Consider the following 57,671-nt stretch of genomic DNA (forward strand, 5'->3'; position numbering starts at 1 on the left):
AACGACCGGGGCCCCCGACCCATGCCCACCGACCCGGTGACCCGCCCCACCCCAAACCCCCGCAGACCGGACGAGCGCGCCTGGACGCGCCACCCGCGAACCGGAGAGAACGGACGCCATCCCCGAACCGGACAGCGCGCCCGAACCGCACGCCATGCCCAGACCGGTACAGCACCCCCGAACGGCACATCCACCTATGCCGGCCTGTCCGCCGCCCGCCGCCGGGCCGCAGCCTCGCGAGCGCGCGATGGCCGCATCGTGATCAGGACCCCGTGGACCCTGAAGCAGCCGGATAACGCCCATGGGGTCCTGATCACCGTGGCTGAGTGCCGTGGACGGCAGCGGAGCGGGTGGAGGCTCGCGGGAACAGCGGGGAAGGGGCACCGGGTGCCCGGCCCGGCGTGCACGCCGAGGCCGGCAGACCCCTGATGAGCGCTGAGAGCGTGAGCTGGTGCCGATCATGCGCTCCCACAGCAGCACTGTCAGGAGGGTGGGGGGAGGCGGCGTTCGATGGTGACGGTGGTGCCCTCGGCGGTCGACATCAGCCGCACGTCGCCGTACGCGTTCATCAGCGTGGCGCCCCGTCCCCGGTCCATGGCGGGGCGGCGGTCGCGCCACGTGCCGAAGTCGCGCACCGTGATCCGTACGGTGCCGTCGGCCACCCGTAGCCGTACCCGCACCTCGGGGCGGGTCGGGCGTTGGGCGTGCTCGACGGCGTTGTTGACCGCCTCGGAGGCGGCCAGCAGCAAGTCGGCCACGGTGTCCGGATCGACGTCCAGCCCCTCCAGCGAGGCGCGTACGTCCCGCCGCATCGCGGCTGCCGACGTGGGCTGCGACGGATACGTCCAGCCCTCGTCCACCGCGGCCGGTTGCTCGGGAGCCTGGCGCCGGGCCCCGTTGTGCGCGTACCCGACGTTTCCGCCGTCGGGCGCGGAGGGCGGGACCTCCGTCGCAACGGCGTCCCCGGTCGGCGAGCCGGCGGGGACGTCCTGCCGTCCCGGGGCGCCGCCGTGCGCGTCCGTGGTGCCGCCGCGCGCGTCGGGGGTCGAGTCGTCGCGACGGTCTCCCCGGCTACGGGCGCCCTGCAGGGTGGCCCGGATCCGGGCGATCAGCTCGGCCGCGGCGAAGGGCTTGACGACGTAGTCGTCGGCGCCCAGGTCGAGCCCCTCCACGCTGGCGTCCCCGCCGGCGCGGGCGGAGAGCACCACCACCGGCAGGGTCCGGGTGTCGGCCTGCCGGCGCAGCCGGCGGACCAGTTCGAAGCCGTCGACCTCGGGCATCATCACGTCGGTGAGCACCAGGTCGGGCCGTTCCCGGCGGATCGCCTCCAGTGCCTGCCGCCCGTCGCCGACCGTCTGCACCCGCCAGCCCTGCTCGCCCAGCAACCGGGCCAGGTACGCGCGCATGTCGGCGTTGTCGTCGGCGACCAGGATCCGCGCGTGCCGCGACGCGTCCTCGTCACCGTACGCCGACACCGGTGGCCCGGCCGGCGCGGACGCCCCCGCCCGCGCCGGGTCGGCCAGCCAGCCGATCGCCTCCTGGGCGGCGGCCCGGGCCGCGCCCCCGACCCCGTCGACCTCGGCGACCGGCCCGGCGGTACGCCCCGCGGCGGACCAGGGCAGCGCCACGGTGAACGTCGTGCCCGTCCCGATGCGGCTCTCCACCCGCACGTCGCCGCCCTCCAGGCGGGCCAATTCCCGGACCAGGGCGAGTCCGATGCCGGTGCCCTCGTGGCTGCGCGACCGGGCGCCCTGCACGCGGTGGAAGCGTTCGAAGAGCCGGGGCAGGTCCTCCTCGGCGATGCCGATGCCCGTGTCGGCGACGGTCAGCCGGATCTCCTCGTCGTCGGCGGCGAGGGCGACCCGGATCCGGCCGACGAAGGTGTACTTCAGGGCGTTGGACAGCAGGTTGGTGACGATGCGTTCCCAGTTGACCGGGTCGACGCAGACCGGGCGCGGCAGCGGCGGACAGTCGACCTCCAGGCGCAGCCCGGCGCGTTCGACGGCCGCCCGGAAGACGCTCGACAGCTCGGCGGTCAGCCCGGCCAGGTCGACTTCGCGGGCCTGGCTGTGTGCCTGCCCGGCCTCCAGGCTGGAGAAGGTGAGCAGACTGTTGACCAGGGTGAGCAGCCGCGTGGCGTTGCGCCAGGCGGTGTCGACCCGCTCCCGCTGCGCCGTCGGCAGGGGGTGCTCGTTGTCGTTGAGGGCGTCGGCCAGCGGGCCGAGCATCAGCGTCAGCGGGGTGCGGAACTCGTGGCTGACGTTGGTGAAGAAGCTGGTCTTGACCCGGTCCAGCTCGGCGAGCGTCTCGGCCCGCTGGCGCTCCTCCTCGTACGCCTGGGAGTTGCGCACGGCGACGGCCACCTGCTGGGCGAGCAGCGCGTGGAACGACCGGTACGCCTCGTCCAGCCCCCGGCTGGGGCTGACCCCGACCAGCAGCACCCCGAGCGGCTGGCCCGCCTCGGCGGAGGGCAGCGGCAGGGCGAGGGCGGTACGGACCGGGTCGCCCCACGGCCCGGCGGGCAGGGTGAGCCACCGCTCGACGCCGGCCACCTCGGTCGTCGTGCCGCCGGCGGCGGCCGCCAGCCCCCACCCGTGCTCCTGACCCGTGGACAGCGTGGCGGGCAGGGCGGCGGCCACCGGCTCCCCGCCGACGCAGGCGGCGCGGCGCAGCAGCGCGCCGTCGCGCAGGTAGATCGCGGCGAACGGGACGTCCAGCGGGTGCCCGCCGATGGCCTCGGCGAGGCGGACGCAGGTGCTCTCGACGTCGACGGTACGCCCGTCGCCGCCGACGGACAGGTCGCGCAGCAGGCGCAGCCGGCGCTCGCCGACGACCTGCTCGGTGACCTCGCTGCACACGGTGAGCACCCCCACCGTGCGTCCCTCGTCGTCGCGGGCGGGGGCGTGCGAGACGCTGAAGTACGCCTCCTCGCGGTAGCCGGCCCGGTCGAGCAGCAGTTGCAGGGCCGGTACCCAGCTGGCGACCCCGGTCGCCATCGCCTCGTCGATCAAAGGGGCAAGCACGTCCCAGCCCTCGGCCAGGGTGACCCGGACGTCTCCGCCGAGCGCGTCGGGGTGCTTGTCGCCGATCAGCGCCGAGTACGCGTCGTTGTAGAGCTGGGTGAAGCGCTCGCCCCACAGCAGCAGCATCGGATAGCGGGAGGAGAGGACCATCCGGACCGCCGCGCGCAGGCTCTGCGGCCAGCCGTCGACCGGGCCGAGCGGAGTGCCCGCCCAGTCCAGGCGCGCCATCAGCCGCCCGGTCTCACCGCCGTCGGCGAACAGGTCCCCCGTGGGTCGCGTCACCCTCGGTCGCACCTCATCGCAGCCCTCACTTCCGGGCCCCGACGACCCTTGCTGGCGTTACCCGCACATCCTGGCACCCGGCCCGAGCTGCATGCCCGCCGGCACCCCAGCGCGTCTCTGTACCCGGGCGCCCGCGTTTCCACACCTGCCGGTAGCGGATTCGGCGAACCGTCGGAGCCGACGCCGGTCAGTCGCGATCGGCCGCCCGACGACGCAACAACTCGACCGCCTCGTCGACCCGGCCGCGTTCGGTGAGCAGCGTCAGCAGCAGCGGAAGGTGCCGCCACCCGCCGCCGTCGACAGCCTGCCGCAGCAGGGCGACCGCCTCCTCGTGCCGGCCCCCGGCGGCCAGGAGGGTCGCCAGTTCGTCGCGGGCGCGGGGATCACCCTGCTCGGCGGCGATCCGCCAGTACCGTTCCGCCTCGTCGGTGCGGCCCTGCTCGGCGCGCAGCGTGGCGAGCCGGGCGGCGGCGTGCCAGTCGCCGTGCTCGGCGCGTACGCGCAGCTCCTCCGTGCGTCCCCGGTCGGCCAGCAGGTCGACAAGGATGCTGCCCGCCCCGTCCGCGCCGGCCCGGTCGAGGTCGCGCAGGTAGCCGGTCGGGTCGGGCACCGCCACCAGGCCGGCGGACTCGGGGCCGAAGAAGCGGCTGCCGCCGAATTCGCGCCGGAGCTGGTCGTCGAGGTCGTCCGCGAGCGCGATCATGGCGCGCAGGGCCAGCAGCAGGTGGGTGGGCGCGAAGTCCTGCCCGAAGACGGGGATGGACGCCCAGACGGTGTCCCCGGTGCAGTACACCCGACCGATCACGAGCCCGTTGGTCAGGTCGGAGAGGCGTCGGTACAGCGACTCGGTCGGGTCCACCCCCGTGAGCAGCGGGGAGAACACGTCGACCAGTGGCGGGTCGTCCTGCGCCCGTACGAAGATCATGGCGGAGCCGGCGCGGATGCCGACGTCGCCGTCGGCGTCGACCCGCAACTGGTCGGTGGTGACGCCCAGGAGGCCGGCGAGCACCGCCCTGACCCGGTGGGTCAACTTCCCGTCGCCGTCGTCACCGGTCCCGGGGCCGGGGAGCGGGTCGACGGTGCGGGCGGCGGGGGTCACGGGACGCGCGGCCAGCGCGGCGGCGAGCCTCGTCCGGGCCGGTACGGGAACCGCCGTGACGGTGGTGGCCGGGCGGGCGGCCAGCGCGGAGACGAAACGGGCCAGCAGGCTCTCACGCGGCGTCATCGTGCTCGCCGCCCGTGTCGCCCGTGCCGCCTCGACCCGTGTCGGCCGGTCGGTCCGCCACCCGGACCTGGTCGAACATCTTGGCGATCACCAGCGGCGCCGCGACCCCGAAGGTGAAGCTGGCGAAGGCGGTGGTGGCCAGCCCACCCGCACCGGCCGCCGCGGCGAGGCCGGTGCCGGCCACGGTCCTGAGCAGCACCGCGAACACGACGATCGGGGCGTCCCGCCGGTCCCGCCACGGCCACTGCCACCGTCCTGCGGACTCGCTGGTCGGGCGCATCATTCCGGAGAGGTTCAGCGCCTCGGCCACCGCGCTGCCGACCAGTCCCCACATCGCGGCCACCCATAGAGACACATCCCTACCGTACTGACCGCCCACCGTGGCGGTCACACCAGCCCTCGGCTCGTCCCGGCGGCCCCGTCGACGCCGTCCCCGACGGTAGGACGCCGGGGCAACGCGCCGCCTGGCGCCGCGCGGTCCCGTCGTCCCGCCGTCGGCGACGGCTCGTATCCTTTCCGCGAACCTTCGGTGGGCTTTCGAGGATGAAAGGACACGGTGTGAGCAACCGGGCCGAGACGTTGGAGTTCCAGGCCGAGGCGCGTCAGCTGCTCCAGCTGATGGTCCACTCGATCTATTCGAACAAGGACGTCTTCCTGCGTGAACTGATCTCGAACGCCTCGGACGCGCTGGACAAGCTGCGCCTGGCGTCGATGGTCGACAAGGATCTGGAGGTCGACACCTCCGACCTGCACATCGAGATCGAGGTCGACAAGGCGGCGCGTACGCTGACCGTCCGGGACAACGGCATCGGCATGTCCCGCGACGAGGTCGTGCAGGTGATCGGCACGATCGCCAAGTCGGGTACGGCCGAGCTGCTGCGCAAGCTGCGCGAGTCCTCCGACGCCGGGGCGCGGCAGGAGCTGATCGGCCAGTTCGGCGTCGGCTTCTACGCGGCGTTCATGGTCGCCGACCGGGTGGAGCTGGTGACCCGCCGGGCGGGGGAGAGCGGCGGCACCCGCTGGGAGTCGGCCGGCGAGGGCACGTACTCCGTCGAGCCGGTCGAGCAGGCGCCGCAGGGCACCTCGGTGACCCTGCACCTCAAGCCGGCCGACGACGAGGACAACCTGCACGACTACACCGCCGAATGGACGATCCGCGAGATCGTCAAGCGCTACTCGGACTTCATCGCCTGGCCGATCCGGATGACCGTCGAGCGTCCCGGCGAGGGCGACGAGACCGGCACCGAGACCCAGACGCTCAACTCGATGAAGGCGCTCTGGGCCCGCTCCCGCGACGAGGTCGACGAGGCCGAGTACAAGGAGTTCTACAAGCACGTCAGCCACGACTGGGCGGACCCGCTGGACATCGTGCACATGAGGGGCGAGGGCACCTTCGAGTACGAGGCCCTGCTGTTCATCCCGTCGCACGCGCCGCTGGACCTGTTCGCCCCGCAGGGCCGCCGTGGCGTGCAGCTCTACGTCAAGCGCGTCTTCATCATGGACGACTGCGAAGCGCTCATGCCCAACTACCTGCGCTTCGTCAAGGGCGTCGTGGACGCGCACGACCTGTCGCTGAACATCTCCCGGGAGATCCTCCAGCAGGACCGGCAGATCCAGGTCGTCCGTCGCCGCCTGGTCAAGAAGATCCTGACCACGGTCAAGGACATGAAGGCCAACCACGCCGAGCGCTACCGCACCTTCTGGACCGAGTTCGGGGCCGCCGTCAAGGAGGGCCTGATCGACGACACGGAGAACCGGGACACCCTCCTGGAGATCCTCTCGGTCGCCTCCACCCACGACCCGGCCGAGCCCACCGACCTCGCCGGCTACGTCGGTCGGATGAAGGACGGGCAGAGCGACATCTACTACGCCACCGGCGACTCGCGCACGATGATCGAGAACTCGCCGCACATGGAGGCGTTCCGCGCCAAGGGCTACGAGGTGCTGCTGCTCACCGACCCCGTGGACGAGGTGTGGATCGAGCGCGTCGGCCAGTACGACGGCAGGACGCTGCGCTCCATCGCCAAGGGGCAGGTGGACCTCGACACCGAGGAGGAGAAGAAGGAGGCCGAGGCCGAGCGCGAGCAGCAGCGCAAGGACTTCGCCGACCTGCTCACCTGGATGGGCACGACCCTCGCCGACTCCGTCAAGGAGGTCCGCCTCTCCTCCCGGCTGACCACCTCGCCCGCCTGCGTCGTCGGCGACGCCCACGACATCACCCCGACGCTGGAGAAGATGTACCGGGCGATGGGGCACGAGGTGCCGGCCGTCAAGCGGATCCTGGAGCTCAACCCCGGGCACCCGCTGGTCACCGGCCTGCGCAAGGCGCACGAGCAGGGGGGCACCGACGAGTCGCTGAAGGAGACCGCCGAGCTGCTGTACGGTCTCGCGCTGCTCGCCGAGGGCGGGGAGCTGACCGACCCGTCCCGGTTCACCCGCATCCTCGCCGACCGTCTCGCCCGTACCCTCTAGGCGGATCTCCGGCGCCGGGTGCCGCGTGGCGGTGACCGCCGGACGCCGCGGTCTCCGGTGTCCGGGTCCTCCGACCAGGAAGGCCCCGGATGCCGGAGACCTCGCGGCCGACGAGGCGGCACCGCACCGACCGGCGGGCGGGCGGGCGTGGAAACCTCGCCGGCCGGGTACTCCCGGCGGTCATGAGCACGAGCAGCACGGCGGGCGACGGACCGGTGACCGCGGCCCCGGGGGGCACGGTCGCGGTCGTCGCCCACCGGAAGAAGACCCTGGGCGGCGGCCTCGACGAGCTGCGCGCGGAGCTGGCCGGCGCGGGGGTCGAGCACCTGATCTGGTACGAGGTGCCGAAGAGCCGCAAGGCGCCGAAGAAGGTCCGCAAGGCACTCAAGAAGGGTGCCGAGCTGGTCTTCGTGTGGGGCGGCGACGGCATGGTGCAGCGCTGCGCCGACGCCCTCGCCGGCTCCGGCGCAGCCATGGCCATCGTGCCCGCCGGCACCGCCAACCTCTTCGCCGCCAACCTGGGCGTCCCGGAGGACCTGCCCGAGGCCGTCCGCATCGGCCTGCACGGCCGCCGCCGCGCCCTCGACCTGGGCAGGATCAACGGCGAGCACTTCGCCGTGATGGCCGGCGCGGGCTTCGACGGCGACCTCATCCGGGAGGCCGACCGCAAGCTCAAGGGCCGGCTCGGTCGCCTCGCCTACATGTGGACGGGGCTGCGGCACGTCCGCGGTGAACTGGTGCGCACCCGGATCACGGTCGACGGCACCCGGTGGTTCGACGGCGACGCGAGCTGCGTGCTGTTCGGCAACGTCGGCACGATCACCGGCGGCATCCCGGCGTTCGACGACGCCCGCCCCGACGACGGCTGCCTGGAGATCGGCGTGTCCACCGCCGACGGCGCGGTGGACTGGGCGCGCACCCTGGGCCGGATGGCCGCCGGCCGCTCGGAGGAGTCGCCGTTCGTACGGATCACCCGGGGCCGCAGGATCAAGGTCCGGCTCGCCGCCCCGCGCACGTACGAGCTGGACGGCGGCGCGCGCGGGGAGACCACCAGGCTCAAGGTGCGGGTGGTGCCCGGGGCGCTGACCGTCTGCTGCCCCCCGACGCACTGACCGACCGCCCGTCGCGGGCGACACACGCCCTAAGCCTGGACGTTCCGCGTCAGGTGAGCCGGGCGCCGGCCGGAGTGGCGGGCACCAGGCGGCGGGTGATCCACAGCGGCGAGGTGACGGCGTTGCCCATCACCACCGCGTGGGCACCGGCTGCGAACGCCGCTCCGATCTGCTCGGCGCTGCGGTAGCGCCCCTCGGCGATCACCGGCACCGTCAGCACATTGGCGAGGCGGGCCAGCAGCGTCAGGTCCGGCCCGTCGGTCGGTGGGCTGGCCGGGGTGTAGCCGGCGAGGGTCGTCGCGACGGCGTCCGCGCCGGCCCGCACGGCGGCCACGCCCTCCTCGACGGTGGAGACGTCGGCGAGCACCAGCGCGTCGGTCCGTTCCCGCAGCGCCCGGACCGTGTCGGCGAAGGTGCGACCGTCCGGGCGGGGACGGTCGGTGGCGTCCACGGCGACGATGTGGGCGCCGGCCGCGGCGACGTCGAGCGCGTGCGCCGCCGTCGGGGTGATGAACACCCCGTCGACGCCCTGCTTGTGCAGCCCGATGACGGGCACGTCGACGGCGGCGCGGATCGCCCGGACGTCGGCGGTGCCGTTGGCCCGCACGGCCACCGCACCGCCGCGTACCACCGCCGCGGCCACCCGGGCCTGCACGTACGCGTCGCGCATCGGGTCGTCGGGGTCGTCGAGCAGCGGCTGGCAGGAGACCACGAGGCCGCCGGCCAGCTCGTCGAACACGTTCACGCTCTCGTCCTCTCATCGGTGGGCACGGCCGGGATGCCGTCCGCCTGCCCGTCGTGGCCGGGCTGGCCGGCCAGCCGGGCGGCGCCCACGACGACCGCGTCGGCGCCGAGCGCCGCGGGGAGCAGGGGCACGTCCGTCCAGGCCGTGGGCAGCTCGGCGGTGAAGGCGGCGCGGGCCGCGGGCAGCAGGGCGTCGGCCGCCCCGCCGGCGAGCACCACGGCCTGCGGGTCGAGCAGGGCGACCAGCCCCGCGAGCGCCCGGCCGAGCGCCGTCGCGGCGCGCTCCACCACCTCGCGGGCGACGGGCTCGCCGGCCGCCGCCCGCTCGGCCACGTCCCGTCCGCTGATCCGCACGCCGGTCTGAAGGGCGTACGCGGCGGCGAGTCCCGTGCCCGAGGCGATGCCCTCCAGGTGCCCGTACCGGCCGCAGCCGCAGCGCAGCCGCTCGGCGCCGGGAGCCGGCAGGTGCCCCACCTCGCCGGCGCCGCCCCGGGCGCCGGTGGAGATCCGACCGTCCCGCAGCAGCGCGCCGCCCAGGCCGGTACCGACCGCGACCAGCAGCAGCTCCCGCCGGCCCCGGGCGGCGCCCACCCAGCTCTCGCCGAGCCCGGCGGCGTTCACGTCGTTGGTGACCCGGACCGGTCGGGCCAGCCGCGCGGCCAGCTCGTCGGCGACCGGCGTACCGGACCACCCGGGCAGGCTGTCGGTGGCGTACCGGATGGTGCCGGTGCCCGGCTCGACCGTGCCGGCGGTGCCCACGCCGACCGGGCCGGCGTCGCCCGGATCGAGTAGTTCCCGGGCGAGCCGCGCGGCGGTGTCCAGCACGGCCGCCGGCCCCGACCCGGCCGGGGTGGGTGCCAGGCGACGCCCCAGCACCTCGCCGTCGGCACCGACCAGCGCCGCCGCCGTCTTGGTGCCGCCGATGTCGACGCCCACCCGGGCGGTCGGCACCGTCATCCCTTGAGCCCGGTGTGCGCCAGGCCCTCGACGAACTGCTTCTGCGCGATGACGAAGACCACCAGGACCGGCAGGGCGGTCATCGACGCCGCGGCGAGCTGGACGTTCCACATCGGGCCACCGTAGGCGTCGACGAACTGGGTGAGCGCCTGCGGCAGGGTGAACTTCTCCGGCGAGGAGAGGAACACGATCGGTTCCAGGTAGAGGTTCCAGCTGTGCAGGAAGGTGAAGATGGCGACCGCGCCCAGCGCGGGCCGCGACAGCGGCAGGGCGATCTTCCAGAAGGTGGCGAACCGGCCCAGCCCGTCCACCCGGGCCGCCTCCTCCAGCTCGCCGGGGAGGCTGATGAAGAACTGCCGCATGATGAAGGTCGCCAGCACGCTCGGCGCCCCGAGGATCGGCACCAGGATCAGCGGCCAGTGGGTGTCGACCAGGCCCAGCTTGAAGAACATCTGGAACAGCGGCACGATCGTCACCTCGCTCGGGATGAGCAGGCCGGCGAGGATCACCAGGAAGAGCACGTTCTGGCCGCGGAAGCGGATCCGCGCGAAGGCGTACCCGGCCAACGCCGCCACCGCCAGGGTACCGACGGTGACCACCAGCGCGATGTAGAGGCTGTTCAGGTACTGCTGGCCGAACGGCTGCAACTCGAACACCCGCCGGTACGCGTCCAGCTCCGCGTCGACCGGCAGCAGCTTCGGCGGGAAGGCGAAGATGTCCGACACCGGCTTCAGCGACGAGGTGACCATCCACCAGGTCGGGAAGACGAACGGGACCGCCAGGACCATCAACACCCCGTAGAGCAGCAGCTTGGTCCGGCGCGACAGCTCACGACTCATGGTGGACCCACCTCTTCCGCATCTGCCACTGGAGCACGGTGAGCGCGAGCACGATGACGAACAGGACGATCGACAGGGTGGCGCCGTAACCGAAGTGATGGAACTGGAACGCCTGCTGGTAGAGGTAGTAGACGAGCACCGTGGTCGAGGTGCCCGGGCCGCCCTGGGTGAGTACGGCGATCTGCGCGAAGACCTGCAACGAGCCGACCACCGTGATGATCGACGTGAGCAGGATCGTCGGGCTGATCATCGGTACGGTGATCCGCCAGAACTGGCGCAGCCGGCTCGCCCCGTCGACCTCGGCGGCCTCGTACAGCTCGGCCGGCACGCCCTGGAGCGCGGCCAGGAAGAGCACCATGTTGAGGCCGACGTTCTTGAACACCTGCACCACCACGACCGAGAACATGGCGGTGCCCTCACCACGCAGCCAGTTCGGCCCGTCCACGCCGATCGTGTCGAGCAGGCCGTTCACGCCGCCGTTGTCCTGCAACAGGAACCCCCACACGATGGTCCAGGCGACCAGCGAGACGACCACGGGGGAGAAGAACAGGGTGCGGAACAGGATCGTCCCGCGCAGCTTCTGGTTGAGCAGGACGGCCAGCAGCAGGGCCAGGCCGAGGTTGAACACCACGAGCCCGACCGAGAACAGGCCGGTGGCCCGCAGCACCGAGCCCAGGTTGGTGTCCTCGGCGAGGGCCGCGTAGTTCTCGGTGCCGACGAAGTCGAACGTGCCGGCCAGCACGTTCCACTCGTGCAGGCTGTACCAGACCACCAGGATCAGCGGCAGGATCACGAAGACGGCGCTGCCGAGCAGTTGGGGAGCGATGAACAGGTAACCGGTGAGCTGGTCGCGGCGGCGGCTGGTCCAGTACGGCCGCGACCGGTCCCGGGTGGGCGGGGCCTCGACCCCGCCCACCGTCGTGTCCGTCTGGGACATGGTCAGGTGCCCTACTTCGCCAGCAGCGGCTGGATCTTGGTGCAGACGCCGTCGAGGACGGCCTTGACGTCCGCGTCCGCCTTCCAGAGCGGGTCGAGCCCGGCGCGCACCTGCTGGCTCAGCTCGGCCTGCCCGGCGTGGCTGGGCTTGACCACGCCGTTGGTGATGCCGTCGATGACGACCTTCTGCAACTGCTCGGGCTTCAGCGTCGGGTTCGACTTGGCCAGCGTCTCCGCGGTGAGCTGCGACTGGCGCGGCGGCGGGAAGAACTGGGCCAGCTTGGCCGAGTTGGTGGGGTTCGTCAGGAAGGCGAGGAAGTCCGCCGCCGCATCGGCGTTCTTGCTCTTCTTCATCACGCCGACGCCGGCCTGGCCGACGACCGAGTAGCTGCCCTTCGGCCCGGCCGGCAGCGGCACCAGGTCCCAGCCGAAGCCGTCCGGCTTCAGCAGCGAGGCGCGGGAGATCTGGGTGACCGTCATGGCGGCGTCACCGGCGAAGAAGTCGGCGGTCGTACCCGGGCCGGGCAGCGCCTTGCCGGTGAAGATCGCCTTGTGCAGGGTGGTCATCGCCTCGACCATCTCCGGGGCGGCGAAGCCGCAGGACTTGCCGTCCTCGCTCCACGCCTGGGCGCCCCAACCCGTCCAGACGGTCGACAGGTTGTCCCAGCCCTTGTAGTCGAAGTCGCGGATCACCAGGCCGGCCTTGCCGGTCGCGCCCGCGGTGGCGCCGGCGACGGTCAGCGCCGTGTCCCAGTTCCACTGCCCGGCCGCGATCAGCTCGGCCGGGGTCTTCTGCCCGGCCTTCTTGAGCAGGTCGGTGTTGACGAAGACCCCGAACGGCGAGGTGGAGAACGGGTACGCGTACAGCTTGCCCCCGTTCTGCCAGAGCTTGAGCGTGGCGGGGGAGATGTCGTCGTACTGGTAGCCCTCGGTCTTCTTGAGCTTGTCGTCCAGCGGCAGCAGCGCGCCGGAGGCGACGAAGTCGGGCGCCGAGTTCTCGAAGACCCAGGCCAGGTCGGGCGCGTTGCCGCCGGCGATCTGGGTGGTCAGCGTCGTGGTGTAGTTCTCGAACGGCAGCGGGTCGAACGTGATCGCCGCGACGTCCGGGTGGCTCTTGCGGTACTCGTCGGCGATCTCGTTGAACAGCTTGAGGTGCGCCTCGTTGGCCGACCAGACGGTCATCCGCAGACTGGCCGGACCCTTGTCCCCGGCCTCGTCACCGCCGCCGCAGGCGGTCAGGGCGAGGACGCCGGCCAGTGTCGCCGCGACACCGCGCACAGCCTTTCCCAATCTCATGATCTTCTCCTCAACGGGGGTGTTCAGTAGCCCGCGACCTGGGGCCAGCGCAGTTCCACGCCGGCCGCCGTGAGGCGGTCCTGGAAGTCGGCCAGCAGGCGGGGGGTGCCGCGGACCGCGCGCGGGGACTCGCCCCGCGCCAGACAGAAGTCGGCGAGCAGGCCGGCGACCTCGCCGACGTTCCACTCGACCGGGTGCAGCCGGTAGCTGCCGTTGGTGATGTGGGTGGTGCCGATGTTCTTGCCGGCCGGGAGCAGGTTCTCGACCCGCTGCGGGATCAGCGCGCCCAGCGGGATCTCGAACGGGCACGACCCGACGTCGATGTAGTTGTCGCCGCCGGTGGAGGGGTGCAGGTCGATGCGGTACATCCCGACGCCGATCGCGTCCGGGTAGGCGACCGCGCCGTGCTCGCCGCGTACGGCCAGCGACAGGTCCTGCTCCACCACCGTGTACTCGGCGCGGATGCGGCGCGACTCCCGGATGTAGGGCGCCTGCGCCAGCCCGTCGCGGCTGCCGGTCACGTCGCCGCGCAGACGCAGGCCGGGGAAGCCGGTCCCGCCGTCCGGCCGGGGCGCCTCGGTCTGCATCCAGTAGAGCACCGAGTACGACAGCTCGCGGGCCTTGCTCAGGTGCCACGACGCGTTCGGCACGTCGATGACGGGGCCCTCGAAGTAGTCGATCATCGGCCAGTTCACCAGCGTGATGTCGCTGTCGTACGCGCCGTCGGTGAAGTTGCGCCGGGCGGCGATGCGCCGGAACGTCCAGAGGTTGCCGTCGCCGGGGTTGAGCCGCTGGTCGGCGTTGACGGCCAGCGGGTCGTCGTCCGGGTTGGGGGTGAAGCTGCGCTCGACGATCTCCAGGGTGCGCGGGTGCGGCGAGCGCCAGGACAGCAGCCGGTCGCCCCAGAAGTCGGGCTTGTAGTCGCGCCAGAAGTCGTAGTTCGCCGGCCGCTCGATGGTGTGGTCGCCGTCGACGTGGTCGAGGGCGAAGCAGACGGAGACGGCCTGCATGTTCATCGGCTGCGCCTCGGCCGGGGCGCTGGGCTCGCCGGTGTCGGCCTGCGACTCGAAGCCGGTGACGTACTCGGTGCCGGTCAGCGGCAGCAGCTCGCCGGTCTCCGTCGCGTCCAGCACGTACGGGGCGACGAGGTCGATCCGCTCGTCCCGGTCGCGGTGCGCCACGGTCACCCCGACCACCCGGTCCCCGTCGGTCTGCGCGGCCACCGGCCGGTACGGCTGGAGCACCCTCAGCCGCCCGGAGCCGAGGAACGGCGCCAGCATCTGCTCGATGACGGCGACGGCCACCCGGGGCTCGTGGCAGACCCGGCTCACCCAGCCGGCTCCCGGGTTCAGGTCGCTCCAGGCCCGGGACCGTTCGGTGAGCGGGTAGTGCCGGCGGTAGTAGTCGCGGATCCCGGTGCGCAGGGCCCGGTAGCTCGCGGTGGCGCCGAACTGTTCGATCCAGGAGTGCTCGTCCGGCGGGACGGCCTGGCTGGTGAGCTGCCCGCCGAGCCAGTCGAACTCCTCGGTCAGGATGACCGACCGGCCGGCCCGGGCCGCGGCGAGCGCCGCCGCCACCCCGCCCAGCCCGCCCCCGACGACGAGGACGTCCGCACGCATCTGTACCACTTGCTTCCTTCCGGTTGCACGGTCACCGCCGAGCTGCGGTGGACCGCCGATCAGGGGGTGCCGAGGGTGTCGCCCTCGACGAGTTCGCAGGGCAGGAGCCGCTGCTGGACGCCGACGGCGCTGCCGTCGATGACGCCGGCCAGCACCTCGACGGACTGCCGGCCCATCTCCTCGCGGGGGATGCGGAACCCGGTGAAGGCCAGGTCGGTGGGAACCGGGACCGTCGGGTCGCCGAGGGTCAGGATCGACAGGTCGGCCGGGACGCTCAGGCCCCGCCGCCGGGCGGCCTGCTCCAGCGCCACCGCGGTGGCGAAGTCCTCGATGAACGCGACGGTGGTCCGGTCGGCCAGCAGGTCGTCGAGGATCGCCTCCGCGTCGCCGGCGACGGCCGTCAGGTGGCGGGCGCTCTCGGCGGCCGTCGCGGCCGCGACGAACCCGCGCCGCCGGTCCGCCGAGGACTCCGCGGTCAGGTCCGTGTTCAGGTAGGCCAGGCGCCGGTGGCCGCGGGCGAGGGCCAGGGCGACCAGCTCGCCCACCGCCGTGGCGTAGTCGGCGCCGACGTACGGCACCGGTCCGCCGGCGTCGTCGCGGCGCCCGACGGCGACGTACGGGAAGCCGTCGCGGTTGAGCCGGTGCAGCTCGGCGGCGTCGATCTCCCGGCCGAGCAGGATGCACCCGTCGGCCAGGCGGAGCCGGTTGTCCTGGTGGAAGATGCGTCGCCGGCCGTCGACCACCGGGGCGCTGGTGAACAGCAGCAGGTCGCAGCCGGCCCGTTCCGCGTACTCCTCGATGCCCAGCAGGAAGGGGTGGAAGAAGTCACGGCTGCCGCTGGGGAAGGCGGGCTCGTAGGTGAACACGCCGATGATCCGGTTGAACCGGGCGGCGAGCCGGCGGGCCACGGGGTCGGCGGCGTAGCCGGTCTCGGCGATGGTCCGCAGCACGCGGTCGCGGGTCTCGGGCGCGATGCGCACGTCGGCGTCGGCCCGGTTGTTGAGCACCAGCGACACGGTCGCCTGACTGACGCCGGCCAATCGCGCGATGTCACGCTGTGTGACGCGTCGGGGGGTAGAGGGCACGACTGGTCCTTCCGGTGCGGCTAATGCGTATTAGCGCTCGGCGTTGGGGAGGAGCCTGGCGGGCCGACCCCGCTTGTGTCAAGGGGTGGGCGAAGAGATTTCGTGGAGATGAAGTCGCAGGAGTAATGCGGATTAGCTCCGGGCCGGCCACCCGGTGGCCCGGCGGCGGCCGAGCCTCCAGCGGGGCGGTGGGGGCATCGCGCCGGGCGGCGGCCGAGCTCTTGACAAGACCCTTTCGGGTCGAGCAACATGCGAGATGTATAGATGGTAATACGTATTAGCAATCGACCGGGTGGCCCACTTCGCCGCTGCGGTCAGCTTGTTGTCTCACCCAGCGTGACATCGTGCCGCCCTGCGGCCTGTCGCGCGACGTCCACAGTCGTCACCGGTGCGGGAAACCGTCCGCACCCCTGACCCGTCCGTCGACGGCCCCGCGCGCCGGCAGTTCGCCAGGGCGGCCGGGGCAGCCCCCACCTTCCCCCGACAGAGCAGGAACAGCGATGACGAAAGCACCCGTCCGAGTGCCCGCTCGCGCCGCCGTGGCGGCAGCCAGCGCGGGCATGCTGGTCGCCACCGTGGCCGGTGTCGCTCCGGCCGCCGCCGACCCGGCCCTGGACTTCCCGCGCTTCACCTACGCGGGCACCGCGTTCGACAAGAGCGACCTGACCTACAACCCGACCAACGAGTTCATCTTCCCGAGCGTCATCCGGGCCGCCGACTACTTCCCCAACCCGCTGGGCACCTACTACCTGTACTACGCCCCCCACGAGCGGCCCGGCGGGATCGCCCTGGCGTACGCGGACTCGATCGACGGCCCGTGGACCGAGTACCGGGCCAACCCGCTGATCGCCAACACCTGGCTGCCGCACTACTCGACGGTCAGCCACGTCTCCTCCCCGCACGCGATCTGGGTCGAGGGGGAGCGCAAGCTGTTCCTCTACTTCCACGGCGAGAACTCGATCACCCGGTACGCCACCTCCGAGGACGGCATCCACTTCAGCTACGGCGGGACGGCGATCAGCCGCGACGACAGCACCGGCGGGGAGACCTCCTACGCCCGGGTGTTCGAGCACGCCGTGCCGCGCCTGGGCAGCCGGTACCTGATGCTCTTCATGGACAACCCGACCGCCGCGCCGCCCGGGCCGACGGGGCCGGTGTCCCGGCGGATCCGCTGGGCGGTCTCCCCGGACGCGCGGACCTGGGCGATCCAGCCCGACCCGATCGTGACCCCGCGCGGCATCCAGGGCCCGAACGCCTCCGGCCCGTTCTTCCTGCGCTGGAACGGCCGCAACCTGGTGATCTTCCACGCGGCCGACGGCAACATGCACGCCGTGGACGTCGGCGACGACTTCGACCGGGAGGTCCACCTCGGCGTCGTGCACGACTCGATGGTCGCCGCGCCCGACCTGGGGCGCTCGGCCGCGCCGACGTTCTACTTCGACGGCCGCACCGTGCACATGTACTACGAGGCCGGCGGGCGACTCACCGCGACGATCGGCCACGCCGTCGCCACCCTGGACCAACCGGTGCCCACCCGCGAGGTGGACTGCGTGGTGGACCGGCCGGTGCTGTGGCCGCCGAACCACCAGATGGTCGACGTGACCGTGACGGCGGACCTGCGTGACGGGGTCCTCGGCCCGCACGCGCTCAACCTGACGGCGGTGACCGGCGGCGACGCCGCGGACGTCGGCGACTTCACCGTCGGCACGCCCGACACCAGCGGGCGGCTACGGGCGGAACGCGACGGCGCCGGGGGGGGACAGGGTCTACACCCTGACGTACGCGGGCCACGACGAGATCGGCCGCCCCATCGGCTGCACCGTGACCGTCACCGTGCCGCACGACCAGGGCCGTGCCTGACCGCGCCGTGAAGGGCGCCCGGCCGTACCGCACGGTGCGGCCGGCCGCCCGTGCGTGGACCCGCCCGGCGCGGCCGGATACCGTACCCGCGGCGCGGATCACCCCGCGTCCCGGCCGTCGAGCGGTGGGAGGCATCCGATGCGCCTGCACGTGGGGTGCGCCATGTGGACGCACAAGTCCTGGCAGGGGCGCTTCCTGGCGCACCCGCTGCCGGCGAACGAGCGGCTGCGCGCGTACGCCGGCTGGTGCACCGCCGTCGAGGGCAACACCACCTTCTACGCGACCCCCACCCGCGAGACGGTCGCCTCCTGGGCGCAGCAGACCGGCCCCGACTTCCGCTTCGTGCCCAAGCTGCCGAAGATCGTCACGCACGAGCGCCGGCTCACCGGCGCCGACGAGGAACTCCGGGCCTTCCTCGACGCCGTCGAACCCCTCGGCCCACGGGCCCACGCCCTCTGGATCCAGCTGCCGGGCTCGTTCGGGCCCGGCGACGTACCCGCGCTGGCCCGTTTCCTGCGCGGGCTGCCCGCCACCCACCGGTACGCCGTGGAGGTCCGCCACCCCGCGTTCTTCGACGATCCCCGGGCGGCGCGGACGCTGGAGGAGGCGCTCGCCGCGGCCGGCGCGGAGTGGGTGCCCTTCGACACGACCGCGTTCTTCCGCACCCCGCCGACCAGCGACGCGGAACGGGAGGCGTGGACCAGGAAGCCGCGCACCCCGCTGCGCACCCGCGCGCTGACCGACCGGCCGATCGTGCGCTACCTCGGCCGCGACGACCCCGCACGCACCGTCGAGGGCTGGCAGCCGTGGCTCGACGTGGTGACCGGCTGGCTGCGCGAGGGACGCTCGCCGACGATGTTCGTGCACACCCCGGACAACGCCGACGCGCCCGGGCTGGCCCGCCGGTTCCACGACGAGGTCCGGGCGCGCCTGCCCGGGATCGAGCCACTGCCGGAACCGGAGCCGGCCGGACCGTCGACGCTGTTCTGACCGGACCGACGTACGCCGATCCCACCGGACGGCTACCCGGAGAATCAGGCGGGGGAGGTGCCGCCGTGCTCATCGGCCCCTGGCCCTCGACAGCCCGGCGGCGGCTTCGACGGGTGCCGCCCGCCGGCGGACCCGGGCCGTCGGCGCGGGCAGGGCCCGCCGGTCGACCTTGCCGTTCGCGGTCGCGGGCAGCTCCGGCAGGGCCACGTACCGCAGGGGCACCATGTGGTCGGGCAGTTGCCGCGCCAGGAACGCGCGCAGCGCGGGCTCGGCCACGGCGTCCGGGTCGGCGTCGCGCTCGGCCACCACGTACGCCACCAGCGTCGCGGCGGCGCCCAGGTCGTCGCGCAGCAGCACGACGCTGTTGGCGACGAGGGGGTGCCGGTTGAGCACCGACTCGATCTCGCCGAGTTCCACCCGCTGCCCGCGGATCTTCACCTGGGTGTCGATGCGCCCGCCGTAGTGCAGGTGCCCGTCCGGCGACCACCAGGCCAGGTCGCCGGTGCGGTACACCCGCTGCGGCCACCCGGCGACCGCCACCTCGACGAACCGCTCGGCGGTCAGGTCCGGTCGCCCGGCGTACCCCCTGGCCAGGCAGTCCCCGCCCAGGACCAGTTCCCCGGGCATGCCCAGCGGGGCCAGCTCGCCGCGCTCGTCGAGGACGTACGCGGCGACGTTCGCGATCGGCCGGCCGATGGGGACGGTGTCCTCGGGCTCGGGGCGGCGGCACGGCCAGGCGGTCACGTCGATGGCGGCCTCGGTGGGCCCGTACAGGTTGTGCACCTCGACCTGCGGCAGCGCCGCGGTGAGCTTGTTGACCAGCTTCGGCGGCAGCGCCTCCCCGCTGCAGATCACCCGGCGCAGACCGGCGCAGCGGGCCAGGCCGGCCTCCTCGACGAAGAGGGCGAGCATGGACGGCACGAAGTGCACGGTGGTCACCGACTCGCGGGCGACGACGTCGACCATCTCCTGCGGGTCGCGGTGGGCCTGTGCCTCGGCGGTGACCAGCGTCGCGCCGGTCATGAACGCCCACAGCAGCTCCCACACCGACACGTCGAAGGTGTACGGGGTCTTCTGCAGCACCACGTCGCCGGGGCCGATGCGGTACGCGTCCCGCATCCACACCAGCCGGTTGGCCAGCGACAGGTGCGTCATCTGCACCCCCTTGGGCGCCCCGGTCGAGCCGGAGGTGAAGATGACGTACGACAGCCCCTCGACGACCTCCTCCGGCGCCCGGTAGCCACGCCAGTCGACGGGCGCGGCGGGCAGGTCGCCGCCGGTCAGCGGTCGTACGGGCACGGACGGCTCGCCGCCGGAGCCCAGCGCGGCCCGCCCCGCGTCGTCGGCGAGCACCAGCGCGGCGTCGGCCGCGCGGAGCATGAGGTCCAGCCGCGGGCGCGGGTGGGACGGGTCCAGCGGCAGGTACGCGCCGCCGGCCAGCAGGACACCGAGCACCGCGACCACCATCTCGGGGCTGCGCTCGGTGCACAGCCCGACCACCGACCCGGTTCCCACGCCCTCGGCGCGTAGCCGCCCGGCCAGCGCCGCCGCCTCGTCCAGCAACTCGCGGTAGCTGCGCTCGCGTCCGTCCCCGCGCAGCGCGGCTGCCTCCGGGGTGCGCTCCGCCTGGCGGCAGATCGTCTCGTGCACGGGCGTGCGCGGCGCGGGGGTGGGCGCCGGGTTGAATCCGAGCAGCGTGCCGCGCTCCACCGGGCCGACCAGCGCGGCCTCCCGCACCGGCCGGTCCGGATGGGCGGTGAGCCAGGCGCGCAGGGTGTCCAGGCGCTCCCGCAGGTACGCCGGCTCCCCTTGCTCGCGGGCGAACCGGACCGGCACCCCGCCGAGGACCGCCGACGCCCCGGCGACATCCGTCCCGGGCGTGGCCAGCAGGACTTCCACGGCACCGCCCGGCGGGGGCGGGTCCGCCGCGCCGGCCGCGACGACGGCATCCGGTCGCAGGCGGCGCGCCTGCTCGCGTACCCCCGTCAGGGTGCTGTCGGGGGACACCCGCACCAGGACGTCGCCGCGCGGGCCGCGCACCGCGACCGAGGTCGCGCCCGACAGGCGGTGGCAGAGCACGGCCGCCACCGCCGCGACCAGATCCAGCTCGTCGCGGCCGGTCACGCCGTCACCAGCCCGGCCAGCGCGCGCGGCGTCGGATCCGCCGACAGCGCGTCGGCGGGGATGCGTACCCCGAACCTGCGCTGCACCTGGCTGATCATGCGGATGAACAGCAGCGACTCGCCGCCGAGGGTGAAGAAGTTCGCGTCCGGCCCGATGTCGGCGCAGCCGAGCATCCTGCCCCACAGCTCCATGATCTCCTTCACCACCTCGTCCTCGCCGGTGGCGGCGGGCTGCGGCGCCGGTTCGGCGACGGCCGCGCCCGGTGGTGGCGGCGCGGCGTCGAGCCAGTGCCGGGTGCGGGCGAACGGGTACGTGGGCAGCGGGACCCGCCGTGCGTCGCTGTCGCCGCGCACCGCGGCCCAGTCGACGGACGCCCCGGCGGTCCACAGCCCGCCGAGCCCGGCGAGTACGTCGCCGGCGTCGGCCCGCTCCGTCGGCCGGGGTTGCAGGGCGAATCCGGGCGTCCGCGACCCGCCCTGCCGGGCCATGCCGGTCAGCGCGGTGCCCGGCCCGACCTCGACCAGGACCGGGTCGGGCAGGCCCAGACCGGTCAGCAGCGCGTCGTGGTAGCGCACCGGGCTGCGCAGCTGCGCGCCCCAGTAGCCCTCGGTGCGCGGCAGCCCCTTGCCCAGCAGCATGCCGTCGACCGTGCTGATCACCGGGACGGTCCGGGGCCGCCGGGCGACGCCGTCGGCCTCGGCGCCGAGCAGCCGCGCCGCGTCGGCCATCATCCGCGAGTGGAAGGCGCGCTGCGCGGGCAGTGCCCGGCAGTGCACCCCCGCCGCGTCGAGGCGTTCCCGCAACGCGGCGAGTGGCGCCACCGGCCCGGCCACCACCGTGAACTCGGGGGCGTTGCGGGCGGCGACGTCGAGGTCGTCCAGCCCCGCGAGGTGCTCCTGGAGGGCCGACGGTGGCGCGAGCACGGCCAGCATGGCGCCCTCGGGCGCGTCCTGCATGAGCCTGCCGCGGGTCGCGACCAGGCGCAGCATGTCGTCGGCGGCCAGCTCGCCGGCCAGCGCCGCGGCCGCGAACTCGCCGACGGAGTGACCGATCAGTGCCGCCGGGCGTACGCCCCACGACACCAGCAGCCGGCCGAGCGCGAGCTCGTGCAGCGCCAGCGCGGGCTGGGTGACGTCGGTGCGGTGCACGAGCCCGTGCGGGTCGTCGTCGACCAGCACGTCGCGCAGGTCCAGCCCCAGGAGCGGGGCCAGCAGCGCGGCGCCGCGGTCGAGCTCCGCCCGGAAGGACGGGAAGCGGTCGTAGAGGCCCCGCGACATGGCGGGGAACTCGGCCCCCTGGCCCGGGAACAGGAACAGCACGCTGGGCCGGCGCGCGGCCTCGCGTACGGGCGCCCTGCGCAGCCGGGTCAGCGCCGCCGGGACGTCGCGCGCGGCGACCGCGAGGCGGTGCGTGAAGTGCCTGCGGTACGTCTGCGACGTCAGCGCGACGTCGGCGACGGCCAGGTCGGGGCGCTGACGCAGGTGCTCGCTCCACTGCTCGGCGGCCGCGTGGACCGCCTCCGGGTCGCGCCCGGACAGCACGATCAGCTCGGTGCGACCGTCGGCCGCCCCGGGACCGGACCCGGCCGGGCCGTCGGCCTCCTCCAGCACCACGTGGGCGTTGGTGCCGCCCAGACCGAAGGAGCTGACCGCCGCCCGGCGCGGCCCGTCGGCGTCCCACGGGCGGGCCACGGTGTCCACCGTGAACGGGGTCGACCCGTCGAGCAGCTCGGGGCGGGCCTGCTTGAGGCCGGCCAGCGGCGGGATCTGCCGGAAGTGCAGGGCCAGCGCGGCCTTGATGAGCCCGGAGACGCCGGCGGCCGCGTCGAGGTGGCCGACGTTGGCCTTGACCGAGCCGATGGAGCACGCCCGCGCGCCCCGGCGGAACACCTCGCCCAGCGCCGCCAGCTCGATCGCGTCGCCCACCTCCGTGGCGGTGCCGTGCGCCTCCAGGTAGCCGACGGTGGCGGGATCGACGCCGGCGGCGGCGTACGCGCGGGTCAGCACGTCGATCTGTCCGGCGACGCCGGGCGCGGTGTAGCCGACCTTCATGCCGCCGTCGTTGTTCACGGCCGACCCCTTGATCAGCGCGTAGACGGTGTCCCCGTCGCGGCGGGCGTCCTCGGCCCGTTTGAGCGCCACCATGGCGACGCCGTTGCCGGGGACGGTCCCGGCGGCCGAGGCGTCGAAGGGTCGGCAGGCGCCGTCCGGCGACATGATGCCCTTCGTCTCGTAGAGGTAGCCGGCCTGTTGCGGCACCGCCACGCAGGCCCCGCCGGCGAGCGCGACGTCCGAGTCGCCCGTACGCAGGCTCTGGCAGGCCAGGTGCACCGCCACCAGCGACGTCGAGCAGGCGGTCTGCACGGTCACGGCGGGACCGCCCAGGTCCAGCCGGTACGCGACCTTCGCGGCGAGGTGGTCCTTCTCGTTGCCCAGCACCACCGAGAGCAGTCCCTGGGTGTCGACGAGGCCGGGGTGCGGGTACACGTGGTGCAGCGCGTAGTAGTTGAACCCGGCCCCGGCGAACACGCCGACCCGGCCGAAGGGTCGCCCGGTGGCCGAGCCGGCGGACTCCAGGGCGGCCCACGCCGTCTGCATCAGCAGCCGGTGCTGCGGGTCCATGGTCTCGGCCTCGCGCGGCGTGATGCCGAAGAAGGCGGCGTCGAACAGGTCCGGGTCGGCCAGCACGCCGCGCGCCGGCACGTACGCCGGGTCGTCGAGCCGCTGCGCGGGCACGCCCGCCGCCAGCAGCTCCCCGCGCGTCAGCTCACTGATCGTGATCTTCCCGGCGACCACGTTGGACCAGTACTCCCAGACGTCGGCGGCACCGGGGAACCGGCCCGCCAGGCCTACGATCGCGATGTCGCCGTTCATGAGGATGCGCCTGCTCCTTCGGTCTGTGCGTGCAGATGCCGGGCCAGCGTCTGAACGGTGGGGAAGCGGTAGAGGTCGGTCAGCGGGATGACCCGGCCGGCCAGCCGCTGCTGGAGCAGCCGGCGCACGATCGCCAGCCGCAGCGACTCGCCGCCGACGTCGAAGAACGCCTCGTCGACGTCGAAGTCGTCGGTGCCCAGCGCCTCCACCCAGGCGCCCGTCACCAGCTCCTCGAACTCGGCCAGCGACGCCGAGCGCGCGGCGGGCGCCGGTTGCGCCGCCGCGCCGGTGCCCGTCGCGGCGTCGGGCGGCGGCGCCCCGGCCAGCGCGGCCAGGGCCCGCAGGTCGACCTTGCCGTTGCGGTCGAGCGGGAACTCGGCCACGGTCACCCACTGCTGCGGCCGGGCGTAGGGGGCCAGCTCGGCCTCCACGGCGCGGCGCACGGCGTCGGCGTCCAGGCCGTCGGGCGCGGGCTTGAGGGCGGCGCAGAGGCGTACGCCCGTGACCGGGTCGCCGGTGGTGAACACCACCGCGTCGCGCACCCCGGGTCGCGCCCGCAGCCTGCGCTCGACGTCGACCAGCTCGACCCGGTGCCCGGCGATCTTCACCTGGCGGTCGTTGCGGCCCAGGAAGCGCAGCTGCCCGTCCGCGCCCCAGCGCACCAGGTCCCCGGTGCGGTACAGGCGCACCGGCGGATCCCCGTGCCGCACGAACGACGCGTCGGTGCGGGCGGAATCGTCGAGGTAGCCGTCGGCGAGGCCGGTGCCCGCCGTGCGCAGCTCGCCGATCGCGCCCGGCGGGACGGGGCGCCCCGCCGGGTCGACCACGTGCAGGTCGGTGCCGCGAACCGGCGCGCCGATCGGCAGCGGGTCGGGCGTCGCGTCGGCGTGCTCGACGGACCAGGTCGTGGTGAACGTGGTGTTCTCGGTGGGGCCGTAGCCGTTGGTGACGCGTAGCCCCGGGCAGGCCCGCAGCACCCGGCGTACGTGCGCCGGGGAGACCACGCCGCCGCCGGTGAACACCTGCCGCAGCCCGGCGAACGCGTCCGGACGGTGGTCGGCGACCAGGTGGAACACGCCGGAGGTCAGCCAGGCGTGCGTGACGTCGGTGGTGTGCAGGAACTCGGCCAGGCCGCTGGGCGTCGGCTCCCCGGGCGGGAACACCACCACCGTGTCGCCGTTGGCCAGCGACACCAGCAGCTCCAGTGTGGACGCGTCGAACGCCAATGGCGACAGTCGCAGCATCCGCATGCCCGCCCGGTCGGCGAACAGCCCCGGGTCGTCGGCCAGCCGCAGCACCGCCCGGTGCGGGACGACCACGCCCTTGGGCACCCCGGTCGAGCCCGAGGTGAAGGAGACGTACGAGGTGCGCGCCGGGTCGGTCGGGGCCGCGCCGAGCGGGTCGTCGTCGCCTTCCGCGCCCCCGGGCCGCGCCACGCGGTCCGCGCCGGCCGGGGCGCCCGGGCGGTCCAGGTCGGCCAGGGCGCAGTCGGGGACGGTCGCGTACTCCGGGCCGGCCGGGGCCGCGCCGAGGCGGGCGCGCGGCGCGACGGTCGCGGCCAGGTGCGCCCGCCACTCGCCGGTGGCGTGCTGGTCGACCGCGACGTAGTGCGCGCCCAGCCGCAGCACGCCCAGCACCGCCACGGCCTCGGCGGCCGAGCGCGGCAACTCCAGGAGCACCGCGTCGCCGGCCCGTACCCCGCTGGAGTGCAGCAGCCGCGCCTGCGCGACGGCGCCGTCGTGCAGTTCGCGGTAGGTCAACGTGCGCCCGGCGTGCGCGTCGACCAGCGCGATCCGTTCGCCCGCGGATCGCGCGTGCGCCGCGAAGCGGCTCCACACGTCGTCGGCCGTGTCGTGCGACCCGCCCGTGCCCAGCGCCCGCAGCCGCGCGCGCTGCCCCGCCGACAGGGTGGTGACGTCGCGCAGGGCGGCGCCCGGCCCGGCGGCCAGCTCCCGCAGCGCCGCCTGGAACGACTCGGCCAGCTCGCCGGCGTCGGCGGCGGTGAGCGCCGACGTCGCGTACTCCAGGGCGAACCGGGGACGGTCCGACCACGACTGGAGGTAGAGCAGCGCGTCGAACACCGCGCCGTGGCAGTGGCCCTCGTGCACCCGCCAGGCGCGGCCCCCCGCGACCAGCTCGTCGGGCACCAGCTCGTGGTGGGCGGCGAAGCCGAGCTGCGCCAGCGGGTTGCGGCCCGGGTCGGTGGCGACGTCGAGCCCGGAGACGACCCGCTCGAACGGCACGTCGGCGTCGGCCGCCGCCTCGGCCAGCGACGCGGCCACGGCGCGTACGTAGTCCTGCGCGTCGACGTCGTCGCCCGCCGCGCAGCGCACCGGGACGACGCGGGTGCACAGGCCTACGATGCCGGCCATGCCCGCCTCGAACCGGCCCGCCGCCGGCACCCCGAGCACCAGGTCGGTCAGGCCCGCGTGGCGGGACGCGGCCAGCGCCCACGCCGCCATGGCCACCGACGTCACGGTCACCCGACAGTGCCGGGCCAGCGCGGTCGCGGCCCGCGTCGTCGCCGCGTCGAGGTGGAAGCGCAGGCGCGCGCCGTGGCCGTCGGCCTCGACGACCGGGGGCAGGTCCGTGGGGAGCGTGACCGTCCACGGCGCGCCGTCCAGCCGGGCCGCGACCCGCGCCAGCGCGCCGTCCAGCGCCCCGGACGCCTCCTGCGCGGCCAGCCGCGAGCAGACCCAGTCCGGCGACGGCGTGGGGCCGGTCGGGCCGGCGGCGGCGTAGAACTCGGCGAACTCGCGCCAGAGCACCCCGATGCTCCAGCCGTCGGCGACCGTGTGGTGCACCAGCAGGGTGAGCAGGTCGCGCCGCCCGGCGCGGGTCAGCACGAAGACGACCGGCGGCTGTGCGAAGGGGCGCAGCAGCCGCGCGGCCGAGCGGCCGTACAGGTCGTGCACGGCGCGTACCGGGTCGTCGTCGGGCAGCGTCTGGTGCAGCAGCCGCGGCTCGTACGGCGCGGGCAGCACGATCCGCGCCTGACGCGGGTCGCGCACGAAGAGCGTACGCAGCGCCTCGTGGCGGGTCGTCAGCTCCCGCAGCGCCGTCCGGGTGCGGGCTTCGTCGAGCGGCCCGTCCGCCTCCAGCGTGAACATCAGGTGGTACGGCGCGTCGCGCTCGAGCAGGTGCGCGGCGAGCATGGCGCGCTGGCCGGGCAGCAGTTCCAGCTCGGCCGGCCGGCGCGCGGCCACCGGCGGGGCGGTGTCCACGTGCGCCACCGCGCCGGCCAGCGCCCGCGCCAGCGGCAGCACCGACAGCAACCGGGCGCTGTCCACGTGCGCCCCCAGCTCGCGCTGGCCGAGCGAGACCAGCGCGATGGCCTGGAGCGAGGTGCCGCCCAGCCCGACGAACGATTCGGTGGCCGCCGCGTCGCGCAGCCGCTCGGGCGCGAGACCGAGCACCCGCGCGGCGAGCGGCGTCCAGGCGGAGAGATCCGGGGCGGCCATCACACGGTCTCCGCCACCGGCTTGTCCAGCGGCACCTGGCCCGCGACGTCCCGCAGGTCGGCGAAGCGGGGGTTCTCCAGCACGTGGCCGAACATCACCGCGAGGTTGAGTTCCTGGCGGATCAGGGTGCTCAGCCGCAGCGCGCTGAGCGAGTGGCCGCCGAGGTCGAAGAAGTCGTCGTCGTCGTCGACCGTGTCGACGCCGAGCACCTCCATCCAGAGCTGCTCGAACTCGCCCACCCAGGTCCGGTCGTGTACGTCGCGCATCAGTGCTGCCTCTCTGAGTCCAGTCGGGTCGCGGGGGCGTCCAGGTAGTGCCGGGTGGCCGCGAAGGGGTAGGTGGGGGCAGGCAGCCGGCGGCGGCCCGCGTCGTGCACGGGGTCCCAGGCGCCGGCGAGGCCCCGCTGCCACAGCGCGCCGACGATCGCCAGCAGCCGGGCGTGCCGGTCGGTGGGCAGCGCGGGCGCGTCCGGGTCCAGGTGCGCGGTGACGCTCGTACCGACCTCGATCCAGAGCGCCCCGTCGAGCTGCGGCGGCGCCGTCGGCGCGAGCGGCTCGGCCGCCCGCGCCCGCCAGTACGCGAGCGCGTCCGGCCCGTTCGGTGGCTGCCCGCCCGGCACGTGCACGGGCAGGTCGGCCGGGCCGAGCCGGAGGCCGTCGACGTCCGCGCCGCACACCAGCGCCAGCGCGTCCGCGACGGACATGACCCCGGCCACGACCGCGCACGCCACGGCGCCGAGGCCGGCGCCGGCCAGGGCACGTGGGGCCACGCCCCGGCTGCGCAGCGACCGCGCCAGGCCGACGCAGGCCAGCAGCCGGGTGCACCGCTGTCGTACGGCCTCGTCGAGGTCCCGGTCGCGCAGCAGCGCCACGCCCTCGTCGACGACCCGGCGGTACACCGGGTCGGCGTCGTAGTTGGGCCGGTTCCCGGTCAGCTCGCCGGCGCCGGTGAGGTGCAGCGCCACCCCGCGCGCCCGCGCCCTCGCGTCGACCTGCCGGGGCACGGCCGGCGCGCCGTACGACCCGGTCAGGAACGCGGCCCGCCACGGCAGCTGTGCCCGGCCGGTGCGCAGCGTGTACGCCAAATCGGCCAGCTCGCCGGGCGCGCTCTCCGCCACGCAGGCGACGGTGCGGTCCAGGCTGTCCTGCGCCACGGCGGCGGTCTTGGCGGAGACCAGGACCAGCTCGGTGACGTGGCGGCGCGACCGGGGCCGGGCGGGCGGGGCCTCCTCCAGCACGACGTGGGCGTTGGTGCCGCCGATGCCGAAGGCGCTCACCCCGGCCCGGCGTACGCCGTCGATCGGCGCCCAGGGCCGGGCCGTCGCCGGCAGCTCGAACACGGAGCCGTCCAGCCGAACCGCGGGGTTGGGCGTGGCGAGGTGGGCGATCGGCGGGACCACGCGGTGCTTCAGCGCCAGCACCGTCTTGATCAGGCCGATCACTCCGGCGGCGGTGTCCAGGTGCCCGACGACCGACTTGGCCGCGCCGAGCGCGCAGGGCGCCCGGTCGGGCCGGTCGCTGTCGAAGACCTGCCGCAGCGCCGCCACCTCGATCGGGTCGCCGAGCGCGGTGCCGGTGCCGTGGGTCTCGACCAGGCCGACGCTGTCCGGGTCGACGCCCGCGACGCCGATCGCCGCGGAGATCACGTCGGCCTGGCCGGTGGGGCCGGGCGCGGTGAAGCCCGCCTTGCGGGCACCGTCGTTGTTGACCGCCGAGCCGCGGATCACGGCGTACACGGTGTCGCCGTCGCGCAGCGCGTCGTCGAGCCGCTTGAGCACCACCACGCCCGCGCCGTCGCCGGGCACGGTGCCGTCGGCCGCCGCGTCGAACGTCCGGCACCGGCCGTCGGCGGAGAAGATCCCGCCGGGCTCGTGCAGGTGCCCGCGCCGCGTCGGCGGGGCCACCGTGGCGCCCCCGGCCAGCGCCATGTCGGCGTCGTACGTCAGCAGCGCCTGCACGGCCTGGTGCACGGCGACCAGCGACGTCGAGCAGGCGGTCTGCACCGTCAGCGCCGGGCCCTGCAGGTTCAGCTTGTACGCGATGCGGGTGCCCGCGAAGTCCTTGTCGCTGCCGATGATCAGCCCCAGGCCGCCGGCCGCCTCGACCGCGCGCTCGTCGGGCCACACGTTGTCGAGCAGGTAGACGTTCAGGCCGGTGCCGACGTACACCCCGATCCGGTTGCCGTCGGTGGCGACCGGCGGGTGCCCGGCGTGCTCCAACGCGGCCCAGGCGCACTCCAGCAGGATCCGCTGCTGCGGGTCCATCAGCGCGGCGTCCGACGGCGAGTAGCTGAACAGCCGGTGGTCGAAGCGGTCCGCGTCGTGCAGTACCGCCCGGGCGGGCACGAAGTCGGGCCGCTCCACCATGTCCTTGGGCACGCCCCAGCCGAGGAGCTGCTCGGGGGTGAAGAAGGTGACCGCGTCGATGCCGTTCACCACGTGGTGCCAGAAGAGGTCCAGGTCGCGTCCGGCGCCGGGGACCCGCACGGCCATGCCGACCACGGCCACCGCGCCGTCGTGCGGCTCAGCCACGGCGACCTCCCGTGGTCCGGCGCCGCTCCGCCAGCAGGGCCCGTCCCCGGTGACGCTGCGCCACCCGCGCGTCGGCGACCACCGGTGCCGCCCGTTGCAGGTGGGCGGCGCAGCCGGCGACGGTGCCGGCGCGGAACAGGTCCGTCACGGATACCTCCAGTCCCTCGTCGGAGAGCCGTTGCTGGAGTGCGATCAGCGCGAAGCTGTGCCCGCCCAGGTCGAAGAAGTTGTCGTGCAGCCCGACGTCGGCCCGGTCGAGCACCTCGCTCCAGCAGGCCCGGATGCGCTCCTCCAACCCGGTGCCGGCGGTGTGCCCGCGCGGTGCGGCGGGCACGGTGGTGCTGCGGGCGGCCCGGCTGTCGGCCAGCAGGCGGGCGGTGTCCACCTTGCCGTGCGCGGTGAGCGGGACCGCCGCGACCGACAGGATGCGCGACGGCACCATGTACGCCGGCAGCGTCGCCCGGACGTGGGCGCGCAGCTCGCGTTCGGCGTCGGGGCCGAGGTCGCCGACGACGAAGGCGGCCAGCTCGTCGTTCTCCGCCGCGACGGCGCACGAGCGCACCGCCGGGTGGGTCAGGAACGCGCTCTCGACCTCGGCCAGCTCGACACGGTAGCCGCGCAGCTGCACCTGGGTGTCGTTGCGGCCGAGGTACACCAGGTTCCCGTCGAGGCCCCACCTGACGACGTCGCCGGTCCGGTACATCACGCCCCCGCCGTACGGGTCGGGCAGGAAGCGCGCCTCGGTCAGCTCCGGGTTGCCCACGTAGCCGTGCGCCACGAGCACACCGCCGCAGTACAGCTCGCCGGGCACGTTGCGGCCGGTCGGCCGCAGGTCGTCGTCGAGGACGTAGCAGCGCCCCGACGGCAGCGGCACACCGATGGTGCCCTCCCTGACCCGGGCCAGCTCCGCGGTGGGCGCCTCGAAGATCGTGACGTGGATGGTGCCCTCGGTGATGCCGTACATGTTGACGAAGACCGCGCGCAGCCCCGTCGCGCCGGCGACCAGCGACGCGACCCGCGACCAGCTCAGCGCCTCGCCGCCGAGGACGACGTAGCGGATGGGGGAGACCTCGTCGGCGTCCAGCAGCCGCAGGTACGGCGGCAACAGCCGGTAGAGCGCGCCGGGGGTCTGGAACAGCACGGTGACGCCCTCGCGGCGCACCAGCGCGGCCAGCCGCTCGCGGTCCACCAGGTCGGCCTGGTCGGCGACGACCAGTCGCCCGCCGGTGCTCAACGCGCCCCACATCTCCCACACCGAGGCGTCGAACGAGAACGAGCTGGCGGCCAGCCACACGTCGTCGGCGGTGACATCGAGGCCGGCGGGGGTCGGGTCGTTCAGCGCGTCCAGGCCGCCGTGCCCGACCATGACGCCCTTGGGCACCCCGGTGGAGCCGGAGGTGTAGATGACGTACGCCTGTTCGCCGGGCCCGGGGAGCGTCGGCGCGACCACGGACACCCCGTCGAGGGTGTGCGCGTCGGCCAGCCGGATGGCGCGGCCCCGTGCCAGCGCCCCGGCGGTGTCGGCGGTGGCGGCCTCCACCAGCATGACCGGCAGGTCGGCGTTGGCCGTGATCAGTTCGAGGCGCTGTCGCGGGTACTCGGGATCCAGCGGAACGTAGACGCCGCCGAGCTTCCACACGCCCAGGATCGCCGCGACGATCGCGGGGGAGCGGCGCAGCAGCAGCCCGACGTGGTCGCCGCGGCCCACCCCCCGGTCGGCCAGCCCGGCCGCGATCCGCCCGGCCCACCGGTCCAGCTCGGCGTAGGTGACCTCCACGTCCCGATGGCGTACGGCCACCGCGTCGGGGGTGCGCGCCACGTGCTCGGCGAAGCGGCGCAGCACCGACGGGTGCTCGGCCGGCCGCCGCGTGACCGGCGGGTTCATCCCCTCGGTCAGCAGCAGCCGCTCCGCCTCGTCCACCATGCTCGGCTCGGCGTCCGGCCCGTCGACGACCGACCGCAGGAAGGTCAGGTAGTGCGCGAGCAGCGTCGCGACGGTCTCCGGGGTGAACAGCTCGGTGCTGTACTCGGCCCGCAGGAACGGCGTGGCGGTGGAGACGTCGAGGGTCAGGCCCAGGTCGAACTTGGTCACGTCGACCTCGACGTCGACCTCGGTGAGCGTCACCCCGTCGAACTCGGGGAACGCGAAGGGGAAGTTCTGCACCGTCAGGGAGGTCTGGAACAGGGGCGCGTGGCTGAGCTGTCGTTCGCCGACGGTGGCCGCCACGATCTGCTCGAACGGCACGTCCTGGTTGGCGAACGCGGCCATGCTGGCCCGGCGGGCCCGCTCGACCAGCTCGGCGAAGCCGGGCCGGCCGGACAGGTCGAGCCGGATCGGCAGCGTGTTGACGAGGCAGCCGACGACGCGCTCCTCGGCCTCGTCCATCCGGTTGGCCACCGGCACCCCGATGACCACCTCGTCCTGGCGGGCGTAGCGCGACAGCACCGAGGCGTACGCGGCGAGCGTCACCGTGAACAGCGTCGTGCCCCGCGAGCGGGCCCACGCGGTCAGGCGCTCGACCAGCCGTGGCTCGACGGGGCGGCGCAGCACCGCGCCGTCGGCGCGGAGCACGCTCGGCCGGGGAAAGTCGGTGGGCAGCGCGAGCTGCGGGACGTCGCCAAGCTCGGCGCGCCAGAAGTCCAGCCCGGAGCTGTCACGCTCGAAGCAGTCGCGTTGGCGCTGCGCGTACGCCAGGTACGACTGCGCCGGTTCGGCGTACGCGGCGGGCGTCCCCGACAGCGCCGCGTGGTACTCGGCCGCGAGGTCGCGCAGCAGCAGCCCCACCGACCAGCCGTCGCAGGCGATGTGGTGCACCAGCACCGCGAGGGTGTGCTCGTGCGGGCCCCAGGAACGCAGGAAGGCGCGCAGCACCGGGCCGTCGCCGAGGTCGAACGGGCGTCGGGCCTGCTCGGCCACCAGGGTGTGCAGGAAGGCCTCCTGGATCTCCCGGTCGGCCCACGCGCCCGTCTGCACCTCGACGTGCGCGTGCGGGGTGGGCGACACCCGCTGGGTGAGTACGCCGTCGACCAGCGCGAATGTGGTGCGCAGCGCGTCGTGCCGGGCGACCACGCGGGTCAGCGCCGCGCGCAGCGCCTCGGGCCGCAACGCCCCGTGCAGGTGGACGGCGAACGCCACCACGTACGCCGGGTTGCCGGGCTGGAGCTGGTTGAGGAAATAGAGGCGTTCCTGAGCGAAGGAAGCACGACCGGTACGAACCATGGCTCGATGGTGGTCTGTGCGACGTCCCGCCCGGCAGAGCGAGCTTCCCCGCCTGAGCAGGGAAAACCTCCCGGTCGGGTGCCGGACACCCCACCCCCACCCCGGGACGCGGCGCGGCCCCCGGTCCGACGGGGTCAGCCGTCGGACCGGGGGCCGGTCGGGGTGTGTCGGGGCGGCCGCGCGGGACCACCCGGTCGGGGAGTGCCTAGTACTCGCCGCGCCCGAAGGCGGCCAGCTCCGCGGAGTGTCCCGGGTTGCTGACGTACGTCGCGCCGATCGGGGCGGTGACCCGGCACCACGCGTCGAGCCGTGCCACGTCGATGCCGGCCGCCGCGGCCAGCTCGTCGCGCCGGCGCAGCATCTCCGCGCGGTCCAGGCCCTCCAGCACGTAGTCGACCGCGTCGAAGCACGGGTCGCCGGCGCAGGCCATCGGGTCGATGGCGACCAGGCCCTTCGCGCCGCCGGCGAGCACGTTGCCCAGGTGCAGGTCGCCGTGCAGCAGCACGGTGGCGGTGGGTGCGGCGAAGAGGTCGTCGCGCAGCCGCTTCGACCCGGCGAGGTCGGCGCCCCGCCGCGTCGCCGAGTTGAACAGCACGTCGATCCAGTCCTCCAGCCGGCGCGGGGCGGCGGCCGGGTCACCCGCGCCGTGCAGGTCGTTGAGGAACGCGGCGTACTCCTGCGGCGACGGCGGTCGCGGCATCTTCTCCACCAGCGTGCCCGGGTGGATCGACTCGAGCAGCACCGCGCCCTTCTCCGCCGCCAGCACCGCCGGCACCCGCCCGCTGGGCGCGAACTGGCGCAGCATGTCGACCTCCTCGCGTACGGCGTAGCTGTCGGGCGACAGCTTCAGCACCGCCTCGCCCCGCGGGTGCCGGCACCGGAACACCACCGAGGAGTTGCCGGACTTGACCGGCTCGCCGAGGTCGAGCTCCCATCGCGCGACGAGCTCGTCGAGGCGTCGGGTCAGCGTGCCGACCCAGCGGTGCGCCGCCCTGCCGAACCGCGGCTCCAGCCGCTTCGCGACGGCTTCCAGATCCAGGGTCATCCCGCTCACCTCTCCGTCGATCTCGCGCCGGCGTACGCGGCGGAGCCGCCCGCCGCCGGCAGGGGGGTGCCGCCGTGCGCCCGGACCGACGGGGCGCCGCCGCCGGGCATCGGGTGGGAGCCCGGCCCGTACGACCCGACGCGCTCCAGCCTGGCCTTGCGGGCGACCTCGATCGCCTCGTGCCGGTCCGACACGTTGAGCTTGCTGAAGATCGTCGAGATGTGGTTGCTGACCGTCTTCGGAGACAGGTTCAGCCGGGTGGCGATCGCCCCGTTACGCATGCCGGACGCGATCAGCTCCAGCACCTGCCGCTCGCGCGTGGTCAGCTCCGGGAAGAGCTGCTGGTTGCGTGGCTCCCGCCCGAGCTGCCTGACGAGCTGGTCGGCCACGCGGGGGCCGAGGATCACCTCGCCCGTCGCCAGGCCCCGGACCGTGCGGACGATCCCGTCGCCCGGGCAGCTCTTGAGCACGTAACCGCGGGCGCCTGCCCGCATGGCCGCGAAGACCGACGCCTCGTCCTCGACGGCGGTGAAGACCAGCACCGCGGTCGACGGTGACATCCTGGCGATCTCCTGCAACGTCACCCCCACCTGGAAGCCCGGCAGTTCGACGTCGAGCACGAGCACGTCGGGGCGCAACGACGCCACCGACCGCATCGCATCCCGCGTGGTGCCCGCCTCGGCCACCACGGTCACCTCAGCCGAGGGCGACAGCAGGGCGTGCAGGCCTCTGCGTACCACCGGCTGGGCGTCGGCCAGCACAACTGTCACGGCGCGACGTTTTGCGCCGTCCGCGACGTCTCCCGGTTCCCGACTCATCGTATGAGCCGGTTCCGGGGTCGAGCCAACGCTGACCATTGCCACACCCCACCCGTCCTAACTGGTTCCGCGACGCCTCCCGGTCCGGAAGGCGTCGCGGAAGCGCCGACCATGATCGGCGTGAACATTCTGACGGGCAATAGAACAACACATGAACTCGGTGCGACGACAGCCATGTCAATCATCTGACGCATTTCCCGCGACCAATTAAATGAAAAGCGTCGAAGGCGATTCTCGGTCTGAATGAGGCAGGCCGCGACAGAACGGGAATGCCGGGACGAGGCGCCCGAAGGCCTGCTCCCGCAGCCACGGAGGGCCGACCCGGCCGCCCCGGCTAGCGCATCGCCCGCCGGGCGTCCACGGGAGACCTTCCCTGGTCAGCCGGGAAGTCGTCCCGTGCGCTGTCCGCCGTACGCCCTGTCCCGCCCGGCGTCTTCGCCCGGAGGATTGACGCGACCGATCCATCACACCAGGATGTGCAAATATGCCGTTGTCTCGACTGCTCGATTATTCGTCGCGTCTGGTGCCGGCCGATCCGCTGCGCAGGAAATTGATCGCGATCCGGCTGGCCGAATCGATCGGCAAGGGAGTCTTCCTCAGCGGCAGCGTCGTCTACTTCACGCTTCGCGTCGGGCTCGACGCCCGACAGGTCGGTCTGGGCCTGTCGGCGGCGGGGCTGTCCGCCTTCATCTCGTCGGTCCTGTTCGGCGTCGTCGCCGACCGGGTGGGCGCGCGCCGGCTGCTCGTCATCCTCTTCGCCGCGCTGGCGGTGGGCTTCGGGCTCTACACCCTCGTGGACGGCGCGACCCACTTCTTCGTCCTGGTGGTCGCCGTCGGCTTCCTCGAGTACGGCACCGGCCCGACCAACGGCGCCCTCGTCGGCAACCTCGTGCCCGCCGAGGAGCGGGTCAAGCTCAAGGCGATGATGCGGTCGGTGTTCAACATCGGGTTCAGCATCGGCATCGGCGTGGCGGCCGTCGCCGCGCTCGACCAGCGGCTGCTCGTGCTGATCCCGCTCAGCACCGCCGCGCTGATGGCCGGCGCCGCGCTGCTGGTCACCCGCCTGCCCGACGTGCCGCCGCGTCCCGTGCCGGTGGGCTTCAAGCGCTTCGCCGCCGTACGCGACCCGCGCTTCCTCGCCGTCATCGGCGTCTCGACGGTGCTCGCCTCGCACGTCACCGTCATCCTGGTCACGATGCCGCTGTGGGCGCTCAACCGCACCTCGCTGCCGCACTTCCTGGTCCCGCTGCTGCTCATCTTCAACACGGTGTTCGTGATCCTGTTCCAGGTGCGGGCCAGCCGTGGCGCGGACACCGTCGAGGGCGCCGGCCGGCTCGCGCGGCGCTCCGGCTACTGGCTGGCGGGCGGCTGCGCCGTCATCGCGGTGAGCGCCCTCGGCGACAACGTCGTACTGGTCTGCGTCGCGATCGTCGCCGCGGTGCTGATCCTGTCGGTGGCCGAGGTCATGCAGGCGGCCTCGGGGTGGGGCCTCGCGTTCGGCCTCGCACCCGAGCACGCGCAGGGCGAGTACCTGGGCGCGTTCGACCTGCACGTGATCACGCAGAACATCGTCGGCCCGGCCGCGCTGTCCGGCCTCGTCATCGCCTTCGGCTTCTGGGGCTGGCTCGGCATCGCACTCGCCGCGCTGGCGGCGTCGGCGCTGATCATCCCGGTCGCGCACCGCAGCCGGGCCACCCTCGTCCCCGAGGCGGCCACCGCGACCGGCTCGTAGCCGCCGCCACGGGCAGGGCGTGCCGCCGCCGGCCGGGTCGTCGGCCGGCGGCGGCACGGGCGGGCGAAACATACTTTCATTGCCGGCAGGTCAACATGTAGACAATCTTCTACGTTCTGTCTATCGTCAGCACCACTTAGCGATGTCCTTCGATTTGAAAGAGGTCGTCAATGGTGCACATGAGACGATGGGCCGGCATCGCCACCGCCCTGCTGGCGACGGAGCTCCTGGTCGCGGGCACCGCCGCGCACGCCGCCCGGCCCACCCCGGATCCGGTCCGCGTGAGCGTCGAGGACGCCGTGGCCGCCAAGCTGCGCGCACAGGTCGACGCCACGGCGGCGGAGCACGCGGACAGCCCCGCGGCGGAGGACGCCGAGAGCTCCGAGACCCGCGTGACCGTCACCCGCAGGAACGGCCAGTGGGCCTTCGGTACCGCCGTCGCCGTCACCACCCACGAGAAGGACGTTCACCCGACCGGCGCGATCTTCATCGCCCGCGCCGAGGCCGGAACGTGGCGGGTGAACTTCGACGGTGAGGCCGGCTTCAGCGAGCTGGCCGCCGAGTCGCCCCTGGTGAACAAGCAGGAGAAGGCGACCTTCACGCGTACGCCGGGCACCATGTACGCGGGCGGCGACTACCGGACCGGGATGGCCCTGCCCTTCGCGGTCGGCCAGACGTGGACGCTGACCAGCGGCCCGCACGGCTGGGGCGGCTACGAGGCGCCGTACAGCTCGATCGACCTGGCCGGCGGCGACCAGGTGGTCCGCGCGGCGCGGGCCGGCACGGCGTACACGATGTGCACGGGCTGGATCCGGGTCATCCACGACCGGGGCTACTCGACCGACTACTACCACCTGTGGAGCAGCATCTCGGTCAACGGCGCCGCCGTCGGCCAGGGCGCCTACCTGGGCTACACCGGCACCGACGTCACCTGTGGTGGCGCGGCGTCCGGCCGGCACGTCCACTTCGGGCTGCGGCAGAACAGCGCGTACGTGCCCATCGCCGGCCACGGCATCGGCAAGTGGGAGTTCGCCAACGGCGCCTCCGCCTACCAGGGTGGCGCGCGGCACGGCTCGACCTGGCGGGGTGCCGGCGGCGCGCTCTACAACTACGGGGCGCTGGGCTTCAACCAGGCGGTGGTCGACGCCAACGGCGGGGGCGCGGTGAACAAGCGGGGTGGTCCCGGCACCGGCTACGCCCTGCAGGGGTCGGTGGGCGACGGCGCGACCGTCACCGTCTCCTGCTCCGCCAACGGCACCACCCACACCGGGCGGTACGGCAGCACCGCGCTGTGGAACCGGCTGAGCGACGGCACCTGGGTGTCCGACGCCTACCTGTGGACCGGGGTGAACGGCCCAATCAACGGCTGGTGCTGACCGCACCCGACCGAAGCCTCCGAACGCAGGGCCCCCGCCACCTCGGCGGGGGCCCTGCACGCATCCGGGGGCCAACCAGCCGCGACCGTCTCGGACGGGGCGCCGGCCGGGTGGATCCGCGCGCGTGAGGGACTGGCGCCAATAGGTTTGTTATGGAAACCTATTGGCATGACTTCAGATGTGGTTCCTGCCGGCGGCGATCCCCGCCGGCTCCTGGCCGACGTACGCGGCCTCTCCCGCCGGGCACGCCTGGCCCGGCGGGTGACGTGGCTGCCGCTGCTGGTGCTGGCCGTGGTGACCTTCGGCGCGATTCCCGCCTCCGGCGGGGGACCCACGATCGTGAGCGACTGCCGGGCGGCCGACGGCGGTGAGGTGTGCAAGGTCTGGGAGCCGGTCGCACAGCTCTACTGGCTGGTCGCGCTGCTGGTGGCGTACGCGGTGATCGCGGGCGGGTATCTGCGGGTCGCCCGGGCCCGGGGAGTCGACGCCCGGGTGCGGCCGTACGTGCTCACGGGTGTCGCGCTCACGGTCGTGCTGTTCGCCGCCGTCGCGGTCGGCGCCGGCGGGTGGATGGTCCCGGACCCGCAGCTTCTCGACCCGCCCACCTTCGTGCAGGTGCTGTTCCGGCTGCTCACCCCGATCGGCGGGATCGGGCTGGCCCTGCTGGTGCTGGCCTGGCTGGAGCGGCATCGCGCCCTGCTGGCGTTCGCCCTCGCGTACCTGGCAGTGGTGCTGGTGCCGATCGACTTCGGGTGGGGAGCCCACTGGGGCGGCCGGTGGCAGTCCGCGCCCATGCTGGTCATCACGGGCGGCCTGCTGCTGTTGGGCAGCGCCGGCTTCGCGCTCGCCCAGCGGCTGCGGCGGCCCCGATGAGCGACCCGGCCGACACCCCGGCGCCGGACGGGTCCGCGCCCGCGCATCCGGTCACCGACCTCGACGACGTGGTGCACCAGCGGGTCCGCCTCGGCATCCTCACCATCGCGCACGAGGCCCGCCGGGTCGAGTTCGGGTTCCTGCGTACCCAGCTCGAGTTGACCGCCGGCAACCTCTCCAAGCACCTGAGCGTGCTGGAGGCGGCCGGCCTGATCGGGGTGGAGAAGGGCTACCAGGGTCGACGCGGCCGCACCTGGATCACCCTCACCCCCGCCGGCCACACCGCCCTGGCCGAGGAGATCGCACGGCTGAAGGCCCTCATCGCACGGGTCGAGAACACCGGCACCCCGCAGGACCGATGACCACCCGACACGGCCCCCGGCCGATCAGGGCAGGATCTGGACGTACCCGTCGGTGGCGTGCAGGCGGATCCGCTGCCCGTCCCGGATCAGCCTGGTCGCGTTCTCCACCCCGACGAGGGCGGGCAGGCCGTACTCGCGGGCGACCACCGCCCCGTGGGTCATGAGGCCGCCCACCTCGGTCACCAGTCCCTCGATCGCGACGAACAGGGGCGACCAGCTCGGGTCGGTGTAGGCGGTGACCAGGATGTCGCCCGGTTCGAGATCGGCCTCGGCCAGGTCCAGGACGACGCGCGCGCGCCCCTCGACGATCCCGCCGGAGACCGGGAGGCCGACCAGCGCGCCGGTCGGCACGTCGTCGCGCCGGTACGCCCCGGTGATGCCCTCACCCTCCGAGGTGAGCACCCGGGGCGGGGTGAGCGTCCGGTACGACCTGAACGCCTCCTTGCGCCGGTGGATGAGCTGGTCGTCCACCACGTTCGTGCGTACGACGTCGTGCAGTTCCTGGAACGTGAGGTAGAAGATGTCCTCCTTCTCCCGGAGCACGTCGGCCCGTACGAGGCGCTCGGCCTCCGCCAGCAGGGCCTGCTTGTAGACGAGGTAACGGCTGACGATGGCGTACTTCGGGTACTCCCGGTAGCCGATGAAGGTGCGGACCCGGTCGATCATCCGCTTGGTCTCTGCCGCCTTCCGCTCCCCGTCCGGCAGGGCGCGCAAGCGCTCCAGGACCTCCCGTTGCTTCTGCTGCGCCCGCCGGCGTCCCTGCTCGAAGCGCCGCTTGCCGGCACCCGGCTCGAGGTTTCTGATGTTGTCGAGGATGACGGGCACGAGCGTGCCGGGGCGCTCGCTCCAGCGTGGCCTCGTGATGTCGATCTCGCCGACGCCGCGCATGCCGTACCTGTCGAGATATGCCTGGATGGCGTCGCGCGCCTCCCGGCCGCCCGGGAGCTCGACCAGCCCATCCAGGAAGTTGTCGTCCCCGGCCTCCCGCAGGAAGGCCACGACCTGCGGATGCGGGCGGATGACGTCGGCGACGTCCAGGAGCGCCAGCCCCATCTCCGACGTGACGTTGTGGGGCGCGGACAAGGTGAGCGTGTCGGCCGCGTTCCGCTCGCCCAGCCACGCCTGCAACCGCTCGTTGAGCCACCAGGTGGCATCCATCCCCGCCATGATCGCCTGCATGCTCAACGGATCACCTAGGGCGCGCCTGTGCTCCTCGAAGGCCGCCAGGAGGAAGTCGAACAGCGCCGGCCCGGACACCGCCCGGATGTCGCGTCGCAGGGTGGCGATGGACGCCTGGCTGCGTTCGATCAGGTCGGTGACGATGGCCGGATCGGTCTCGATCGGGGCGGGCGCGCCGCCCCCCGGCGGTCCGGCCGGGCCCTGGTCGGGCAGCGACGGAAGGAAGTCGCCCCGGTCGACGACGCTCTGCAGCGCGTCCCGGACCAGCGGATCGGATCGTCCCACCATCTCCAGGAAGCCGGCGCGGCCCGCCGGCGAGGCCAGGGCCCGGGTGGCGTCCACGAACAGCCGCCCACCGGCCTCGTGCATCGGCGCCATGGCGGTCAGCTGCCACACGGAGACGCCCAGGGGCTTCATGGGATCGGTCATCATCTGCTGGTGGCCGACGGAGACGTAGACGCGGTTTCCCGCGTCGCCGGCCTCGGGGACGGGGAACAGCGTGGTGATCGGTCGGCTCTGGACGATCTCGAAGTCGTCGTCGACCAGGCACCATTCGATGTCCTGGGGATGGCCGAAGTGGGCCTCGATCCGCCGGCCCAACCGCACCAGCCGCACGACCTGCGCATCCGTCAGCGCCGGCTGCTCCTGCCGCTCGGGGTCGATCGCCCGTTCCCGCGTCCCGCCGGTCGGCAGGGCGTGGACGGCGAGCCGCTTGGCGGCGATCGTCCTGCCGATGATCTCGTCGTCGCGCACCCGGTAGGCGTCCGCGTTCACCAGGCCGGAGACCAGGGCCTCGCCGAGGCCGAAGCTGGCCTCCACGGAGGCGACCCTCCGGTTGGACGTGACGGGGTCGGCCGTGAACAGGACGCCGGCGGCCTGCGGGAAGACCATCTCCTGCACGACAACGGCCATCTGGACCTCGCGGTGGTCGATGCCGTTGCGCTGGCGGTACGTCACGGCCCGCTCCGTGTAGAGCGAGGCCCAGCACCGGCTGACGTGCTGAAGGACCGCGGCCCGCCCCACGACGTTGAGGTAGCTGTCCTGCTGGCCCGCGAAGGAGGCGGTCGGCAGGTCCTCGGCCGTCGCGCTGGAACGCACGGCACAGGCGGTTCGCTCGCCGAGGTCGCGGAGAGCCCCGACGATCGCCGCGGCCACGTCGTCGGGGAGGACGGCCCCTTCGATGCTCCGGCGGATCTCCGCGCTGAGCGTACGGATCGCCTCCCGGTCGTCCGCGTCCAGGCGCGACAGCCGATCGAGCAGCTCGTCTGCCGAGGGCACTTCGGCCATGATCCGCCGGAAGGCGTGCGTCGTCACGCAGAAGCCTGCCGGCACCCGTACGCCGTCGATCCGCGACAACGCCCCCAGGTGCGCGCCCTTGCCGCCCACGACGGCGACCTGCTCCTCGTCGACCTCCCGCAGAGCCGACACGTAATGCGCGGTCATCGCGATACCTCCGGGGCGGCCGTCCCGCGTCGCACGCCACCGGCCGGGCGGCGGATCGCCGACGGCTCCGATCCGGCCGGCCACCGTGCCCATTCGGGCGACGGGCATCTCCGCGATTCCGCGCCGGCCGGCCGTGCCCGCATCCCCGATGCCACCAGCGATTCGACGCCACCGCGATTTCCGTCAGTCGGCACCAACACCTGCACGTCGTGCCCCATTTCTTCGGTTGATCCGGGTCCGGCCGACGATTCTGCGGCAAGACCCGGGTCTTGCCGCAAGCCCCCGGGTGCGATATACGTTTAAGTGGGATCGAGTTCCCTTTCGTTTTCCGCCGCGCACTGAAACCATTTCGCGAAAATGGCGCGGGCGGTGTCATCCAGACTTCGGAAACGCACCCGATGCGGACGCCGTGCCGGACGCCCCGACCAGTTCGTGGACGGCGAGCGGCACGGCGTGGGTCCCGGAGGTGACCGGTGGTGGTCCTCCGGCGTCGGCCGCGGTCCCGGGAGCAGGGGCGTGACACCAGGCGTACGGGACCGCACGGTCGAAGGTGCGCGCACCCGCGTACGCCGTCGAGGATGTGAATCTCGGGCGTACCGCGACTATGGAGGGCGCTGGGATGGAGCCGTTCCGTATCGAGATTCCGCAGGCCGACCTCGACGACCTGCGCCGACGACTTGCCGACACCCGCTGGCCGCACGAGCCGTCCGGGGACGGCTGGGAGCGCGGCGTGCCGCAGTCCTACCTGCGCGAGCTGGCCGAGTACTGGGGCGGCGGGTACGACTGGCGGGCGGCCGAGGCGCGACTGAACGAGTACCCCCAGTTCGTCACCGAGATCGACGGCGCCACCGTGCACTTCCTGCACGTACGCTCCCCGGAGCCGGACGCGACGCCGCTCGTGCTCACGCACGGCTGGCCGGGCAGCTTCCTGGAGTACGTCGACCTCGTCGGGCCGCTGACCGATCCGCGCGCCCACGGCGGCGACCCCGCCGACGCCTTCCACGTGGTCGTCCCGTCCCTTCCCGGGTACGGCTTCTCCGGACCGCTGACCGAGGCCGGCTGGGGTGTGCCGCGCATCGCGGCGGCGTGGGCCGAGCTGATGGACCGGCTCGGCTACGACCGCTACCTGGCGCAGGGCACCGACTTCGGCTCGTGGGTGACGATCGCCCTCGCCGCGATGGACGCCGGGCACGCCCTCGGGGCGCACGTCAACTTCCTCATCACGCCGCCTCCCGGCGACCCGCGCGAGCTGGGCGCGCTCGACGAGGACACCGGCCGGCGGCTGGCCCGGCTGGCCCACTTCGTCGACGACGAGTCCGGCTACATGAAGATCCAGGCCACCCGCCCGGTGACGCTCTCGTACGCCCTGACCGACTCGCCGGTCGGGCAGCTCGCGTGGATCGTGGAGAAGTTCAAGGAGTGGACCGACTCCGGCAAGAGCCCCGAGGACGCCGTGGACCGGGACCGCCTGCTGACCAACGTGTCGCTCTACTGGTTCACCCGGACGGCGGGCTCCTCCGCCCAGCTCTACCACGAGACGGCCGACATGCTCCCGGTCAGCGCCGCGCCGCGGCAGCTACCCCCGGTGCCGGTGCCGCTCGGGGTGTCGGTCTTCCCGCACGACCCGTCGCAGCCCGTCCGGGCCTGGGCCGAGCAGTCCTTCCCGAACATCGTGCAGTGGACCGAGCACGACCGTGGCGGTCACTTCCCGGGGCTGGAGCAGCCGGGTCTGCTGGCCGACGACATCCGCCGGTTCGCCCGTACCCTCGCCGGAGCCTGAGTCCCGGGACACCGGACCGGGCCGGCGCCAGTTTCCTCGACGGGCGGCCGGCGGTTGTACGAGACGTGACGGGAACCTCGCGATCCATCATCGCCGCCTCGGCGGCGGCGCAGCCCGAGTGGACGATCAGGTGGGCGGAGCGCGAGAACGACCGGCGACGGTGCGCGTACGACGCGGAGGTCGCGGCCTGGCGGCGGCACCACGACCACCTGGTCCGGCTGCGGATCGAGGCGGCCGGGTTCCTCGGCTGCACGCAGCCGAGGGCCGGCCTGCCGGTGGAGCTCGACGGCGACGAGGTCGTCTACCGGGTGCTGCCGGTCGCGGACCTGGTCGAGGTGGACGCGCGGCACGGCACCGGGCTGCCCGCCCCCGGTCCGACCGTCGTCACCGACGACGTCGCCGGCCGCGCCCTGCCGAGGGGTGTGCGGTGCGTCGCGACGGGCATGGCCGTGGTGACCAACCACCGCGTCGCCTTCGCCTCGCCGCGCGGGCGGCGGCGCGAGTGGCGGTACGCGGACCTGGTGGGGCCCGCGCACCATCCCGCGGCCCCGCTCACCCTGCTGCACGCCACCGACGGGCGCCGGCTCGCCGGGCTGCGGGTGCCAGCCGTCGCGGCCGTGAACTTCCGCTTCTACCTCACCCTGGCCTTCGCCGCCGCCACGGGCGGTCGGGCCGCCGTCGTCGGGCAACTCGATGCGCTGCTGGCCGCCCACCGGGGCGCGCGGCCGGCACCACCGCAGCCGGTCCACCCGGATCAGGCGCCGCCGGGCGTGCTGCCGGCCGGACGTCGCGCGGCCCTGGCTGCCGCCGTCGTCGCGGTGGCGTTCGTGGCGCTGTCCTCGACGGTCCCGGTGTCGCCGTCCCGGGCCGGCGCTCCGGTCCCGACCGTCAGCCCGGCTCCCGCCACCGCGCCGCCCGCACCGCGACAGCCCACCCCCGGCCTCCGCGTGGACGTCGCGCTGCCGCTGGCCCGGTGGTACGCCTGCCCGCCGGACGGTCCCGGCGCCGACCCGGCGGCGATGCCGCCTGCGGCGGTTCACGCGGTCACGGTGGCGATGAACGCGGCGACGTTCGCCACGGTCCGCTGGATCTTCTCCTCCACGGTGAGCGACTCGTGCAGCCGGGCGCCGGCGCCCGCGTCCTTCTTGCCCCGCACGTACAACGAGCAGGCGAGGTCGCTGCACATGTAGGTGCCGACGGTGTTGCCCTGCTGCCCGGCCCTGCCCGCCCTCGGCGCGACCATCAGCGAGACGCCGCCGGTGGGGGAGGTCAGGCACATCGAGCACATGCCGCGCCGTGGCTGCGCGGGGGCGGGGCTGGGGCAGCGCAGCGCGAGGGCGCGGGGCCGGCCGTCCAGCTCCGTGACGAGGTACGCGCGGTGGGGGGCGCGCGGATCCCGCCAGCCGAGGTAGTCCAGATCGTCCCAGGGGCGCTCGGCCAGGTCACGCGGGACGGACAGGCGCCTGGCCTCGCCCTTGGTGCAGTTCACGAAGGCGGTGCGGATCTCCTGCTCGGTCAGCGGCTTCATACAACGCACGCTAATTTGCCTAAAGGTATTAGGCAAATGCATAATGAGTCATGCCGAGCGGGCGGAGGAGCATGGGCCGCGCAGGACTGACCACGGAGCGCCTGACCCTGGCGGGCGCCGAGCTGGCCGACGAGGTCGGCTTCGACCAGGTGACCGTCTCGGCGGTCGCCAGGCGGTTCGACGTCAAGGTCGCGAGCCTCTACTCGCACCTGAAGAGCTCCCAGGACCTCAGGACCAGGATCGCCCTGCTCGCACTGGAGGAACTCGCCGACCGGGCCGCCGACGCCCTGGCCGGCCGCGCCGGCAAGGGCGCCCTGACCGCCCTCGCCGACGTCTACCGCGACTACGCCCGGGAGCACCCCGGCCGCTACGCCGCCGCCCAGCTCCGGCTCGACCCGCAGACGGCGGCTGCCAGCGCCGGCGGCCGGCACGCCCAGCTGACCCGGGCGCTGCTGCGCGGCTACGACCTGAGCGAGCCGGACCAGACGCACGCCGTCCGGCTGCTGGGCAGCGTCTTCCACGGCTACGTCAGCCTGGAGATGGGCGGCGGGTTCAGCCACAGCGCCCCCGACACGCAGGAGACCTGGTCACGGGTCCTGGACGCCCTCGACGTCCTGCTGCGCAACTGGCCCGCGCCGGACGGCACGACGCGCTAGAGCCGGTGCCGGACCCAGACGTTGGGCTCGACGTAGACGGCGTGGTCGTGCGCCACGTCGCAGTGCACCGGCACCAGGGCCCCCGGCACGTGGACCGGCCCGCTCGTGTCGAACGGCAGGCCCGTCCAGCGACGCCAGTCGGCGAGCGTCCCGCTGATCGTCATCGACCTGGGGGCGACGCGCTCGATGCGCCCGCCCGCGCGGACGTGCACCCGCAGCCACGGGTCGACCGGCAGGCCGTCGTCGCGGACCTGCGCCGCGTACCGCACCATCGGCAGCTCGGGCAGGGTGTGCTTGCCGCTCGGCCGGACCGGCGCGACCAGCGTGTCGTAACCCAGTCCCGCGACGGCCTTTCGCATGGCGGCGAGCATCACGGCGGACAGCCCGGTGCCGCGGTGGTCCGGCCGCACGCAGATCTCCAACGCCGACACCATGTTCGGTTCGGCGCCGGTGAGGCGGTTGACGGCGGCGCGCTGGATCACCCGGTCCCAGCCGCCGTCGGGAAGCTCGGGCTCCGTCCAGCGCAACGGCACCGCGTACGCGCGGGCGACCGCCCGGGCGGGATCGGCGGGGTCCACGGCCGCGAACACGAACTCGGGATACAGGTCGTGGGCGACGGTGTAGTACACCGCGCCCATCGGGTCCCACAGCATGAACGGTGGCCACGCCCCGTCGAAGTCCTCGTCGAGGCTACGGCCGAGGTCGGGACGGTCCGCCAGGCTCACGATGTCGAGGGTCACGGCGGAAACGTAGAGCGTCGGCCCCGCGCCGCGCACGCCGATTTCCTACGCTGTGCGCCGGGTCACGGCCGCCCCGACCGACCCGGCGAGCCGCCGCCGGGCCCGCGACCCGACGGCCGTTGGCCGGTACGCGGAGCTTCGGTCTATGGTGGCGCCGTGATCGTCCCCGGCCCCTCCCGGCAGCGCCGCACCGCGGCCCGCCAGGACCTCTGCGCCCCGTCGCGCACGGCCGCGACGGTCGGTCCGCGGACCCACCCCGTGGCGGGTACGACCACCCGTCGCCTCGTCGTGCCGTCGGTCGCCCGCCGGGGCGCCGTCGCGCCGCCGACCCGGCGGGCGCCTCGCCCGCGCCGCCCGCCACCACCCGGTCGAGATCCACAGGACCGGCACCGGCGGGCGGAGCGCATCAGCGCTCCGCCCTTTCTTTTCGCCCGAGCAGGAAGAGGAACCGATCGTGTACGTCGTGAACAGGCAGGCCGAGCTGGGGGTGCTCCGACTCGTCCTGGAGGAGCAGTACGAGCGGCACAGCACCCAGCTGGCGTTGCTGGCCCGGCAGGCGCGCCGGACGCGCTCGGACGGCGCGGACGTCGAGGCCGCCTCCGCGTTGACCGCCGCCACGCGCCGCGCCCTGGGTGACATCGCCCGGGCGCTGCACTACCTGGAACAGGGGCACTACGGCACCTGCGAGGGATGCGACCGCGACATCCCGATCGAGGAGCTGGCGCACCGCCCGGCGGCCCGGTACTGCGCCCCCTGCCAGCCGGTGTCGCACCGGCGATCCGCGCCTCTCGCCGCCCTGCGGAGCGACGTCCGATCGTTGCGCGCCTCCCGTGGAACCTCCGGCGCGCCCGGCTCAGCGCAGCGGGTCGAAGGGGCGAAGCTCCACGGGCTGCCCGCCGCCGGTGATCTGCTCGGCGAGCAGTTCGCCGGTGAGGGGGCCGAGGGTGATGCCCCACATGCCGTGGCCGCCGGCGGCGAAGACGCGCGGTGACCTGGTCCGGCCGATCAGGGGAAGCCCGTCCGGGGTGCAGGGTCGCGAGCCGACCCACTCGTCGGTACGGGCGTCCAGGTCGGCGCCCCGCAGCAGCGGTCGGGCGGCCTCGGCGATGGCCGAGACGCGGCGCCCGTCCAGCGGCGCCTCGGCGCTGCGGAACTCCATCATCCCGGCGACGCGCAGCCGGTCGCCCAGCGGCGTGCAGGCGACGCGCTGGGCGGGGAAGTAGACCGGCCCGGCCGGCAGGTGCTCGATCGCGACGCTGAAGCTGTAGCCGCGGCCGGCCTGCACGACGGTGCGGACGCCGAACCGCCGGGCGAGCTGGCCGAGCCAGGTGCCGGTCGCCAGCACCACCGCGTCGTAGCGCTCGTCGGTGCCGGCGGAGGTCACCACCCGCACGCCGCCCGCCTCGTCGCGGACGTCCACGACGTCCACCCCGGCCACGATCGCGCCGCCGCGCGCGCGGACGGAGTCGGCCAGCGCGTGCACGTACTGCCCCGGGTTCACGTAGCGCTGGTCGTGCAGGCGGATGGCGGCGCCGACCGCGTCCGACAGGGAGGGCTCCACCTCGCGGGCCTCGGCCCCGGTCAGGACGTCGAACTCGATGCCCTGGCCCGCGGCGTGGATGTGTGCCAGCTCGTCGAGCAGCACCGACCGTTCGGCCTCGGTCCGGTACGCCGCGAGGAACGACTTCGCCTCGTGCGTCGGCGCCGCGACCCCGCCGGCCGTCAGCGCGTCGAACGCCGCCAGCGCCCGCCGGTTCATCGGGATGAGGGCCCGCATCGCGCGCTGCCACCTCGACGGCGTGCTGTGCCGCGCGAAGCCGGCCAGGAACCGCAGCAGCCTGGCGTCCGCGCGCGGCGGCACGTAGACCGGGGAGGACGGGCTGAGCACGGCGCGCACCCCGTAGCGCAGCACGGCCGGCTCGGGCAGGGGAGTGGTGATGCCGGGGGTGAGCCAGCCGGCGTTGCCCCACGACGCGCCCGCCGCCACGCCCGTGCGGTCGAGCACGGTGACCCGGACCCCCCGCTCCTGAAGGAACCAGGCGGTGGCCAGCCCGACCATCCCCGCGCCGACGACGGCGACGTGCTGGGGGGCGGGCACTGACTCGACGGGGGACATGTCGTTTTCTCCTTCAGGTGCAACGGGGATTGCGGCCAATCCTGTCCCCGCCGGACCGAGAGGTCATTGTCCGTCGCGGCCAAGGATCGCCCAGGTCGTTGGCCGGGTGGCACAAGAACGAGGCACAATCGCGGCATGCTCACCGTGGCCGGCGTGGTGGACGCGGCCGGCGCCGCGTTGCTCAAGGTCGTCGTTCGCGCCGGCGAGGCGGAGGTACGCGACGTGACCCTCGCCGAGCTCGACGACGCCACGCCCGGCCAGAGCGGCGACCTCGTCCTCGGCGCGGGCATCGCCACCCGCGAGCAGGCACTCGCCGTCGTCGCGCGCTGCCACGAGGCCGGGGCGGCGGGCCTCGTCCTCAAGCCCCCGCTGGCCGCGCACCCCGACGTGACGTCGGCCGCCGCCGAGCGGCGCCTGACCCTGGTGGAGTTGCAGCGCCACGGCTCCTGGGCCCAGCTCGTCTGGCTGCTGCGCGGGGTGATCGACCGGGCCGTCGCGCCCGGCTCGCCGGAGACCGGGGAGCCCGGCGTGTACGACGAGCTGTTCGCACTCGCCGACGCGACCGCCGCCGTCGTCGACGCGCCGGTCACGATCGAGGACGCCCAGTCCCGGGTGCTCGCCTACTCGTCGCGCCAGGACCGCACCGACCCGGCGCGCGTGTCGACGATCGTGGGCCGCCGCGCGCCCGGCGACGTGATCGCCCACTTCCGTTCCCGTGGCGTCTTCCGCAAGCTCGCGACGGGCAGCGAGCTGATCTTCGTACCGCAGGGCCCGGACGGGACGCTGCCCCGCCTCATCATCCCGATCCGCGCCGGAGGCGAACTGCTCGGCTCGATCTGGGCCGTCGTCGAGGGCCCCGTGCCGGAGGGACGGCTGCGCGATCTCCAGGGCACGGCGTCGGTGCTGGCCCTGCACCTGCTGCGCCTGCGCGTACAGGCCGACGTCGCGCGCCGGGTGTCGGCCGACCGGCTGCGGGCCGTCCTGCGGGCCCCCGGCGGCATCGGGCGCGAGGAGCTGGCGCTGCCCGAGGGGCCGTGGCGGGTCGTGGCCCTCGGCGCGCACGGCGGTACGGGGGAGATGGTCGACAACCTCGCCCTGTGGGAGTCGATCACCCGCCGCCACGGCTGGCGCCAACCGCTGCTCGCGGACGTCGGCGACGTCCTGTTCGCCGTCCTGGTCGACGGGGGCACATCGCCCGGGTCGCGGCGGTGGATGGAGAAGCTGATCCACGACGTCGCCGTGCACGACCCGGGCCTGTACGCCGCGTCCGGCGGCGTCGCCCGGGACCTGACGGAGCTGCCGCGATCGCGCGCCGAGGCGGCGGAGCTGCTCGCGTTGTGCGCCCCGGCGGGGCGACGCGGTCCGGTGCTGCGGTTCGAGGACCAGTGGGCCGAGGTGGTCGTGCACCGGGTGGTCGGCGCGGTGCCGAGCGGCGACCTGCTGGTGGGTGGGCCGCTGCCCACCCTCGTGGCCCACGACCGGGAGCACGGCACCGACTACGTCGCCACGGTGGCCGCCTGGCTGGACCAGCAGGGCGACCCGAAGAGGGCCGCCCGACAACTGCACGTGCATCCCAACACCCTCCGGTACCGGCTGCGCCGCCTCACCGAGGTCGTCCCCGTCGACCTCGGGTCGCCGCGCACCCGGCTGGCGTTGCAGATCCAGCTCGCGGCGCTGGGTCGCGCGGGGTCCGCGCCCCGCCCGGCGGGTTGACGGCCGCGGGCGCCGGGTGGGCCGGGCGCCCGGTTCGTCCCGACGGCCCCCGGCTGGGCCCGGCGGCGCGGGGGACCTCGGGCTGCTCAGGCGAGACGGTGGTCGAGGGCGGTGTGGCGGCGCCCGGCGCCGACGGTGCGGACGGCGGCGGCGAGGGCGCGGCGGGAGCCGACGAGGACGACGAGCTTCTTGGCGCGGGTGACGGCCGTGTAGAGCAGGTTGCGTTGCAGCATCATCCAGGCGCTGGTGGTCAGCGGGACGACCACGGCCGGGTACTCGGAGCCCTGCGAGCGGTGGATCGTCATGGCGTACGCGTGGGCGAGTTCGTCGAGCTCGTCTAAGTCGTAGTCGATGCTCTCGTCCTCGTCGGTGCGTACCGTCAGGGTCTGCTCCTCCGTGCTCAGGGCGGTGACGATGCCGACGGTGCCGTTGAAGACGCCGGCCTGGCCCTTGTCGTAGTTGTTGCGGATCTGGGTGACCTTGTCGCCGACGCGGAACACCCGCCCACCCAGGCGGCGCTCGGGCTGCCCCTCGCGTGCCGGGGTGAGGCGCTGCTGCAGCAGCGTGTTCAGGGCCGCCGCGCCGGCCGGGCCGCGGTGCATGGGGGTGAGCACCTGGACGTCGCGGCGCGGGTCGAGGCCGAAGCGGGCGGGGATCCGGGCGCAGGCGACGTCGACGGTCAGGGCGGCGGTGGCGTCGGTGTCGTCGCTGGCGAACAGGAAGAAGTCGTTGAGGCCCTGGAGCAGCGGCGGCCTGCCGGCGTTGATCCGGTGGGCGTTGGTGACGACCCCGGACTCCGCGGCCTGGCGGAAGACCTGCGTCAGCCGGACCCGGGGGATGGCCGGTGCGGCGAGCAGGTCCCGCAGCACCTCGCCGGCGCCGACGGAGGGAAGCTGGTCGACGTCGCCGACGAGCAGCAGGTGCGCGCCGGGCGGTACGGCCTTGACGAGCTTGTTGGCCAGGATGAGGTCCAGCATGGAGGCCTCGTCGACGACGAGGAGGTCGACGTCGAGGGGATTGTCCCGGTCGTGGCTGGCGTCCCCGCCCGGGCGCAACTGCAACAGCCGGTGCACGGTGGCCGCCGGATGCCCCGTCAGCTCCGACAGGCGCTTCGCGGCGCGGCCCGTCGGCGCCACGAGGGTGACCTTGGCCTTCTTCGCGACGGCGAGTTCGACGATCGAGCGGACGGTGAAGCTCTTGCCGCAGCCGGGCCCGCCCGTCAGCACGGCGACCCGGGAGGTGAGGGCGAGGCGGACGGCCTGCTCCTGCTCGGGCGCCAGCTCGGTGCCGGTGCGGGCCTTCAACCAGGCCAGCGCCCTGCCCCAGTCGACGCCGGTGAAGTGGGGCAGCCGGTCGGCGCGGTCGCGCAGCAGCCGCAGCAGTGATCCGGCGAGGGACTGCTCGGCGCGGTGGAACGGCACCAGGTACACCGCCGTCGTCGGCTCGCCGTCCGGCCCGGGCAGCGTCTCGCGGACCACGCCCTCCTCCTCGACGAGTTCGTCGAGGCAGGCGGTGACGAGGTCGCCCGGCACGTCGAGGATCTTGATGGCGTCGTCGACGAGCTGCGGGTGGGGCAGGTAGCAGTGCCCGTCGTCGGTGGCCTCCGACAGGGTGTGTTGCAGGCCGGCCTTGACCCGCTGCGGGCTGTCGTGCGGGATCCCCACGGCCTGGGCGATGGTGTCGGCGGTCTTGAAGCCGATGCCCCACACGTCGGCCGCCAGCCGGTACGGCTCGTTGCGGACCACGGTGATGGCGGCGTCGCCGTACTGCTTGAAGATCCGTACGGCCAGGGAGGTGGACACGCCGACGCCCTGGAGGAAGACCATCACCTCCTTGATGGCCTTCTGCTCCGCCCACGCCGCGGTGATCTTCGCGGTGCGCTTCGGTCCCAGGCCCGGCACCTCGACCAGGCGGGCGGGCTCCTCCTCGATCACGCGGAGGGTGTCGAGGCCGAAGTGCGCGACGATCCGCTCGGCGAACACCGGACCGATGCCCTTGACCAGCCCGGAACCGAGGTAGCGGCGGATGCCCTGGACCGTGGCCGGCAGGACGGTGGTGTACGAGTGCACCTCGAACTGCCGCCCGTACTGCGGGTGCGACGACCACCGGCCGGACAGGCGCAGGCTTTCGCCCGGCTGGGCCCCCAGCAGCGCACCGACCACCGTGAGCAGGTCGCTGCCCCGGTCGGTGGCCACCCGGGCGACGGTGTAGCCGGTCTCCTCGTTGACGTACGTCAACCGTTCGAGCACCGCGTCCAAAACGGCGGAGGGTGCGCGGGTGGGGGCGGTCACCCGCCCATCCTGCCTCCCGCCGACGCCACGGTCCCGGCGGCCCGGCGCGCGCCACCGCGGAGGAGCCGTCCCGCGCGGACGGATCGTGGATCCCTCCGGTGCCCGGATGCGCGGACGGCGGCGCGTGTGTTCCCTCGTCGTGGCCGTGACCGTCAGATCCTGATGCCGGAAACCTTACTGTCGGGTTTTCGGGCTGGCACCGTACCGGCACGATGACGTCGTGACCGAGCCCCAGAACGTCGCCGCCGATCTGGTCGTGGGCGCTGCCCACGCGGCGGTCCGTCGAATCGCCCCCGAGGAACTTCCGGTCTTCGACGAGGTGGCCGCCGGCTGGCGACGGCAACTGTCGAAGGGACGCGTGAGCTGGTCCGTCCCGCAGGGTGGGGTCGGCTTCGGCATCGATGTCACCATGGTCACCGAACTCGTGCTCCAGGTGGTGGCCGCCGCCGTGGGCGAGGTTCTGGTCCTCGGTGCCACCACCGTCCGGGCCGGCCTGCTGCGTCGCCGCCGCCGCGAACTGCCCGCCCCGCCCGACGCCCGGGCGGGGTTGGATCCCGAACAGGCGCGCCGATTGCGGGAGGCGTGCCACCGGCACGCGCTGGCGCTGGGCCTGGACCCCGACCGCGCGCAACTGCTCGCCGACGCGGCCGTCGGCGCGATGGTCGATCCGCCGGACGCATGACCGGACCGGGTGCCGGCGGGGCCCACCACGACGGTGGCACGGCTGCGGACGGTACGACCGGCGGCTCTCGTGGCGTCGGCGACGGTGGTCCCGGTGTCGGCCCACGCCTTCCTCCGGACCGGCTCGGCTGGCTCTACGCACTCGTGCTGGCGTCCCTGGTCAGCGTCGGGATCAGCGCGGGCGGTCTCTACTTCCTCGCCGACCGTTCGCTCTCCCGACCCTGGGCGGCCACCGTCGACGTCTGCACCCGGGCCCACCCGATGGAGGCGGCGGAGCAGTCGGCCGCCCGCGACCGCTGCCTGGCCGGGCAGTTCGGCCGGCGCGGTGTGGTCATGCTCGCCGGGGCGGGGATCGCGCTGGGCGCGGCGGCGGCGCTCGTCCTGGTCCTGCCGCTGGCCGACCGGCGTCGGCTTCGTCGCCGGCTCACCGTGCCGGGCGCGCAGGAACGCTTCGCCGATCTGTGCGACCGCAACGGGCTGGCCGGGCGACGCCGGCCGAGGTTGGTCGTCGCCGCCCCGCCCGTACGGCAGGCGTACACCACCGGTGGTGTGACCGGCCGGCCGACGGTGGTGCTCCCGGCGGCCGTCGCGGTGGCCCACGCCGACCCGGCGCGGTTCGACCCCGTGGTGGCGCACGAACTCGCGCACGTCCTCGCCCGGGACGTGGCCTGGGCGTCGGCCGTGCGCGGCCTGATCTGGCTGCCGGTGCCGGCGGTGCTCACGGCCGGCCTGCTCGAGGTGGCCTTCTTCGGGCTGAACGCGACCTACCTGACAGCGCTCGGCCGGGCGGCGGTCATCGCGGTGCTGACCGCGCTGCTGGCGGCCGGACTGCTGCGGCGGCGAGAGCGGGAAGCAGACCGGTACGCCGCCGGCGTCGGCCACGCCGGGCATCTGGCCGCACTGCTCCGCGCCGGAACCGCTCGTCCCACGCGACGGCGTCGGCTGCTGGCCCGGCATCCGGACCCGGCGACCCGGGCGGCGGCGCTGGACCGGCCGGCGGACCCGCCGGGTGGCATGACCCACGGGCTGGCGGTCGGCGCGGTCGCGATGCTGGCGGCGGGCGCCGCCGACGCCCTCGTGCGTGACCTCTTCCTGACCGCGCAGGCTACCGTTGGCCCGCCCGTCACGGTCTGGGTCGGCTCCGTCCTGCTGAGCCTCGGACTGTTGCCCGCGCTGGTCCGCCGGGCCTCCGCCGGGGCGGGCGGCTGGTGGCGGCCCGTTCTCGGCGCGGCCATCGGCTTCGCGGTGACGGCGTTCGTCGCCACCGCGCTGCCGGTTCCGGGAGGTTCGGCCGTCTCGGCCCGGGCGGACGTGTCCGTCGCGCTGTTCGTCGCCGCGATCGCGGGGCCACTCGCCGCGTCGGTGGCCGGGCTATGCGTGCTGCTGGCGCGGCTGGTGGTCGCCCTCCGGCCCGGGTCGGTCGGCTGGCGTTCGGCCACGTACCTGGTCGGGGTGGCCGCCGGTGTCGCGGTGCTCTGGCCGTTGCCGGCGGTGGCGTCCGTGCCGACCGACGGCCACGCGGCCCGCAACTGGCTGGTCTTCGCGTTGCCCCGCAGCGGTTGGCCGCTGCTCGCGCTCCTGGTACCGGTGCTGGTCGGCCTGCTGCTGCGCGGGGCCGGGGCGGGACACCGACGCCCGCCGCGCCGGTGGGACCGGGGAGTCGTGGCGGTGGTCCTGACCGCCGTGCTGGTCGGTGCGGGGGCCGCCATGTGGCGGACCGAGCTGTTCCCACCGGACACCCTGGCCGAGGCGGGCCGGCAGGCCCAACAACGCTGGCTGCTCTGCGCGCTCACCGGCTGGGCGGTCCTGGTGGTGCTCGCGGTCGGCCGCCGCGCCGGTGTCGGCGGAGCGCTGACCGCGGGCTGGGCGGCCGGCACGGCGGCGGCGCTGCTGCAGTACACGCACGCCCTGGCGACCGGTCGCGCGGACGGGCTGGACACCGCCGAGGCGCACCTGCTGGCCCCGCTGGCCTGGCTGGGCTACCTCGTCGCGTTCACCCTGCCGTTCCTGGTGTCCCGGCCTGCCCTGCCTGGACCGAACCGGTCCGCTCCGGGCAGCGCCCGCGTGCCCGTCGCGACGGTCGGGGTGCTGGCGGCCCTGCTCGCGGTGGCGGTACTCGGTCCGGGGATCCCCGGGGCGTACGCCCCGCTTCCGGTGGCGGAGCCGGCCAGGCTCTCACCGCCGTCGACCGCACCGGTCGTCCCGCCGGTGCCCGAGGTCACCCCGGGGCCCACGCGGTCCGCTCCGGGGCGACCCGACCCTGGTCGACCGGTCACCCGCGCGGAGGCTCGCCGGGCGGCCGGCGCGGTCAGAGCGGTGCTGCCCCGGGACTGGCGGGTGCCACCCGACCGGCCTGAGGGCGGCGGCTCCCGGATAGACCCGTCGGCCTGCCGGCCCCTGGCCGAGGACTCCTACCTGGACCGGCTCGGCGGAGTCGAACGGGTCCGGGAGCGGGCCCGCTACGCCACGGTGCCCGGCCTCACCGCCACCGCGTCGGCCGAACTGGTGATCGAGGTCAGGTCCCACGCCGAACCGGTGCCCGCCTCGGTGCTCGCCGAGGCGGAGTCGGCGCGGCGGGCCTGCCCCCGCTTCACCGCCCGGGGCGCGGCCGGCTCGGCGGTCCGGTTCGCGGTCGACGCGCAGCCGCCGCCCGCGCTCGGTGAGCAGTCCTGGCGGGTGGACTACCGGCTCAGCGCGGGCAGCGGGCGGACCCGGATCACCGGACGGTCGGCCTTTGTGATCGTCCGGGTGGGACACAACCTCGTGACCGTCTACGCCAGCGCCGTCATGGAACCCCTGGACGAGCGGCTGCTCCGCGCGGCGGTCGAGGCGGCCGTGGCGGGACTGACCGATTGACCAACCCGGCGGCGGCGCGGCCGGCCCCCGTCCGGCCAGCGGGACGACGACCCGCGCGCGGATCGTCGTCCCCTCGCCGACGCGGTCAGTTGATCGGTTCGACCCAGATGTTGCGGTAGTGGACGTTGAGGCCGGGGTCACCGTGGTCCTGTAGCCGGATCGGCCCCACGGAGGGTCCCTCCGGGGCGCCGTTGCCCGTGGGCCCGTTGATCACCGCGTTGTCGTGGACGGTGACGCCGTTCCACACGACGGTGACCCGGGCGTTCTCCGTCTTGACTCCGGCGCTGTCGAAGCGGGCCGCACGGAAGGTGACGTCGTAGGTCTGCCACGTCTCCGGGGCGGTGGCCGCGTTGACCGACGGCGCGATCTTTCCGTAGATGGCGCCGCCCTCGTCGTTGGCCGGGGTGGTGTCGCCGAAGGAGTCCAGGACCTGAAGCTCGTAGCGGTCCTGTAGGTAGATTCCGCTGTTGGCGCGGGCCTGACCGGTGACGTCCGGCGGAAGGTTGGGCAACCAGAACTCGACGTGCAGCCGGAAGTCACCGAAGGCGCGCCTGCTACGGATGTCGCCGCCGAGGACCTCCACCCCGCCCTTGGCCAGCGGCCACGTCGCCGGGGTGCCGTTGGTGTACTCGAAGTTGTCGAGGTGGGACCCGTCGAGCAGCGTGACGCGGCCGGTGTCGTCTCCGGAGCCGTGGGCCTCGAACTCGTAGATCCGGGCTGCGTTGTCGGTGGTGCTGGTGGCCTTGGTGACGGTGAGTCGGACGTATCTGGCCTGGGTGGGGGAGATGTCGTGGGTGGTGGTGCTGGCGGTGTTGGCGGTGACGGTCGCTGCCGTCGTCCAGGACGTGCCGTCGGCGCTGGTCTGGATGGTGAAGTCGCGGGTGTTCCAGGCGGTGTTCTCGCCGCCCGCGCCCGCGTGTCTCACCACGAAGCGGCTCACGCTCCGGGTGGTGCCCAGGTCGACCCGCAACCACTTGTTCGTGCCCGACGAGCACCACTTGTCGCTGTTGCCGCCGGTCACGCTGCCGTTCACGGCCTTGGCCGGGCCCTCGGTGGCCGAACAGGAACTGTCGGCCGTCGCCGCCCTGCCCAGCGCGAGGTTCTCGGTGGCGGCCTGCCCACCGTAGGCCTCGAACTCGTAGATCCGGGCTGCGTTGTCGGTGGTGCTGGTGGCCTTGGTGACGGTGAGTCGGACGTATCTGGCCTGGGTGGGGGAGATGTCGTGGGTGGTGGTGCTGGCGGTGTTGGCGGTGACGGTCGCTGCCGTCGTCCAGGACGTGCCGTCGGTGCTGGTCTGGATGGTGAAGTCGCGGGTGTTCCAGGCGGTGTTCTCGCCGCCGGCGCCCGCGTGCCGCACGACGAAGCGGCTCACGTTCTGGGCGGTGCCCAGGTCGACCCGAAGCCACTTGTTGGTGCCCGTCGAACACCACTTGTCGAGGTTGCCGCTGGTGGTCGTTCCGTTGACGGCCTTGGCCGGGCGCTCGGTGGCCGAGCAGGAACTGTCGGCGGTCGTCGCCTTGCCGAGTGCGAGGTTGACGGGCGGCTTCTGACCTGGGATGGCGTTGAGCGTGTACCACACCTCGGTGCTCCACAGCGACTGACCGTTGCTGGCCGCGAACGGCCGGGGCGATCGGACGTGCACCACCCGGCCGGCCTTGAGGCCGTTGATCACCAGCGTGACCGTCTTGCCGTCCTGCGACAGCGTGGCCGACGAGACCGGCAGCGTCTCCTCGTCGACCTTCGGCCCGCCGTACGCGGCCGTCGCCACGTACCGCCACTGCTTGACCCGGTACCTGGAGGCCAGTGCCGCGGCGGTCGTCGCCGACAGCGGCTG

36 protein-coding genes and 1 pseudogene (1 of these 37 running past the window's edge) are annotated in these 57,671 nt (G+C 74.0%); 13 read left to right on the forward strand and 24 right to left on the reverse strand.

The features are described 5' to 3' along the window. Window positions 1–482 precede the first annotated feature (482 nt). From ACTMS2_RS23555 to ACTMS2_RS23565, 3 genes and pseudogenes are all read right to left on the reverse strand, one after another. Window positions 483–3,305 carry an ATP-binding protein gene (locus tag ACTMS2_RS23555; RefSeq protein WP_441177329.1) on the reverse strand — a complete coding sequence of 941 codons (2,823 nt, stop codon included), beginning with the start codon at window positions 3,303–3,305 and terminating at the stop codon, window positions 483–485. 634 nt (window positions 3,306–3,939) lie between these two features. Next, window positions 3,940–4,335: pseudogene (locus ACTMS2_RS23560) on the reverse strand (T3SS (YopN, CesT) and YbjN peptide-binding chaperone 1); the annotation flags it as partial. 181 nt (window positions 4,336–4,516) lie between these two features. Next, window positions 4,517–4,885, reverse strand: a complete 369-nt coding sequence (locus tag ACTMS2_RS23565) for a hypothetical protein (protein WP_363904142.1) — start codon at window positions 4,883–4,885, stop codon at window positions 4,517–4,519. 188 nt (window positions 4,886–5,073) lie between these two features. Between ACTMS2_RS23565 and htpG the strand changes: the two genes are divergently transcribed. Both htpG and ACTMS2_RS23575 read left to right on the forward strand, forming a co-directional pair. Then, the gene (htpG, locus tag ACTMS2_RS23570; protein WP_441177330.1) at window positions 5,074–7,002 is read left to right on the forward strand and encodes a molecular chaperone HtpG; all 1,929 of its coding nucleotides are present in this window, start codon (window positions 5,074–5,076) and stop codon (window positions 7,000–7,002) included. A 182-nt stretch (window positions 7,003–7,184) separates the two neighbouring features. Continuing rightward, complete coding sequence (locus tag ACTMS2_RS23575; protein ID WP_441177331.1) at window positions 7,185–8,114, forward strand: diacylglycerol/lipid kinase family protein; 930 nt, start codon at window positions 7,185–7,187, stop codon at window positions 8,112–8,114. 49 nt (window positions 8,115–8,163) lie between these two features. On the opposite strand, the gene ACTMS2_RS23580 is transcribed toward ACTMS2_RS23575, so the two are convergent. Genes ACTMS2_RS23580 through ACTMS2_RS23610 form a run of 7 tightly spaced genes read right to left on the reverse strand, consistent with a single transcriptional unit; the run spans window position 8,164 to window position 15,590 of the window. Beyond that, window positions 8,164–8,859, reverse strand: coding sequence for an N-acetylmannosamine-6-phosphate 2-epimerase (locus tag ACTMS2_RS23580; RefSeq protein WP_441177332.1), 696 nt, complete (start codon window positions 8,857–8,859; stop codon window positions 8,164–8,166). Continuing rightward, window positions 8,856–9,815, reverse strand: a complete 960-nt coding sequence (locus ACTMS2_RS23585; RefSeq protein ID WP_441177333.1) for an ROK family protein — start codon at window positions 9,813–9,815, stop codon at window positions 8,856–8,858. The genes ACTMS2_RS23580 and ACTMS2_RS23585 overlap by 4 nt, the downstream gene beginning before the upstream one ends. After that, on the reverse strand, window positions 9,812–10,654 hold the full coding sequence (locus ACTMS2_RS23590; protein WP_363904154.1) for a carbohydrate ABC transporter permease: 843 nt from the start codon (window positions 10,652–10,654) through the stop codon (window positions 9,812–9,814). Before ACTMS2_RS23590 ends, ACTMS2_RS23585 begins: the two co-directional genes overlap by 4 nt. Next, window positions 10,644–11,591, reverse strand: coding sequence for a carbohydrate ABC transporter permease (locus tag ACTMS2_RS23595; protein WP_089000101.1), 948 nt, complete (start codon window positions 11,589–11,591; stop codon window positions 10,644–10,646). The genes ACTMS2_RS23590 and ACTMS2_RS23595 overlap by 11 nt, the downstream gene beginning before the upstream one ends. A gap of 11 nt (window positions 11,592–11,602) precedes the next feature. Continuing rightward, window positions 11,603–12,886 carry an ABC transporter substrate-binding protein gene (locus ACTMS2_RS23600; RefSeq protein ID WP_441177334.1) on the reverse strand — a complete coding sequence of 428 codons (1,284 nt, stop codon included), beginning with the start codon at window positions 12,884–12,886 and terminating at the stop codon, window positions 11,603–11,605. Window positions 12,887–12,909: 23 nt separating this feature from the next. Beyond that, window positions 12,910–14,505, reverse strand: a complete 1,596-nt coding sequence (locus ACTMS2_RS23605; protein WP_441177335.1) for an FAD-dependent oxidoreductase — start codon at window positions 14,503–14,505, stop codon at window positions 12,910–12,912. Window positions 14,506–14,564: 59 nt separating this feature from the next. Continuing rightward, window positions 14,565–15,590 (reverse strand): LacI family DNA-binding transcriptional regulator, encoded by a 1,026-nt coding sequence (locus ACTMS2_RS23610; RefSeq protein WP_441177336.1) that lies wholly within the window; start codon window positions 15,588–15,590, stop codon window positions 14,565–14,567. Between the two features lie 500 nt (window positions 15,591–16,090). On the opposite strand from ACTMS2_RS23610, the gene ACTMS2_RS23615 reads away from it, so the two are divergent. Together ACTMS2_RS23615 and ACTMS2_RS23620 are read left to right on the forward strand one after the other, a co-directional pair. Further along, on the forward strand, window positions 16,091–17,461 hold the full coding sequence (locus ACTMS2_RS23615; protein WP_441177337.1) for a hypothetical protein: 1,371 nt from the start codon (window positions 16,091–16,093) through the stop codon (window positions 17,459–17,461). A gap of 151 nt (window positions 17,462–17,612) precedes the next feature. Further along, window positions 17,613–18,440 carry a DUF72 domain-containing protein gene (locus ACTMS2_RS23620; RefSeq protein WP_441177407.1) on the forward strand — a complete coding sequence of 276 codons (828 nt, stop codon included), beginning with the start codon at window positions 17,613–17,615 and terminating at the stop codon, window positions 18,438–18,440. 69 nt (window positions 18,441–18,509) lie between these two features. Here the strand turns inward: ACTMS2_RS23620 and ACTMS2_RS23625 are convergent, their stop codons facing one another. From ACTMS2_RS23625 to ACTMS2_RS23660, 8 genes are all read right to left on the reverse strand, one after another. Continuing rightward, window positions 18,510–20,564: an amino acid adenylation domain-containing protein gene (locus ACTMS2_RS23625; RefSeq protein ID WP_441177338.1), complete on the reverse strand. Its 2,055-nt coding sequence runs from the start codon at window positions 20,562–20,564 to the stop codon at window positions 18,510–18,512. Further along, window positions 20,561–23,437, reverse strand: coding sequence for a type I polyketide synthase (locus ACTMS2_RS23630; RefSeq protein WP_441177339.1), 2,877 nt, complete (start codon window positions 23,435–23,437; stop codon window positions 20,561–20,563). Before ACTMS2_RS23630 ends, ACTMS2_RS23625 begins: the two co-directional genes overlap by 4 nt. Then, a complete protein-coding gene (locus tag ACTMS2_RS23635; protein ID WP_441177340.1) occupies window positions 23,434–26,898 on the reverse strand; it encodes a non-ribosomal peptide synthetase in 3,465 nt (1,154 codons plus the stop codon). Before ACTMS2_RS23635 ends, ACTMS2_RS23630 begins: the two co-directional genes overlap by 4 nt. Continuing rightward, window positions 26,898–27,164 carry a phosphopantetheine-binding protein gene (locus tag ACTMS2_RS23640; RefSeq protein WP_089000111.1) on the reverse strand — a complete coding sequence of 89 codons (267 nt, stop codon included), beginning with the start codon at window positions 27,162–27,164 and terminating at the stop codon, window positions 26,898–26,900. Before ACTMS2_RS23640 ends, ACTMS2_RS23635 begins: the two co-directional genes overlap by 1 nt. Beyond that, window positions 27,164–29,428 (reverse strand): beta-ketoacyl synthase N-terminal-like domain-containing protein, encoded by a 2,265-nt coding sequence (locus ACTMS2_RS23645; protein ID WP_441177341.1) that lies wholly within the window; start codon window positions 29,426–29,428, stop codon window positions 27,164–27,166. The genes ACTMS2_RS23640 and ACTMS2_RS23645 overlap by 1 nt, the downstream gene beginning before the upstream one ends. After that, window positions 29,421–32,648, reverse strand: coding sequence for a non-ribosomal peptide synthetase (locus ACTMS2_RS23650; protein WP_441177342.1), 3,228 nt, complete (start codon window positions 32,646–32,648; stop codon window positions 29,421–29,423). Before ACTMS2_RS23650 ends, ACTMS2_RS23645 begins: the two co-directional genes overlap by 8 nt. Before the next feature lie 205 nt (window positions 32,649–32,853). Further along, a complete protein-coding gene (locus tag ACTMS2_RS23655; protein WP_441177343.1) occupies window positions 32,854–33,693 on the reverse strand; it encodes an aminoglycoside phosphotransferase family protein in 840 nt (279 codons plus the stop codon). A 5-nt stretch (window positions 33,694–33,698) separates the two neighbouring features. Next, entirely contained in the window at window positions 33,699–34,463 is a 765-nt protein-coding gene (locus ACTMS2_RS23660) for a LuxR C-terminal-related transcriptional regulator (protein WP_441177344.1), read from the reverse strand. A 532-nt stretch (window positions 34,464–34,995) separates the two neighbouring features. On the opposite strand from ACTMS2_RS23660, the gene ACTMS2_RS23665 reads away from it, so the two are divergent. The 4 genes from ACTMS2_RS23665 to ACTMS2_RS23680 all read left to right on the forward strand — a co-directional run bounded on the left by ACTMS2_RS23665 (window position 34,996) and on the right by ACTMS2_RS23680 (window position 38,854). Beyond that, window positions 34,996–36,243, forward strand: coding sequence for an MFS transporter (locus ACTMS2_RS23665; RefSeq protein WP_441177345.1), 1,248 nt, complete (start codon window positions 34,996–34,998; stop codon window positions 36,241–36,243). 179 nt (window positions 36,244–36,422) lie between these two features. Continuing rightward, complete coding sequence (locus ACTMS2_RS23670) at window positions 36,423–37,619, forward strand: peptidoglycan DD-metalloendopeptidase family protein (protein WP_441177346.1); 1,197 nt, start codon at window positions 36,423–36,425, stop codon at window positions 37,617–37,619. A 168-nt stretch (window positions 37,620–37,787) separates the two neighbouring features. Then, entirely contained in the window at window positions 37,788–38,492 is a 705-nt protein-coding gene (locus ACTMS2_RS23675) for a hypothetical protein (RefSeq protein WP_441177347.1), read from the forward strand. After that, a complete protein-coding gene (locus tag ACTMS2_RS23680; protein WP_441177348.1) occupies window positions 38,489–38,854 on the forward strand; it encodes a winged helix-turn-helix domain-containing protein in 366 nt (121 codons plus the stop codon). The genes ACTMS2_RS23675 and ACTMS2_RS23680 overlap by 4 nt, the downstream gene beginning before the upstream one ends. 24 nt (window positions 38,855–38,878) lie before the next feature. Here the strand turns inward: ACTMS2_RS23680 and rph are convergent, their stop codons facing one another. Then, window positions 38,879–41,476 carry a rifamycin-inactivating phosphotransferase gene (gene rph / locus ACTMS2_RS23685; RefSeq protein ID WP_441177349.1) on the reverse strand — a complete coding sequence of 866 codons (2,598 nt, stop codon included), beginning with the start codon at window positions 41,474–41,476 and terminating at the stop codon, window positions 38,879–38,881. Window positions 41,477–42,095: 619 nt separating this feature from the next. Here rph and ACTMS2_RS23690 point away from each other — a divergent pair. Further along, window positions 42,096–43,256: an epoxide hydrolase family protein gene (locus ACTMS2_RS23690; protein WP_441177350.1), complete on the forward strand. Its 1,161-nt coding sequence runs from the start codon at window positions 42,096–42,098 to the stop codon at window positions 43,254–43,256. A 1,036-nt stretch (window positions 43,257–44,292) separates the two neighbouring features. Here ACTMS2_RS23690 and ACTMS2_RS23695 read toward each other — a convergent pair. Continuing rightward, complete coding sequence (locus ACTMS2_RS23695) at window positions 44,293–44,784, reverse strand: FBP domain-containing protein (protein WP_441177351.1); 492 nt, start codon at window positions 44,782–44,784, stop codon at window positions 44,293–44,295. Between the two features lie 71 nt (window positions 44,785–44,855). On the opposite strand from ACTMS2_RS23695, the gene ACTMS2_RS23700 reads away from it, so the two are divergent. Beyond that, window positions 44,856–45,440 carry a TetR/AcrR family transcriptional regulator gene (locus ACTMS2_RS23700; RefSeq protein ID WP_441177352.1) on the forward strand — a complete coding sequence of 195 codons (585 nt, stop codon included), beginning with the start codon at window positions 44,856–44,858 and terminating at the stop codon, window positions 45,438–45,440. Here the strand turns inward: ACTMS2_RS23700 and ACTMS2_RS23705 are convergent. Together ACTMS2_RS23705 and ACTMS2_RS23710 are read right to left on the reverse strand one after the other, a co-directional pair. Beyond that, window positions 45,437–46,180, reverse strand: coding sequence for an N-acetyltransferase (locus ACTMS2_RS23705; protein ID WP_441177353.1), 744 nt, complete (start codon window positions 46,178–46,180; stop codon window positions 45,437–45,439). The genes ACTMS2_RS23700 and ACTMS2_RS23705 overlap by 4 nt on opposite strands. Before the next feature lie 853 nt (window positions 46,181–47,033). Next, window positions 47,034–48,296, reverse strand: a complete 1,263-nt coding sequence (locus tag ACTMS2_RS23710; protein WP_441177354.1) for an NAD(P)/FAD-dependent oxidoreductase — start codon at window positions 48,294–48,296, stop codon at window positions 47,034–47,036. A 135-nt stretch (window positions 48,297–48,431) separates the two neighbouring features. Between ACTMS2_RS23710 and ACTMS2_RS23715 the strand changes: the two genes are divergently transcribed. Continuing rightward, the gene (locus ACTMS2_RS23715; RefSeq protein ID WP_441177355.1) at window positions 48,432–50,009 is read left to right on the forward strand and encodes a helix-turn-helix domain-containing protein; all 1,578 of its coding nucleotides are present in this window, start codon (window positions 48,432–48,434) and stop codon (window positions 50,007–50,009) included. A gap of 86 nt (window positions 50,010–50,095) precedes the next feature. Here the strand turns inward: ACTMS2_RS23715 and recD2 are convergent, their stop codons facing one another. Continuing rightward, entirely contained in the window at window positions 50,096–52,300 is a 2,205-nt protein-coding gene (recD2, locus tag ACTMS2_RS23720) for an SF1B family DNA helicase RecD2 (protein ID WP_441177356.1), read from the reverse strand. A 220-nt stretch (window positions 52,301–52,520) separates the two neighbouring features. Between recD2 and ACTMS2_RS23725 the strand changes: the two genes are divergently transcribed. After that, entirely contained in the window at window positions 52,521–52,982 is a 462-nt protein-coding gene (locus ACTMS2_RS23725; RefSeq protein ID WP_363904225.1) for a hypothetical protein, read from the forward strand. Then, complete coding sequence (locus tag ACTMS2_RS23730) at window positions 52,979–55,837, forward strand: M48 family metalloprotease (protein WP_441177357.1); 2,859 nt, start codon at window positions 52,979–52,981, stop codon at window positions 55,835–55,837. The genes ACTMS2_RS23725 and ACTMS2_RS23730 overlap by 4 nt, the downstream gene beginning before the upstream one ends. Before the next feature lie 85 nt (window positions 55,838–55,922). Here ACTMS2_RS23730 and ACTMS2_RS23735 read toward each other — a convergent pair whose 3' ends face one another. Then, window positions 55,923–57,671: the 3' portion of a galactose-binding domain-containing protein gene (locus tag ACTMS2_RS23735; RefSeq protein WP_441177408.1), read on the reverse strand. The gene runs 1,650 nt beyond the window's last position; 1,749 of the gene's 3,399 nt are visible here — the last part of the coding sequence; its start codon lies beyond the right edge, outside the window — the gene reads right to left on this strand; it ends in the stop codon at window positions 55,923–55,925.

Source organism: Micromonospora sp. SD12 (assembly GCF_052068495.1).
Taxonomy (GTDB): domain Bacteria; phylum Actinomycetota; class Actinomycetes; order Mycobacteriales; family Micromonosporaceae; genus Micromonospora; species Micromonospora echinofusca.

Bases quoted from the DNA above. Each gene is read 5' to 3' on its own strand.
- htpG (WP_441177330.1), top strand. From the start codon at position 5,074: ATGAAAGGACACGGTGTGAGCAACCGGGCCGAGACGTTGGAGTTCCAG.
- ACTMS2_RS23575 (WP_441177331.1), top strand. From the start codon at position 7,185: ATGAGCACGAGCAGCACGGCGGGCGACGGACCGGTGACCGCGGCCCCG.
- ACTMS2_RS23585 (WP_441177333.1), bottom strand. From the start codon at position 9,815: ATGACGGTGCCGACCGCCCGGGTGGGCGTCGACATCGGCGGCACCAAG.
- ACTMS2_RS23590 (WP_363904154.1), bottom strand. From the start codon at position 10,654: ATGAGTCGTGAGCTGTCGCGCCGGACCAAGCTGCTGCTCTACGGGGTG.
- ACTMS2_RS23595 (WP_089000101.1), bottom strand. From the start codon at position 11,591: ATGTCCCAGACGGACACGACGGTGGGCGGGGTCGAGGCCCCGCCCACC.
- ACTMS2_RS23600 (WP_441177334.1), bottom strand. From the start codon at position 12,886: ATGAGATTGGGAAAGGCTGTGCGCGGTGTCGCGGCGACACTGGCCGGC.
- ACTMS2_RS23605 (WP_441177335.1), bottom strand. From the start codon at position 14,505: ATGCGTGCGGACGTCCTCGTCGTCGGGGGCGGGCTGGGCGGGGTGGCG.
- ACTMS2_RS23615 (WP_441177337.1), top strand. From the start codon at position 16,091: ATGACGAAAGCACCCGTCCGAGTGCCCGCTCGCGCCGCCGTGGCGGCA.
- ACTMS2_RS23620 (WP_441177407.1), top strand. From the start codon at position 17,613: ATGTGGACGCACAAGTCCTGGCAGGGGCGCTTCCTGGCGCACCCGCTG.
- ACTMS2_RS23630 (WP_441177339.1), bottom strand. From the start codon at position 23,437: ATGAACGGCGACATCGCGATCGTAGGCCTGGCGGGCCGGTTCCCCGGT.
- ACTMS2_RS23635 (WP_441177340.1), bottom strand. From the start codon at position 26,898: ATGGCCGCCCCGGATCTCTCCGCCTGGACGCCGCTCGCCGCGCGGGTG.
- ACTMS2_RS23640 (WP_089000111.1), bottom strand. From the start codon at position 27,164: ATGCGCGACGTACACGACCGGACCTGGGTGGGCGAGTTCGAGCAGCTC.
- ACTMS2_RS23650 (WP_441177342.1), bottom strand. From the start codon at position 32,648: ATGGTTCGTACCGGTCGTGCTTCCTTCGCTCAGGAACGCCTCTATTTC.
- ACTMS2_RS23655 (WP_441177343.1), bottom strand. From the start codon at position 33,693: ATGACCCTGGATCTGGAAGCCGTCGCGAAGCGGCTGGAGCCGCGGTTC.
- ACTMS2_RS23665 (WP_441177345.1), top strand. From the start codon at position 34,996: ATGCCGTTGTCTCGACTGCTCGATTATTCGTCGCGTCTGGTGCCGGCC.
- ACTMS2_RS23670 (WP_441177346.1), top strand. From the start codon at position 36,423: ATGAGACGATGGGCCGGCATCGCCACCGCCCTGCTGGCGACGGAGCTC.
- ACTMS2_RS23675 (WP_441177347.1), top strand. From the start codon at position 37,788: ATGACTTCAGATGTGGTTCCTGCCGGCGGCGATCCCCGCCGGCTCCTG.
- ACTMS2_RS23680 (WP_441177348.1), top strand. From the start codon at position 38,489: ATGAGCGACCCGGCCGACACCCCGGCGCCGGACGGGTCCGCGCCCGCG.
- rph (WP_441177349.1), bottom strand. From the start codon at position 41,476: ATGACCGCGCATTACGTGTCGGCTCTGCGGGAGGTCGACGAGGAGCAG.
- ACTMS2_RS23690 (WP_441177350.1), top strand. From the start codon at position 42,096: ATGGAGCCGTTCCGTATCGAGATTCCGCAGGCCGACCTCGACGACCTG.
- ACTMS2_RS23695 (WP_441177351.1), bottom strand. From the start codon at position 44,784: ATGAAGCCGCTGACCGAGCAGGAGATCCGCACCGCCTTCGTGAACTGC.
- ACTMS2_RS23700 (WP_441177352.1), top strand. From the start codon at position 44,856: ATGGGCCGCGCAGGACTGACCACGGAGCGCCTGACCCTGGCGGGCGCC.
- ACTMS2_RS23710 (WP_441177354.1), bottom strand. From the start codon at position 48,296: ATGTCCCCCGTCGAGTCAGTGCCCGCCCCCCAGCACGTCGCCGTCGTC.
- ACTMS2_RS23715 (WP_441177355.1), top strand. From the start codon at position 48,432: ATGCTCACCGTGGCCGGCGTGGTGGACGCGGCCGGCGCCGCGTTGCTC.
- ACTMS2_RS23730 (WP_441177357.1), top strand. From the start codon at position 52,979: ATGACCGGACCGGGTGCCGGCGGGGCCCACCACGACGGTGGCACGGCT.